This is a genomic window from Streptomyces sp. NPDC047061 (assembly GCF_040643955.1).
In the GTDB taxonomy this organism is placed as follows: Bacteria; Actinomycetota; Actinomycetes; order Streptomycetales; family Streptomycetaceae; genus Streptomyces.
In genome coordinates this window covers 200,008-257,678 of the sequence record NZ_JBEYVI010000006.1, presented here as the reverse complement: position 1 = coordinate 257,678, position 57,671 = coordinate 200,008, and the positions used below count along the sequence as shown (strand labels likewise).

The following is a 57,671-nucleotide window of genomic DNA, read 5'->3' as shown; positions in this document are numbered from 1 at the left end:
CAGCCAGGTGTGCCGGTACGTCTCCCGGTGCAGTCCCGCGCTGTGGTGCGCGGAGTGCAGCGAACTGTCGTGCGCCAGCGCGCAGTCGAGCTGCCTTATGGCCTCGTCGGGCAGCTCGAAGGAGTTCAGGGCACGGCCGAGGAGCCGCGCGAGGTGCTCCTCCGGAGACTCGGGCGACTCGGCTGGTTCGTACGCTGCCGTCTCGTACGGAACGCTCAAGGTTTCTCCCGGCGTTGCTGCATGTCACCTTGTGGGTGCATACCGTAGCCCCTCGGTCGGACATCATGTCCGGGAACCGAGAAAACGTACGCCGGGAAAACTCGCGGGCCGCGCGAAAAGTTCCCGCGCGGCCCGACGATCCGTCAAAAGGTGCCGGTCACACGGCGCTTCCGGCGGTCCAGTCGCTCCACGACAGGTTCCACCCGTTGAGCCCGTTGTCCGGCTGCACGGTCTTGTCGGGGGAGTTCTTCACGATCACGACGTCCCCGACGAGCGAGTTGTCGTAGAACCACTTGGCCGTCGTGTCGCCCTGCGCGCCCTGCACGTCCGCGAGCCCCACGCAGCCGTGGCTGGTGCCCTGCTGCCCGAAGGGCGGGTTGGACCTGTTGTACCAGTAGTTGCCGTGGATGAACGTCCCCGACGTCGTCAGCCGCATCGCGTGCGGCACGTCCGGGATGTCGTACTCCCCGCCCAGGCCGACCGTCTGGCTGTTCATCCGGGTCTGGACGAACTTCTCGGAGATCACCATCTGCCCGTTGTACGTCGTGTGCTCCGGGCTGCCCGTCGACACCGGCACCGACTTGAGGACCTTGCCGTCCCGCACCACCGTCATGGTCTGCGTGTTCGCGTCCACCGTGGAGACCTGCGAACGTCCGACGGTGAAGGTCACCGTCTTCTTCTGCACCCCGTAGACGCCGTTCGCGCCCTCGACCCCGTCCAGGTCGATCTTCATCGTGACCTCGGAGCCGGCCTTCCAGTAGTCCTGCGGCCGGAAGTCCAGCCGCTGCGACCCGAACCAGTGCCCCACCACCTGCTGGCCGCTGCTGGACGTGACCGTGATGTGGGACTGCACGGCCTTCGTGTCGGTGATGACCTTGTCGAAGGTGAACGACACCGGCATCCCCACGCCGACCGTCGTCCCGTTGTCCGGCGTGTACGTGCCGATGTAGCTGTTGGCCGAGTTGACGGTGGTGAAGATGGAGTTGGCCGCCGCCGTGAGCCCCTTCGAGTCCTTCGCGGTCGCCGATATCTCGTACTTCGTGCCCCGCTCCAGCTGTTCCTTCGGCTTCCAGACGCCGGCGTCCGCCGAGAGGGTGCCGGCCACGGCCTGCCCCGACCCCGCCACGGTCATCTTGACGCCGGTCAGCTTCCCGCCGCTGACCTGCACGCCGGTCGTGTTGATGGACGCGCCGGTCGAACCGTCCTTCGCCGAAATCACGATCTTCGCGGTCGACGTCCTGGCGGCGCTGTCCTGCCCGCCCTTGGCGCCGTCGGTCTTGTCGTTGGCGTTGGCGTTGCCACCGCAGGCGGTGAGGGTGAGGGCGCCGACCATCAGGGCGGCACAGGCCCCCAGTGCACGCCGCGCTGCAATGTCCGGCGATGTCACGGGCTGCTCCAGGTTCGTGTGAGTTCTTGTGATGTGCGTGATCCGCTCCAGTGCGTGGAGAAAGAGGCCGGAGGCCCCCCTCGGGGTTCCCTCCGGCGCCCGCGAACGCCATCACGTGACAGAACCAGGACAATCGACAGGAACGCGCAAGGTTCCGGTCGGCCGCGAAGAACGCCCGGCCGCCCCGCGCCGCCGCCCTCGCTGACCTCACCGCCGTCAGCGCCGTCAGCGCGACCCGTACAGCTCCTCGTACGAGGGCCACATCCCGCCAGGTCCGTCGACCGGCTCGGCGGCCCGCACGGCCCGCACGATCGCGCGGGTCACCAGATCCGCGCCGGCCGCGAGGATCTCGTTGAACGCGAACGGGCTCGCGTTGAGCGGGCGTGCCCCCGTCGCCAGCGCGAACACGGTGTCCCCGTCGTGCAACAGGTGCACCGGCCGCACGGCCCGCGCGATTCCGTCGTGCGCCGTCCCGGCGAGCTTCTGCGCCTGCGCCTTGGACAGTTCGGCATCGGTCGCGACCACCGCAAGCGTGGTGTTGAGCGGCGGCAGCGCGTTCCTGGCGGCGCTCTCGGCGAGCCGCCGACGCGCGGCCTCGTGCACCCGCTCCTCGGGGTACTCCACGCGCCCCTGGAACAACTCCCCGTACAGCACGCCCGTTTCGGGATCCAGCACCGCGCCGGCGGCGTTGGCCACGACCAGGGCGGCGACCGTGATCCCCGAGTCCAGCACGGTGCTCGCGCTGCCCACCCCGCCCTTCACCGCCCCGGCCACGGCGCCCGTACCGGCACCGACGCATCCCTCCGGCACCGGGGCGCCCGGCGCGCTCGCCGCGGCCGCCTCCACCGCCGCCCGCCCCGTCGCCGCGTCCGGCCGGGCCCGGAAGTCCCCGCCCCGCCCCAGGTCGAAGACACAGGCGGCGGGCACCACCGGCACCACATGTGCCGGATCCGCCCCCACCCGCACCCCGCGCCCCTGCTCCTCCAGCCAGGCCATCACCCCGGACGCCGCGTCGAGCCCGTACGCGCTGCCACCGGTCAGCACGACCGCCTCCACCCGCTGCACCACGTTGCGCGGATCGAGCGCGTCGGTCTCCTTCGTCCCCGGACCGCCACCGCGTACATCCACGGCGGCGACCGCGCCGCCCTCGGGGGCGAGAACGACCGTGGTCCCGGTGAGCCGGCCCTCGCCGCTGTGAGTGGCATGCCCCACCCGCAGCCCGGCCACGTCCGTCAATGCGTCAACTGTCATGGCGGCCAGTCTGGCCCAGCCCGGCGCCGCTCCGGATCCGTCAGGAGGCGGCCGCGGTGGCTTCCGCGGGGCGCTCGCGACCGGCCGCGCGCGACGTCAGGGCCGTCCCGGCCGCCACCGCCAGTGCCGACACGATGCCCGCCGCCGGCACCGCCCAGTCGCCCAGGAACGTGCAGCAGACCACCAGCAGCGCCGTCACCGGCAGCACCAGCTGCTGGGCGAGGCCCACCTTGAAGTGCCGCGAGTGCAGCGCCCACACGGTCAGCAGGTACAGCGCGGTCGGCACGGTCACGGCCGCCGACGCGGCCGTCGTGGAGATGTGCGCCTTGCCGACCGCCTCCTCGACGGCCACCTCGATGCCCGCGCCGATCGAGGCTGCCGACGCGAAGATCAGGTAGTGGCCGTAACCCCACAGGAACGACTCCCTGTTGGACCGCAGATGGCCGTGGATCGGCACCACGAAGTAGATCCACCAGGCCGAGAAGACGATCAGCAGGCCGCCCGCCGCGATCGGCAGCAGCTCGCTCAGCGCGTCGTGCTCGGCCACGGCCGACTTCACGGCGGCCGTCGCCGCCGCGATCGTCTCGCCGAGCACGATGATCGTGAACAGCCCGTACCGCTCGGCGATGTGGTGCGGGTGCCAGGAGGTCGTGTAGGCCTTCTCGGCGTACAGCGGCACGCACATCTCGGCGATCGCCATCACCAGGAACACCCAGGCACGCGCGTGCACCGGCAGTACCACCAGCCCGAGCCAGCCGACCATGCACAGCAGCACCCCGCCCGCGTACCGGAGCGCCATGGTCCGCTCCGCGCCGTGGGCCCAGCGCGCGGCTCTCAGCCACTGCGCGGCCATCGCCAGCCGCATGATCACGTAGCCCAGCCAGACCACCAGGTAGTCGTGTTCGGTGAAGGCCCGCGAGATGCCGGCCGCCAGCACCAGGACGCCGGCGATCTGGACCAGGGTGACGACCCGGTAGAGCACGTCGTCGTTGTCGTACGCCGAGGAGAACCAGGTGAAGTTCATCCACGCCCACCAGATGGCGAAGAACTGCATCGCGTAGTTCAGGACGCCCTCGCCCGCGTGCCCCGCCGCGACGGCGTGCACCAGCTCCACGCCCGCCTGCGCGATGGCCACCACGAAACACAGGTCGAAGAAGAGCTCGAGCGGTGTGGCCACCCGGTGGGCCTCGTCGCGTCCGCGCGCGGTGAGCCGGCGCAGGGGCCGCAGGGGCTTGGGTGGGTGCTGGGAGGCGGGAGCCGGGGGAGAACTCGACGTCATGCGTCCAGCAGAGCAGAAAAGGCCACGTCCAGCACAGTAGAAGAGGCCACCGAAAGCTCGCGAACGTACCTGCAGGGGGGTGGGCGGCAGGGCCGTACCCTTGAGGCATGAGTACCGCCCCCGAGCCCGCGCCCGCGTCGACGCCGCGCGATCCGAAGCCCGCGCTGATCTTCGACGACCCGCTGGACCGGCAGTCCTCGGACGACACGGACCGCGGCTGGGGCGACCGCCCGGCGGCCGACTCTGCGGGCGACCTCAGGCGTTTCCTCGACGAGAAGCCGCCCCACCACCTCTGAGCCGCCCGCGCGACCGCCCGGAGCGCCGCTAGCGCTGGTTGTGGCCGTTTCCGCGCTGCGCGACCAGGGCGTCGCGGATCTCCTTCAGCACCTCCAGCTCGGTCACCTCGATGACCTCGTGCGTGCCCTCCTTCGCCTTCCTGCGGGCCTCCACGCGGGACAGGTACTTCGCCATCGGCAGGACCATCAGGAAGTACACGACCGCCGCGGTGATCACGAAGGAGAGCGCGGCGCCCAGGACCGAGCCCCACATGATCTGGACGCCACTCGTGACCGTGCCGTCCGCGGCCGTCTTGCAGGGTTCCTTCAGACAGGTGCTGTAGCTGTCCAGGTTCTTCGTGCCGATCGCGCCGACCAGCGGGTTGATGAGCCCCTTCACCACCGAGTTGACGATGTTCGTGAAGGCGGCGCCGATGACCACCGCGACTGCCAGATCGACGACGTTTCCGCGCATCAGGAAGGCCTTGAAGCCCTGCCAGATGCCCGGTTCCTTCTTCGCGCTCACCTCGGGGACTCTCCTCACATGCACAGGGTGTGGAACAAAGTGATCCGCAACCTACGTCACCGTGCGGCCATCGTGCCCAATCCGGTAGCTCGAAAGGGCGACTTGACACAAAGCGTCCCGGAAATCGCCCCAGGTTGTTCAGCACACGGTCACCGCCAGCCGTGCCGTGGCGCTCGCACCGACCAGTCGGGCCGCGGTGTCGCGCGGCACCGCGAGCACGATCAGCGCCCCGCTCTCCGCGGCCGCGTCGGCCGGCTCGGGCAGCCTCGTCACGCGGACCCCGCGCGCGACCACCCGGGCCTCCCCGCCCGCCGCGGTGTCCCCGGCCGCGATCACGTCCACCCGGTCACCGGGGCGCAGCAGCCGGACGGTGGCCGCGTCGGCGATCCGCACCGGCGCGGTCACCATGTCCACGGGTGGGGCGTGCCGTCGTACCGGCTGGGTGACGACCGGGTGCCCCCGGGGCCGCTCGGCGCGCAGGGGGTCCGTGGCGGCTCGCGGACCCGCCGCGACGAGCGCCGCCGCCGTGACCGCCAGGCCGGCCGCGAGGGCCCGCCCGCGGTGGCGCAGCAGCCGGTCCAGCTGATGGCGCCCGCCGCGCACCCGCACCGGTTCGAAGTGCGGGACCTCGCAGGTGGCGGGGGCGTCCGTGCCCAGCGGGCGCGGGAAGCGAAGGGGTGGAGGGACGGCAGGGTAGGGGGACGTGGGAACGGACACGGGGATCACCACCTGCGACGAGGAATCGGCTTGCGAGACCACGATGAGGTCTCGCGCCGAAGCCCGTCGGAGCCGGTGGGCTACCCACAGGTTGTGGACAACCCGGCCACCCGAACGAGGAGTTCCGCCTCTACGGCCTTCCGCCCCTGCGTTCCGCACTCCGCCCTACGGCAGCTCGAACCCCGGGTCCATGCCGCCGAGCGCGTTCGTGCACAGGCAGTCCCGTGCCGTGTTCTCCGGCAGGGCCGCCACCGCGTCGAACAGCACACCCCGCAGCCGGTCCACATTGGCCGCGAACACCTGCAGAACCTCGTCGTGCGAGACGCCCTCACCGGTCTCGGCGCCCGCGTCCAGGTCCGTGACCAGCGTCAACGACGAGTAGCAGAGCTCCAGTTCACGGGCGAGCGCCGCCTCGGGGTGGCCGGTCATGCCCACCACCGACCAGCCCTGCGCCTGGTGCCACAGCGATTCGGCGCGGGTCGAGAAGCGCGGCCCCTCGATCACCACCAGCGTGCCCCCGTCCACCGGCTCCCAGTCCCGGCCCCGGGCCGCCTTCAGCGCCGCCGCCCGCCCGGCGGGGCAGTAGGGGTCGGCCAGGGAGACGTGCACGACGTTCGGCACGGAGCCGTCGGGCAGTGGCAGCCCGTCGAAGTAGGACTGCGCCCGGGACTTCGTACGGTCCACCAGCTGGTCCGGTACGAGCAGCGTGCCCGGACCGTACTCGGGGCGCAGACCGCCCACCGCGCACGGGCCGAGCACCTGGCGCACGCCGACGGAGCGCAGCGCCCAGAGGTTGGCCCGGTAGTTGATGCGGTGCGGCGGCAGATGGTGGCCGCGTCCGTGCCGGGGCAGGAAGGCGACCCGGCGGCCGGCGATCTCGCCGAGGAAGAGGGAGTCGCTGGGCGGCCCGTAGGGCGTCTCGACCTGGATCTCGGTCACGTCGTCGAGGAACGAGTAGAAGCCGGAACCGCCGATTACGCCGATCTCTGCGTTCACCATGCTCACCATGCGCAGCACACTAGCTGGCTGTCCGAGCGGGGCAGGAGCCGCGGTGCCCGGGGACGCCTCGGACCCCGCTGTCGTCCGACGGCGGGGTCCGAGGGGTGAGGTCTCAGGCGGCGGAGCTGCTGGCCGAGCCCGACGAGGAGGACGTCGAGGACGACGAGGAGGAAGACGTCGAGGACGACGACTTCGAGTCGGATGCCTTCGAGTCGGACGACTTCGAGTCCGACGACGAGGAGCTCGACGACTTCGACGCGGGGCTGCTGCTCGACGAGGAGCCGCGGCTGTCATTGCGGTAGAAGCCCGAGCCCTTGAAGACAATGCCGACCGCGGAGAACACCTTCTTCAGGCGGCCACCGCAGTTGGGGCACTCGGTCAGGGCGTCGTCGGTGAACTTCTGCACCGCCTCGAGGCCCTCGCCGCACTCGGTGCACTGGTACTGGTAGGTCGGCACTGTCTTCCTCCTGGCACTCTCACTCGATGAGTGCTAACGACGGTCCATAGTGACGTATTCCTGAGGATCAGTCCACCGTCACCGGCACGCGGTGACCGACGCCACGTGCGACGGTACGGTTCCGGGGCCGGGTGACCAGCCGCGAACGCAGTGCCAGAAGGGTCACCAGAGCCAGGACCGTGCCGGCCATCGGCACCAGGAACCCGGCGCCGCCCCACAGGCGGTCCTCCAGCTGTCCGGCGACCGTGACCGCGGCCGCCTGGCCGAGCGCCACCGCGCCGGTCAGCCAGGTGAACGCCTCGGTGCGGGCGCCGGCCGGGACCAGGCTCTCGACCAGCGTGTAGCCGGTGATCAGGGCGGGCGCGATGCACATGCCGACCAGCAGGCCGAGCCCGGCCAGAACGAGCACCGAGTGGGACGTCCACAGCGCCGAGGCGGTCAGTGCGAGCGCCGCGTAGCCGACGAGCAGGCGCCGGTGCGGGGCGGCCTTCCAGGCGAGCGCGCCGCAGACGATGCCGGAGAGCATGTTCCCCGCGGCGAAGGTGCCGTACAGGACGCCGTTCAGGCCGGGCTCGCCGATCGACTCGGTGAAGGCCGCGAGGGAGACCTGCATGCCGCCGAAGACGGAGCCGATGCCCAGGAAGGCGACGGCCAGCACGCGTACGCCCGGGACGCGGAGCGCGGAGGCGTGCCGCACGCGCGCGTGGCCGGTGCCCGTCACCTGGGGCTGGGTGCTCTTCCGCGCGGCGAACAGCAGACCGCCGGCCAGGGTGAGCGCGGCCTCCGTGACCAGGCCGGCGGCCGGGGCCACGGTGGTGCACAGGGCGGTCGCCAGCAGCGGGCCGAAGACGAAGGTGAGCTCGTCGGTGACGGACTCGAAGGCGGCCGCGGTGGACATCAGGGGGGAGTCCTGGAGCCTGGCGCCCCAGCGGGCGCGCACCATGGGGCCGATCTGCGGCACCGAGGCGCCGGTCGGCACGGCTGCCGCGAAGAGCGCCCAGAGGGGCGCGTGCGCCAGCGCGAGCGCCGTCAGGGCGAGGCCCGACAGGGTGTGCACGAGGACGCCGGGGACCAGCACCGCCCGCTGCCCGTGGCGGTCGGCCAGGCGGCCGCTGTAGGGGGCGAACAGCGCCATGGAGACGCCGGTGACGGCCGCCGCGGCGCCCGCGGCGCCGTAGGAGCCGGTGGTGTGCTGCACGAGCAGCACGATGGAGATGGTGAGCATGGCGAACGGCTGGCGCGCCGCGAAACCGGGGAGCAGGAACGTCCAGGCGCCGCGGGTGCGCAGCAGCTGTCCGTATCCCGGGCGGGGCGCCGCCGCCGGGTGCTGCGACGGCTCGGTGGTGACCGTGGATGCCACGGCCCGTGCCTTTCTGCCGCCTGGTAGCGCGCCCGTGCGGGGGCGCCGAGAGCTGTCCTCTTGCGCGGAACTGCGGTAGATACCGGCATCCACTGCGAGGAGCGTTCCGGCCGCCATACGGTCGCGCCAGCTCTGCGTCAGGCAGAGTTGGTTCGATCAGGTGCTTTCATCGTACAGGGGTGAAAGCCCGGTACGCCTGTGAAAACCAGCACCGTCGGGCCCGTTCACCTGGGATTGGCGGAGGTGTGAACTATCCGAAACACACCCTTAACGCACGCCCGGCGCACCGCCAACGCACGCCCGGCGCACCGCTAACGCGCGCTCGGCGTACTGCCCGACCCCGCGCCCGCCGTCCCGTTCGTGCCCAGCCAGCCCGCCAGCTTGCCCCCGTGGCCGACCGCGCGCAGCCGCCGTTCCGCGGCGTCCCGCACCGGGTCGGTGGCGACCACGAGGAGCTCGTCCCCGCGCCGCAGCACCGTCGCGGGCAACGGAACAAACGATTTTCCTTCGCGGACGACAAGGGTGACGGCGGCCCCGGCGGGCAGCCGCAGCTCGTTGATCTCCACGCCGTGCATCCGGGAGCCCTCGGGGATCGACACGGACAGCAGGTGCCCGCGCAGCCGCTCCAGGGGCGCGGACTCGATGCCGAGGTCGGCGGCCTCCGGGCCCTCGCCGAGCCGCAGCTTGCGGGCCAGCCAGGGCAGCGTCGGCCCCTGGACAAGGGTGTACACGACGACCAGCACGAAGACGATGTTGAAGATCCGGTGGCTGGTGTCGACGCCGTTCACCATGGGGATCGTCGCCAGGATGATGGGCACGGCGCCGCGCAGCCCGGCCCAGGACATCAGGGTCTGCTCCGGCCAGGGCACCCGGAACGGCGCGAGGCTGACGATCACGCTCACCGGCCGCGCCACCATGGTGAGCACCAGCCCGATGACCAGGGCGGGCCAGATGTCGTCGCCGAGCTCGTGCGGGGTGACCAGCAGGCCGAGCAGGACGAACATGCCGATCTGGGCGATCCAGCCGAGCCCCTCGGCGAAACCGCGGGTGGCGGGCCAGTGCGGCAGCTTGGCGTTGCCGAGCACCATGGAGGCCAGGTAGACCGCGAGGAAGCCGCTGCCGTGCGCCAGCGCGCCGGCCGCGTACGCCGTGACCGCGATGGCCATCACGGCGATCGGGTAGAGGCCGGAGGCGGGCAGGGCGACGTGCCTGAGGCCCCAGGCGCCGAGCCAGCCGACCGCGAGGCCTATGCCCGCGCCGATGGCCAGCTCCATGGCTATCTCGCCCACCAGGACGTACCAGTGCTCCACCGGGCCCGCGGTGGACAGGGCGACGACCAGGATGACCACCGGGGCGTCGTTGAAGCCGGACTCCGCCTCCAGGGTCCCCGTCACCCGCGCGGGCAGCGGAATGCGCCGGAGCACCGAGAAGACCGCCGCCGCGTCCGTCGAGGACACCACCGCGCCGATGATGAGCGCCTGCCGCCACTCCAGCCCGACCAGGTAGTGCGCGCCCGCGGCGGTGACGCCGACGCTCACCCCGACCCCCACCAGGGCCAGCATGGAGGCGGAGGCCAGGACGGGTTCGACCTCCTTCCACTTCGTGCCGAGACCGCCCTCGGCCAGGATCACGACCAGTGCCGCGTACCCGATGACCTGGGTCAGTTCGGCGTTGTCGAAGTGGATGTCGCCGATGCCGTCCTGGCCCATGAGGACGCCGATCCCCAGGTACACGAGCAGGCTGGGGAGCCCGCTGCGCGAGGAGATCCGGACGGCCGCGACGGCGACCAGCAGGACCAGGGAGCAGACGAGCAGGAGCTGGTTGAGGTGGTGGACGGTCAGCGGCGGTTCCCTTCCTTGGCTCGCGCGCGGGCGGCGCGGAAGCTCACGTACACAGGACCGAGAGTGCGGTACTCCGCACCCAAGTACTTCGTTACCTTACCTAACTCTTGACGCTTTCTTGACGCTTCCCGAGGCAAGATCGAACGCCCGTGCCCGCCGGATCCCCACTCCGCGTCAAGTGGCGTGAGGCCCTGCGCCTATGGTTGCTCCAGCGCTCAGTCAAATGCACATGCCCGTCTGCCGCTCGCGTTAGGACAGCAAGGACAGCGATGCCCCCCAACACCACCGCCACAACGGGTGACAAGCCTGCCAAGTCCGGCAGGAAGAAGGGGCGCAGAGCCCGACTCATCGTGCTCGTGCTCGTCCTGGCCGTCGTCGGTGGCGTCTTCTACGGGGCGTACTGGTCGGTCAGCACGGTCCGCGCGTCCTTCCCGCAGACCAAGGGTTCGATCACGCTCGAAGGCCTCTCCGGGCCCGTGACCGTGAAGCGCGACAGCTACGGGATCCCGCAGATCTACGCCTCGACCGACGAGGACCTGTTCATGGCGCAGGGCTACGTCCAGGCGCAGGACCGGTTCTACGAGATGGACGTGCGCCGCCACATGACCTCCGGGCGCCTGTCGGAGATGTTCGGCAAGAGCCAGGTGAAGAACGACGAGTTCCTGCGCACCATGGGCTGGGACCGGGTCGCGAAGGAGGAGTACGACACCAAGCTGTCGGACTCCACGAAGAAGTACCTCCAGGCCTACTCCAAGGGGGTCAACGCCTACCTCCAGGGCAAGGACGGCAAGGACATCTCCCTGGAGTACGCGGCCCTCGGCTTCGTCAACGACTACAAGCCCGAGCAGTGGACGCCCGTCGACTCGGTCTCCTGGCTGAAGGCGATGGCCTGGGACCTGCGCGGCAACATGGACGACGAGATCGACCGCGCCCTGATGACCAGCCGCCTCGGCGCGCAGCAGATCAAGGACCTCTATCCGGACTACCCGTACAGCCGCAACCAGACGATCGTCCAGGACGGCCAGTACGACGAGCTCACCAAGACGTTCGAACAGAGCGGCTCCACGAGCGGCACCGGATCCTCCACGGACACGAGCGGCTCCTCGACCTCGTCGTCCACCGGATCGGCGCTCACGAGCCAGCTGGCGAGCCTCTACAACGTCCTGGACGACGTCCCCACGGCCGTCGGCGTGAACGGCCAGGGCATCGGCTCCAACTCCTGGGTCGTCGGCGGCGAGCACACCATCACCGGCAAGCCGCTGCTAGCCAACGACCCGCACCTGTCGGCGTCACTGCCGTCGGTCTGGTACCAGATGGGCCTGCACTGCACCACGGTCTCCAGCAAGTGCCAGTACGACGTCACCGGCTACACCTTCGCCGGCATGCCCGGCGTGATAATCGGCCACAACGCGGACATCGCCTGGGGCATGACCAACTCCGGGGTCGACGTCACCGACCTCTACCTGGAGAAGCTCTCCGGCGACGGCTACCTGTACAACGGGAAGACCAAGCCCTTCACGACCCGCACGGAGACCATCAAGGTCGCCGGCGGCGCGTCCAAGAAGATCGTCGTGCGCCAGACCGCCGACGGCATGCCCCTGCTGTCCGACCGTGACGACGAACTCGTCCAGGTCGGCAAGAAGGCCAGTGTCGACACCGCGGCACCCGACCGCGGCGACGGCTACGGCATCGCCCTGCGGTGGACCGCCCTGGACCCGGGCACGACCATGGACGCCGTCTTCGCCCTCGACAAGGCGTCCGACTGGAGCTCCTTCCGGGACGCGGCCGCCCAGTTCGACGTGCCGTCGCAGAACCTGATCTACGCCGACACCAAGAACAACATCGGCTACACGCTGCCCGGCAAGATCCCCACGCGCTCCTCGGGCGACGACGGGTCCATCCCGGCACCGGGCTGGGACTCCACGTACAAGTGGACCGGCTTCATCAAGCAGAACGAACTGCCCTACGAGTACGACCCGAAGCGCGGCTACATCGTCACCGCCAACCAGGCCGTGATCGACAAGGACAAGTACCCCTACACGCTCACCACGGACTGGGGCTACGGCACCCGCAGCCAGCGCATCACCGACCTGATCGAGTCGAAGATCAAGGACGGCGGCAAGATCTCCACCGACGACATGCGCCAGATGCAGACGGACAACAGCAGCGAGATCGCCAAGCTGCTGGTGCCCAAGCTGCTGAAGATCAACCTCGACGACAAGGACGTCCGCGAGGCGCAGAAGCTCCTGGAGGGCTGGGACTACACCCAGGACTCCGACTCCGCGGCCGCGGCCTACTTCAACGCGGTCTGGCGCAACATCCTCAAGCTCGCCTTCGGCAACAAGCTGCCCAAGGAACTGCGGGTCAAGGGCCAGTGCCTGTGGGTCGACAAGGTCGACAGCACCGGCCCGGTCGACGACGACACCAAGGTGCGCGAGTGCGGCGAACGCGACGCCGACCAGGCCCAGCCGGACGGCGGCGACCGCTGGTTCGAGGTGGTCCGCAACCTCATGGACAAGCCGAACAGCGACTGGTGGAAGACGCCGGCCGGAGTGGGCGACCGCAACAAGGCCGACAACATGGACGAGCTGTTCAAGCGCGCCCTGATCGACGCCCGCTGGGAGCTGACCGCCAAGCTCGGCAAGGACATCGACACCTGGAGCTGGGGCCGGCTGCACCGGCTGTTCCTGAAGAACCAGACCCTCGGCACCAGCGGCCCGGCCGTCGTCCAGTACATCCTCAACCGCGGCCCCTGGAAGCTCAGCGGCGGCGAGGCCACGGTCAACGCGACCGGCTGGAACGCCGCGGGCGGCTACGGCGTCGTCTGGGTCCCCTCCATGCGGATGGTCGTCAACCTCGACGACCTCGACAAATCCAAGTGGATCAACCTCACCGGAGCCTCCGGTCACGCCTTCAGCTCCCACTACACCGACCAGACGAGCAAGTGGGCCGACGGCGAACTGCTCCCGTGGTCGTTCTCGGACAAGGCGGTCGACAAGAGCACCAGCGACACGCTCGTCCTCAAGCCCTGACACCGTCCCGCACCAGCCGCTGAGACGGCCCGCCACGCACGCGTGGCGGGCCGTTTCGCACGAGAGCGGCTCAGGGGCTCGTGAACCGGCGTACGCCCGACGGTGTCACCACCGCCTGCACCGGCCGGTCGTGCTCCTCCGCAGGCACCCGCTCGACGACCTCCGTGTCGTACAGCAGCACCACGAGCGCCGGGTGCGCGCCCGCGCGCTCCAGGCGCGCCAGCACCCGGTCGTACGAGCCTCCGCCGCGCCCCAGGCGCATCCCGCGCGCGTCCACCGCGAGCCCCGGCAGCAGCACGACGTCCGCGCCGAGCACCGCGTCCGGCCCGAGTCGTTCACCGGAGGGTTCGAACAGCGCCATCTTCCCGCCGTGTTGGACGCGGGCGAGGGAACCCTCCCCGCCGTACGCGCCCCAGTCCAGGTCGTGGTCCGGCAGGAGCGCGGGAAGCAGGACGCGTACGCCCCGCGCGAGCAGCGCGTCCAGCAGCGTGAGCGTGCCGGGCTCGCTCTCGACCGAGACGTACGCCGCCACCGTGCGCGCATGCGCCAACTCGGGCAGTTCCAGCGCGTGCCCGGCCAGTGCGTCGGCCGCCTCCCTGACGACATCCGTCGTCAACCTGTTCCTCACCCCGAGGAATTCTCGGCGCAACGTTCGCTTGTCACCCTCGGCCTCAGGTCCACTGTGCTCCACTGGTCGTTCCCGCACCCTTCCCAATCCGCTCATATGAGTGCCAATTAACCGGAGCCTCAGATTCTCCGCAAAGGCACCGGATAAGGTTGCGGACATGACTCAGTCGCACCCCAGGATCAGCAAGGCTGTCATTCCCGCGGCCGGCCTCGGCACCCGGTTCCTGCCGGCCACCAAGGCCACTCCCAAGGAGATGCTGCCGGTCGTCGACAAGCCGGCGATCCAGTACGTGGTCGAGGAGGCCGTGTCGGCGGGGCTCGACGACGTCCTCATGATCACCGGACGCAACAAGCGCCCCCTGGAAGATCACTTCGACCGCAACTACGAGCTGGAATCGGCGCTCCAGAAGAAGGGCGACGCCGGCCGGCTCGCCAAGGTGCAGGAGTCCAGCGACCTGGCCACGATGCACTACGTGCGCCAGGGCGACCCCAGGGGCCTCGGCCACGCCGTGCTGTGCGCGGCCCCGCACGTGGGCCACGAGCCCTTCGCCGTCCTGCTCGGCGACGACCTGATCGACCCGCGCGACCCCCTGCTCCAGCGCATGATCGAGGTCCAGGAACAGCACGGCGGCAGCGTGATCGCGCTCATGGAGGTCGACCCCGAGCAGATCCACCTCTACGGCTGCGCCGCCGTGGAGACCACCGCCGACGGCGACGTCGTCAAGGTGACCGGCCTGGTCGAGAAGCCGGACCCGGCGGACGCCCCGTCCAGCTACGCGGTGATCGGCCGCTACGTCCTCGACCCGCACGTCTTCGACATACTGCGGCGCACCGAGCCGGGCCGCGGCGGCGAGATCCAGCTCACCGACGCCCTCCAGCAGCTCGCCCAGGACGAAAAGGTCGGCGGCCCCGTGCACGGCGTCGTCTTCAAGGGCCGCCGCTATGACACCGGCGACCGCGGCGACTATCTGCGTGCCATTGTCCGGCTCGCGTGCGAACGTGAAGACCTGGGCCCGGACTTCCGGACCTGGCTTCGCAGTTACGTAGCCGAGGAGATGCAGCAGAGTTGAGCAGCGCCGCGACCCGCCCCGCCGGCCAGGACCGCCTGTGGTCGGTGGACGAGCACCTGGAGGACATCCTCACCACCGTCCGCCCCCTGGAGCCCATCGAGCTGCAACTCCTCGACGCGCAGGGCTGCGTGCTGGTCGACGACGTCATGGTGCCCGTCTCGCTGCCGCCGTTCGACAACAGCTCCATGGACGGGTACGCGGTACGGGTCGCGGATGTGGCGGGCGCGAGCGAGGAGTTCCCGGCCGTCCTCGAGGTCGTCGGGGACGTCGCGGCGGGCGCGGCCGAGCTGACCCCCGTGGGTCCCGGCCAGGCGGCCCGCATCATGACCGGCGCCCCGCTGCCGCCCGGCGCCGAGGCCGTCGTCCCCGTGGAGTGGACCGACGGCGGACTCGGCGAGGGGCCGGTCACCGGGATGCGCTCCCGCAGCCGCGCGCCCGAGGGCGCCGAGGGGCACGTGCGCGTGCACCGGCCCGCCGAGGCACGCGCGCACGTCCGCGCGCGGGGCAGCGACGTGAAGGCCGGAGACCTCGCCCTGGCGGCCGGCACCGTCCTCGGCCCGCCGCAGATCGCGCTGCTCGCCGCGATCGGCCGCGGCACGGCACGCGTACGCCCGCGCCCGCGCGTGGTCGTCGTGTCCACCGGCAGCGAACTCGTCCAGCCCGACGAGGCACTCGGCAGCGGCCAGATCTACGACTCCAACAGCTTCGCCCTCACCGCCGCCGCCCGGGACGCGGGCGCCATCGCCTACCGGGTGGGTGCCGTCGTCGACGACGCCGAGACGCTCCGCGCCACCATCGAGGACCAGCTCGTCCGCGCCGACCTGGTGGTCACCACCGGCGGGGTCAGCGTGGGGGCGTACGACGTCGTCAAGGAGGCGCTGGCGCACGTCGGCGACGAGGACGAGCCGGGCAGCGGCATCGACTTCCGCAAGCTCGCCATGCAGCCGGGCAAGCCCCAGGGCTTCGGCGCGATCGGCCCCGACCACACCCCCCTGCTGGCGCTTCCGGGCAACCCCGTGTCGTCGTACGTCTCCTTCGAGCTGTTCGTCCGCCCCGCCATCCGCACCCTGATGGGCCTCCAGGACGTGCACCGGCCCCGCACCACGGCGACCCTCAGGGCGGACAAGGCGCTCGGCTCGCCCAAGGGGCGCCGGCAGTTCCTGCGCGGGGCGTACGCCGACGGCGAGGTGACCGCCGTGGGCGGCGCCGGTTCGCACCTGGTCGCGGCCCTGGCACACGCCGACGCGCTGATCGTCGTACCCGAGGACGTCGAGTCCGTCGAGCCCGGCACGGACGTCGAGGTCGTCCTGCTCGGCTGACGGGCGTCCTGCTCGGCCGGCGGGCGTCCTGTTCGGCCGGCGGGGGTCCCGCCACGCAGACGTACCCGTCCGCCGGGCGGTCCTGCCCGCTGGTGCGTGCCGTCTTGGCGGTACCGTTGCGCGCACAGCAGGCCCGAGCGCCGCACCGCGACGGGCCAGGACCGGGAGCGCCACACAGCATGACTGAGCCCTTCCGGGGGGACACCCCCGGACCCTCCGTGCCAGACCGACTGACGCACCTCGACGACGCGGGCGCCGCCCGCATGGTCGACGTGTCGGGCAAGGACGTGACCGCGCGCACCGCCCGCGCGAGCGGACGTGTCCTCGTCTCGCCCCGCGTGGTCGAGCTGCTGCGCGGCGAAGGCGTTCCGAAGGGCGACGCGCTCGCCACCGCCCGCATCGCCGGGATCATGGGCGCCAAACGCACCCCGGACCTGATCCCGCTGTGTCACCCCCTGGCCCTGTCCGGTGTGAAACTGGATCTGTCGGTCGCGGACGACGCGGTGGAGATCCTCGCCACGGTGCGGACGACGGACCGCACGGGTGTCGAGATGGAGGCCCTCACAGCGGTCTCCGTCGCGGCGCTCACCGTGATCGACATGGTCAAGGCGGTCGACAAGGGAGCGGTCATCACGGACGTACGCGTGGAGGAGAAGACGGGCGGAAAGTCGGGCGACTGGAGCCGGGCATGAACGCCGGGCCGGTCACGGAGGGCACCGCCGGCGATGCGCCGCGCGCGCCGTACCGCGCGCTGGTCGTGAGCGCGTCCAACCGTGCCGCCGCCGGTGTCTACGAGGACAAGGGCGGCCCGCTGGTCGCGGCGGGCCTGGCGGGCCTCGGGTTCAGCGTGGACGGGCCGCGGGTCGTGCCCGACGGGGAACCCGTGGCGGCCGCGCTGCGCGCGGGGGTCGAGGCCGGGTACGACGTCGTCGTCACCACCGGCGGCACCGGCGTCTCGCCCACCGACCGCACGCCCGAGGCGACCCGCGCGGTGCTCGACTACGAGGTACCGGGCATCGCCGAGGCCGTCCGGGCGTTCGGACGGGAGAAGGTGCCCACCGCCGCGCTCTCCCGGGGCCTGGCCGGAGTGGCGGGCCGGACACTGATCGTCAACCTTCCGGGGTCCACCGGCGGGGTGCGGGACGGCCTCGCCGTCCTGGAACCGCTGCTTGCGCACGCCGTCGACCAGATCCGCGGCGGCGACCACCCCAGACCGAGCAGCGGGGGTGCGAGCTGAACAGCCTGTCCTGGCCTGTCGTGCTGGTGGACGGCGACGTCGTCCTCCGGCCCATAAAGGTGCGCGACCAGCGGGCCTGGCGCGAGGTCAACCGGCGCAACCGCGACTGGCTGCGCCCTTGGGAGGCGACCATCCCGCCGCCCACGCCGAGTGGTCCGATAGCGCACCGGCCGACCTACCGGCAGATGGTCCGGCATCTGCGCTCCGAGGCGAACTCGGGCCGCATGCTGCCGTTCGTCATCGAGTACCAGGGGCGCCTGGTGGGGCAGTTGACCGTCGCCGGGATCACCTGGGGGTCGATGTGCTCGGGCCACGTCGGGTACTGGGTGGACCAGTCGGTGGCCGGCCGCGGGGTGATGCCGACGGCCGTCGCGCTCGTGGTGGACCACTGTTTCCGCACCGTTGGTCTGCACCGCATCGAGGTCTGCATTCGCCCGGAGAACCGGCCCAGCCGCCGGGTCGTGGAGAAACTCGGATTCCGTGAGGAGGGGCTGCGGCCGCGTTATCTCCACATCGACGGCGCCTGGCGCGACCACCTCGTCTTCGCCCTCACCGCGGAAGAGGTGCCCGAGGGGCTGCTCGGCCGCTGGCAGCGGGCACGCTCCCAGAGCGCCCAGAACACACCAGGGAATCCCAGCTAGCCGAACAAATTGAATGCATGTTCGAAAATGATCGGTTGTTGACCATCTCAGGGCATTGAATTCGCGGCTCCGGTGGCCTGCTGATCGCATCGGTCACAAAAAAAGCTCGAAATATCAGCCAGATCGTGCGACACACCGGCGCAATTGGCAGATGGCCCCACGCAAACCCCTCTACCGTGTGAGGCGTGAGCAGCAGCGGCCTCATCTACGCAGTCATTGTCGGGGCCTGGGCCGCCTACTTGGTGCCGATGTGGCTCCGTAGGCAGGACGAGCTGAACGAGGCCCGTCCGACGGAACGCTTCAGCACCGCCATCCGGCTGCTGTCCGGACGGGCGGGGATGGAGCGTCGGTACGCCAGGGACCTGCGGGCGCGCTCCGCCTCGGAGGGGGAGCAGGACGCCGGCGATCCGGACGCCGCCACCGACTCGGTGGACGTCCGGGCTTTCGCCATGCCTCCGACCCGCCGTCAGGTCCGGGCGGACGTCCGGACGGAGAGGGAACCGGAGGCGCCCGGGCGTCAGGAACCGGCGCGCGACCAGACGGCCGCGCCGGCGGCCAAGTCCCCGTCCGCGCCGCCCCGTCAGACAGGCGCCGCGCCGGCCCCGGCATCCGCCCCCGTGTCCACCTCCACTCCCGCGCCCAAGTCGGGCTCCGCGCCCGCCCGCAAACAGGTTCCGGCCGCACGGCGCGCGCCCTCCGCACAGGCGGCCGCGGAACGCGCCCGGCGCTCGAAGGCACTCGCGCGCCGCCGACGCACCACCGTCATGCTCTTCGCCGCCTTCACGCTGGGCGCGATCGTCGCCGCCGTCGGAGGGCTCGCGTTCCTGTGGGCACCCGGCGTGCCCGCCGTCATGCTCAGCGCCTACATCGCCTACCTGCGCGCGCAGGAGCGCCGGCGCTTCGCCTACCAGATGGACCGGCGCCAGGCCGAGGCCGCCGCGCAGCGGTTGCGGGAGCGCCAGCCGCGCCGCCGCCAGCCCCTCGATCCCGGGGCAGGCGCGGACGAACCGGAGGAAGGACCAGAGCCCGCGACCGACCCCGGCCTGTCCGCGCTCGCCGCGGACCGGCGCGCCCTCGTCGAGCAGACCGACCACGCCGAGTGGGTCGACCAGCAGCGCGAGCGGCAGCGGCGGCCCGGGCACGGGGACAGCTGGGACCCGGTGCCGGTGCCCCTGCCGACGTACGTGACCGCGCCGGTCGCGCCGCGCGCCACCTCCGACGTGGACCTGGGAGCGCCGGACGCGTGGAGTTCCGCGCGGTCCAGCGCCGTCGCGCCGGAACAGGAGACCAGGCCGGCGGCGCCGGAGGCCGAGGCCGAGGCCGAGGAGCAGGCGCCCGCCGCCGACGAGGACAGGACGGCCGACGGCCGGACCGACGCCCGCCGGGCGGCCTCCGCCCGCCGGGCCCGCGAGCGCGGCCGCACCCCCCTCTTCGACCAGTACGAGGACGGCGACCGCCCGCGCGCGGCCAACGAATGACCTGAGGGAGAGGGAGCGGGGCGCCTCGGCACCCCGCTCCTGACCAGTCAGGGAACGGATTTCCAAGCACCCCGACGGGGATGCTAGAGTTTCACTCGTTGCAAGGGCCTGTGGCGCAGTCTGGTAGCGCACCTCGTTCGCATCGAGGGGGTCTGGGGTTCAAATCCCCACAGGTCCACTGCACCGCTGTTCCTGAGTTCGCTCAGGAGTAGTTGACGAGATCCCGTCCGATCTTCTTGATCGGGCGGGATCTTTCGTTTCCGGGGTTTCCGGGGTTTGTGGTGTGCGGGGCGTCACGTGTAGACGCGGTCCGCGACAGGGCCGGGTGGAGAAGGGCAGGGCGAGGAGGGTTGCCTGGGCCGCGGTAATCGGCGGCCACTCGCCCATGCCCGGCCGCAGTCTCGTCGTACCTGACAGCACGTCATTCCGCGCGTCGTACGAGGGGAGTCCCGATGTCGTCCTTGAAGACGGCTTCCGTGAAGGCGTTGTCCGCCGAACTGGCCGCGCTGCGGCCCCGCATGGACGCCGTCAGCCTGTCCATCCACACTCACCCCGAGCTGAAGTTCGCCGAGTTCCACGCCCAGCAGGTGCTGACCCGCTGGCTGGCCGAGGCGGGCTTCACGGTGACCGCACCCGCGGGTGGCCTCGACACCGCCTTCGTGGCCGTGCACGAGGGCGGCCGCCCGGGGCCCCGCGTCGCCGTCCTCGCGGAATACGACGCACTGCCCGGCGTCGGGCACGGTTGCGGCCACAACCTCATCGCGGCCGGAGGGGCGGCCGCGGCCATCGCCGTCGTACGGGCGCTGCCCGCGCACCCGGGCACGGTGACCGTGATCGGCACCCCCGGCGAGGAGATGGGCGGCGCGGGCAAGGTGCGGCTGGCCGACGCGAGGGTCTTCGACCGGGTGGACGCGGCGCTGATGTTCCACCCGGGGGACCGCTGGCTGAGCGGCCGGCCCGGACTCGCGGCGGCGCACCTGCGGATCGCGTTCACCGGGCTCGGCGCGCACGCCTCGGTGTCGCCGTGGCAGGGGCGCAGCGCGCTGGCCGCCGCCCAGCTGTTTCTCAACGCCCTCGACTCGATGCGGCAGTTCGTCCCGCCGAGCGCCCGGCTGCACGGCATCGTCGTCGACGGCGGTCAAGCGCCCAACGTGGTCCCCGCGCGGGCCGCGGTCGACCTGTACGTACGGGACCGTACGGCAGCGTCGGCCGCGGCGCTGGTGGAGCGGGTACGGGCCGCCGCGGCGGGGGCCGCGCTCGCCACGCAGACGCAGGCGGAGGTCTCCGAGACCGGGCCGCTTTATGCGGAGCGACGCAACAACGCCGTTCTCGCGGAGCGGTTCGCGGAGACGGTGCGCGCGCTCGGCGCGGACATCGGGCCCTACGACCCCGCCGGCCCCGCCGGGTCCTCCGACATCGGCAACCTCTCGCAGCTGATGCCGGTCATCCACCCCTACGTTCAGATCGCCGACGTCGGTACGCCCGCACACTCCGAGGCCATGCGGGAAGCCGCAGCGACGCCGCTGGCTCACGACCGCACGCAGGTCGCGGCGACCGGGCTCGCCGAGGTGGTCGCCGCACTGCTCACGGTGCCGGAGGTGCTGGCGGCCGCGCGGGCCGAGTTCGAGGGGGCAGCGGGGTGAGAGCGCCGTACACTCCCGCCCATGTCGGTCGTGATCGTCCTGGAAGGTGCCGCCTCCGACCGGTTCACGGTCACCGTGTACCCGCCCGCCGAGCTGGCCGCGAGCCTGCACGTGCTGACCGGACACGGCCACCACACCGAGCACGCGGCCTGGGCCGAGCGGACCACCGCCGCCGGCCCGGCCGCCTTCCGGGCCGGCCTCGCACGGTTCGCCCCGCTGTGGACGGCGCTGCGCTGGCGGGGGTTCTACCCCGGGCTCCGGACACCCCTGGCGGAACTCACGGTGGACCGGTTCGCCGAACTCACCGCGTACACCTGCGCCAGCGGCTACCGCGCCTTCGACTTCGGCCGGGTGCTCCACGACCCGGCGCAGGCGCGTGCGCTGCGCCAGACCGCGTCCGGACTGCCGGATCCGCACACCGCCCTCGCCGAGGACCTGCTAGGCGACCCCGAGTCCCTGCGCGCCGACGTGCTCGACTTCCTCGACCTGTGCCGCCGCGTCTACTTCGACGAGCTGTGGGCGCGCACCGAGCCCGTCCTGTCCCGGGTCGCCCACCGGGTGCGCCGACGACTCGCGGACGAGGGGCCCATGGCGGCGCTGCTCTCGCTCAGCCCGTCCAGCGCCCGTCTGGACAGCCCCGCGCGGGTCGTCTTCGACAAGGTGCACCACGCGGTGGTCAGCCCCGCCCGTACGCCCCTGCTGCTGATCCCCACCCGGTACGGCGCCCCGCACCTGCTGATGAAGGACGAGCCGGGACTGCCCCCCGTCGTGCACTTCCCCGTCGACGTCCCGGAGATCGGCGTCACCCTGGTGCGCAGCCGCATGCTGGCGCTCACCGATCCGCGTCGGGTACGCCTGTGCCGCCTCATCGCACGCCAGGCGATGACCACCGCCGACCTGGCGGACCGGCTGTCGATGACCCGCCCGCAGGTCGCGCGGCATCTGCGCACCCTGCGCGACCTGGGCCTGGTCCAGGTGGAGCGCCATGGCCGCCATGTCCACTACGGACTCGACCTCACCGCCGTCGAACGCATCGGACGGGACGTGTCGACGGCCCTGCAGTACTGAGCAGAACAAGGAGGCGGTCCGGGTGACAGGCCGATATCCGGGCGTCCGCCACCGCGAGCCGCGCGTGCTCGGCAAGGTGTGTCCGGCCCACGAGGTACGTGGCCGATCCTTACGCCGATAGAGTCAATCGGTGGACATCCTTGCGTCAGACGGGCTGTTGGGGGTCGCGCCCGCCGTCCCGGCAGGCGACTCGGGGGAGCACTATGCGGTCGGGTTCCTTCTGCTGTCCTTCGCGGCGGTCAGTGGGTACGGCCTGCTCTGGCTGATGGTCAGGCGTCGCGATGAGGCGCAGATGCGGGACTGGCTCCTGCCGTTATCGGACACCCTCCGGCACAGTTCGCAGCCGGTCGAAGCGCACCTGCTGCAGGGCGTACGCGGCCCGGTCGTCATCGCCGGTCGTACCACGGCCGGTACGGCCGGGACGTTGACCGCTCCGTTGTCGGGCTCCGCATGCGTCTGGTACCGGGTTCGCGTCACCCGCGACGATGAGGTGGGATCGAATGCCGGTACCCAGCACATCGTTCTCTACGAGGACCGCTGCGACCCCGACCTGGTCGCGGTCGCGGTCGCGGACGCCACCTCGGTCGGGCTGGACCCGGGGCTGTGCACCCGCAGCCTGGTACCGGGCGGGGAAAACGACCTGGTCGAACGCATTGTTGAAGAGCGCACGCGGCCGCCGTCGGACTGGCAGTTCCTCACCCCCGGCCCGCACCTGGCGAGCCTGCGCGACACCGGCCGGGTCGACCGCACCGCACTCAAGCACATGTCGAACACCACAAGCTTCACGGTCACGGAGGATGTCGTCCGGCCCGGCATCGACGTCCTGGTCGCCGGTTGCGCCGCCACCGTCGGCAAGACGCTCACGCTGACCGCCCGCGAAGGGCACCCCGACGGTGTAACCGCGATGACCTCTGCGGAGATCGCCGGCCACATGGCCGCACGCCGCCGCCGGCAGAAGAGGCTGGCATTCGCACTCACCGCCGCAACGTTGTTGCTCAGCACGTTAGGGGTGCTCCAGCTGTCCCGGTGACGTTCCGAGAGGGCGGTAGGTGACACCCCTCGTCCGGTTCGCCACCCGGCAGGTCTGCCGCGGCGGTTGCGGCGATTGCCGCCTACCGGGCCGCCGGTGCGTCCGCCCCCAGGGCCTTCGCGAAGCACCGGCTCGACTCGTAGTGCCGGTAGTAGCCGAACTTGGTGCACGGTTCGTAGCCGCTGGAGGTGTACAGGGCGATGGCCTCCGGCTGCTTGGTGCCGGTCTCCAGGACCATCCGGAGGCGGCCGGCCGCGCGGGCGTCGTCCTCCAGGGCCGTGAGCATGCGGCGGGCCAGACCGAGGCCGCGCATCCCCTCGACGACGAACATGCGCTTGAGCTCGGCGTCGCCGTCCTCGTTGCCCTCGCCGTTCGCGTCCTGGCTGCGCCAGCCGCCGGTGGCCACGGGGCGGTCGGACTCGTCGTACGCGATCAGGTAGACGCCGTTCGGCGGCTCGAAGTCGGCCGTGTCGAGGACGGTGGCGTCGCCGCCGTCGCCGTAGCGCAGCTGGTACTCGGCCTGGACCTCGTCGTTCAGCTTGACGGCGTCGGGGTGGTCGAAGGCGACTCGGCGTATATTCATGTAAGGCATCGTATATTCGTGCAGGCGGTGAACGCGGTGGACATCCGGACTCCGTCCAGTGTGCCGGTATCGTTCCCGCGTGCTGACTGTGACCTCGGTGAATGTGAACGGGCTGCGGGCCGCCTCCAAGAAGGGCTTCGTGGAGTGGCTCGCGGAGACCTCCGCGGACGTGCTCTGCCTGCAGGAGGTGCGCGCGGAGCCGCAGCAGCTCCCGGAAGAGGTACGCGCGCCCGGCGGCTGGCACGTGGTGCACGCTCCGGCGGCGGCCAAGGGGCGCGCGGGCGTCTCCCTGTACACCCGGCGTGAGCCAGACCGGGTGCGCATCGGCTTCGGTTCGGACGAGTTCGACGCGAGCGGGCGCTATGTCGAGGTCGACCTGCCCGGTGTGACCGTCGCCTCCCTCTATCTCCCCTCCGGTGAGGTGGGCACCGAGCGGCAGGACGAGAAGTACCGGTTCATGGGCGAGTTCCTGGCCCATCTCAGGGAGCTGCGCGAGCGGTCCGCCGCCGACGGGCGCGAGGTCGTCGTCTGCGGCGACTGGAACATCGCCCACCAGCAGGCCGACCTGAAGAACTGGCGCGGCAACACCAAGAACTCCGGCTTCCTCCCCGAGGAGCGGGAGTGGCTCGGCAACGTCCTGGACCCGGCCGACGGCGGCTACGTGGACGTGGTGCGCGCGCTGCACCCGGGCGTGGAAGGGCCGTATACGTGGTGGTCGTATCGGGGCCGGGCGTTCGAGAACGACTCAGGCTGGAGGATCGACCTCGCCGTCGCAACTCGCGGGCTCGCCCGGCGTGCGGTCAAGGCGTATGTGGAGCGGGCCGCCCGTCATGAGGAACGCTGGTCAGACCATGCTCCAGTGACGGTCGTTTTCGATCTATGAGGAGGTGGGGGAGGGGCGCATCGGTTCTCTGCGCTCCTCCCGTTTCGGGGCTGTCGCTGACGGGGCAGGCCCCCGATGCTGAATGTCAGCCGCGAAGTGTCCGGCCCGGCCAGCCGGTCCGGTCCGCCACCGGACCGTCCCTTGGCGACCGTGACGCGAACTCCGTCCCTGAGGAGTTGTTCCCGAGTCACCTCGCCGTCCGTGGCGAATGCCTCCCGATACCGACTGACGGTGTAGTCGTCCAGCCAGCTGGCACGGATGGCGGCGGGAGCGGGGCACGTTGTGCCGCGGGCGGAGGCGCGGCAGGCGTAGTCGCCGTACGAATACGCCTTCCGTGTGGCGAAGTACATACGGCCGTTGCACCCGGTGCAGTGTGCGATCCCGATCAGCAGAGATGTTGCCCGACGTTTGGGGTGAATCCCGTTCGAGCGGGCGTCGAGAGTGTGTTGAAGAGCTTGGAACTCCTCCTCCGTGAGCAATGAAGGGCCGATCAGCACGGGCGAGCCGTCAGTGCCGCGGACGGTCTTCCCTTTGTGTACCCGGTGCCCCATCAGTGCCGGTGTACGGAGGATTTTGGACAGACTGCCGGCTGTCCAGCGAAATCGCTCGAAGTCGCGTCCGTGGCGCCGCCCGCCCATGGGACGGCCCTGAAGCTGGGCGTGGCGATCCCGAGGCACCGGAATGCCTGCCTCTTCGAGTTTGCCGGCGATTGCGACCAGGGACAGCCCTGCGTGTACGTCGTGCACAACAATGCGAACGACGTCAGCGGTCTCCGGGTCAGGGGCGAGACACCAGCCGACGCCTGAGGGATGTGGAGCCTTCCGGTAGCCGAAGGGAACCAGCCCGCCACCATATCGCCCCGCTGCCCGCAGTGCTTCATGGGCGCCGGTGAGCCGGGCGGAAATGGCGCAAGCCTCCTGTTCGGCGGCGTAGGCCAGATCCATGCAACGACGGATAACGTTGCCACCCGCCTGTGGGCTGACCACGAGTGGCTGGTGCTCTTCCGGCATCCCGAAGACCAGCGCGGTCGTGTGCTTCTGTCCCCACTCGATCAACTGGGACATATGAGCAACGGACCGTACGGCGCGGTCGACATGTGACCACACGATGGCGTCGTACTCGTTGGGGCGCTGTAGCCAGGCGGACAGGGACGGCCTCTCGAAGGGAGAGCTCTTGTGTGCGGACACCCCGAGATCTGCGGCTTCGGCGATCAACTCCAAGCCCAACTGTTCGGCGCGCACTTGAATCGCGGCACGTTGCCTACCAGGTGACGTGGTCACTTTGGTGAGAGTGCTGAGACGCACTGCACCAAGGGCTCGCGGCGGTCCGGTGCGGGCCGAAGCCAGCTGGAAAGGTTCAGGGCTATGCTCGGGCATGTCGGCGCTCCTGGAGAGTGTCGGCCATACCCCGGGACTGGTGGCACAGTCGCCGGGGCTTTTCGATCCCACTCTCGGATGTCGAACCGAATTCCGTCCGCACTTGACGGGAATATGCCCCGATGGAGTGAACGATCAGGGAGTTCCTAGCCCTGCTTGCGCAGCCGTCGGTCCAGGGCCAGGGACACCTCCGCCTCCACCACGCTCCGGGCCAGGGGGCGCAGGCGTTCCATGTCCTCCTCGGGGCCGTGGCGCAGGACGAGTTCGGCGAAGAGTTCGGCGAGGGCGTCGGCGTGTTCGCGGACGGTGCGGCCGGCCGCCAGGACCTCGGCGAGCGGGAAGCCCTCGCGGACCAGGGCCGAGGAGGCGTCCAGCAGGCGGCGGCTGATGTGGACGATGTCGTCGCCGTCGGTGCCGAGGTAGCCGAGGTCCATGGCGGCGGCGAGGTTCTCCGGGGTGACCTCGCCCTCGAAGCGGGCGGCGAGTTCCTCGGGGGTGAGGCGGACCGGCTCCTCCTCGGTGGGGGCGCCGACGCCGATCAGGTCGGCGACGTTGCGGCCCTGGTCGAGGGCTTCCGCGAGCTCCGCGATGCCGTTCAGGGTGTGGCCGCGTTCCAGCAGCGCCGAGATCGTGCGCAGCCGGGCCAGGTGGTGGTCGTCGTACCAGGCGATGCGGCCCTCGCGGCGGGGTGGCGGGATCAGCTTGCGTTCGCGGTAGAAGCGCAGGGTGCGCACGGTGATGCCGGCCAGTCCGGCCAGTTCCTCCATGCGGTACTCGCGCCCGCCGCCCAGGTCGGGCCGCTGGTCGGGGGCCGTGGAGGTCTTTCGCGCGCCGTGGTCTGCCACGTGCGCAGCCTATGTTGTACCGCCGGTAACTTTCCTTCTTCCGGCCCCTACCCATCGGTACGGAGCTGCTCTACAGTCCAACCGTGCCAGTGTTCACTGGCGTAATCGCGGTCGATGTGTGGAGGCTCCGGGATGGCCCAGCACGAGCATGTACGGGTGGCGGTGATCGGGTCCGGGTTCGGCGGACTGGGTGCGGCCGTGCGGTTGCGCAGGGAGGGGATCACCGACTTCGTCGTCCTGGAACGGGCCGGCAGCGTCGGCGGTACCTGGCGGGACAACAGCTATCCGGGGTGCGCCTGCGACGTGCCCTCCCACCTGTACTCCTTCTCCTTCGCGCCCAACCCCGACTGGCCGCGCACCTTCTCCGGGCAGGAGCACATCCGCGCCTATCTGGAGCACGTCGCCGATGTGTTCGGGCTCCGGCCCCACCTCCGCTTCGACGCCGAGGTGAAGCGGATGACCTGGGACGCGGAGGCGCTGCGCTGGGACATCGAGACCGCCGTCGGCGCCTTCTCCGCCGACGTCGTCGTCTCCGCCACCGGGCCGCTGTCCGACCCGAAGATCCCGGAGATCCCGGGGCTGGACTCGTTCCCCGGCAAGGTCTTCCACTCGGCCCGCTGGGACCACGACTACGACCTGCGCGGCAAGCGGGTCGCCATGGTCGGCACCGGCGCCTCCGCGATCCAGATCGTGCCCGCCGTCCAGCCCGAGGTCGCGCAGCTCACCCTGTTCCAGCGCACCCCGCCGTGGGTGATGCCCCGCGTCGACCGGGCCATCAGCGCCGCCGAACGCCGGCTGCACCGGGCGCTGCCCTTCACCACCCAGGCCAGGCGCGGGCTCCTGTGGGGCATCCGCGAGCTCCAGGTCCAGGCGTTCACCAAGCGGCCCGACGAACTCGGCCTGGTGGAGAGCCTCGCCAAGCGCAACATGGCCCGTGCCGTCAAGGACCCGGCACTGCGCGCCAAGCTCACCCCGGACTACCGCATCGGCTGCAAGCGGATCCTGCTCTCCAGCGCCTACTATCCGGCGATCGCGCAGCCCAACGTGGACGTGGTGGCGAGCGGGCTCGCCGAGGTGCGCGGGTCGACGGTCGTCGCCGCCGACGGCAGCAGCGCCGAGGTCGACGCGATCATCTTCGGCACCGGCTTCCACGTCACCGACATGCCCATCGCGGAGCGGGTCGTCGGCGCCGACGGACGGACCCTCGCGGAGGCCTGGAAGGGCGGCATGGAGGCGCTGCGCGGTGCCTCGGCCGCCGGGTTCCCCAACTGGATGACGATCATCGGGCCCAACACCGGCCTCGGGAACTCCTCCATGATCCTCATGATCGAGTCCCAGCTGAACTACATGGCCGACTACCTGCGCCAGCTCCGCGTCCTCGGTGGGCGGGCGGCCCTGGACGCGCGCCCCGGTGCCGTGGCCGCCTGGAACGACAAGGTCCAGGAGCGCATGAAGCGCACCGTCTGGAACACCGGCGGCTGCACCAGCTGGTACCTGGACGCGAACGGCCGCAACACCACCATCTGGCCCGGTACGACCACGGAGTTCCGGCGGGCGACCCAGCGGGTGGATCTCGCGGAGTACGACGTGATCCGCGCGCCCCTGCCGATCGGCACCGGTGGCGAGAAGGCCGCGGACGCGGAGGTGGGCGCGTGAGCCGGCTCACCCACGTGACCTCCGGGCCGTACGCCCCGCCCGCACCCGCCCGCGAACTCACCGTCGTCTCCGCCGACGGCGCCCGCCTGCACGTCGAGGTGCACGGCCCCGAGGACGCGCCCCCCGTCGTCCTCGCCCACGGCTGGACCTGCTCGACCGCCTTCTGGGCCGCGCAGATCCGGGAACTGGCCGTCGACCACCGGGTCGTCGCGTACGACCAACGGGGGCACGGGCGCAGTCCCGCGAGCCCCGCGTGCAGCACCCGGGCGCTGGCGGACGACCTCGAAGCGGTGCTCGCGCAGACCCTTGAACGCGGGGAGCGTGCCGTGATCGTCGGCCATTCCATGGGCGGCATGACCGTCATGGCCGCCGCCGCGCGCCCCCGCTTCCGCGAGCACGCCGCCGCCGTCCTGCTGTGCAGCACCGGCAGTTCGCGGCTGGTCGCGGAGTCGCGCGTGCTGCCGTTGCGCGCCGGCGGTCTGCGGACCTGGCTGACGGCGCGGGTCCTGGCCTCGCGCGCCCCGCTCGGACCGGTCACGCCCGTCGCGCGGCGCATCCTCAAGTACGTGACCATGGGCCCGGGTTCGGCCCCGCACATGGTGGAGGCGTGCGCACGGATCGTGCACGCCTGCCCGCGCACCGTGCGCCACGCCTGGGCGCTCGTCCTCGCCCAGCTCGACCTCGACCACGGCGTACGGGAGTTGCGCGCCCCCACCGCGATCGTCACCGGCACGGCCGACCGGCTCACGCCCCCGGTGCACGCCCGCGCGCTGGTCGCCGCGCTGCCGCACCCCGTCGGCCTCACCGAACTGCCGGGCATGGGCCACATGACCCCGGTCGAGGCACCGGAGCTGGTCAACGGAAAGATCCGGGAACTGGTCACCGAGTACGTGACCGGCGCCCCTGAAGAAGCCGGTGCCGACGGGCCCGAGCGGATCAAGGAGGGCTCATGAGCAGGGTCGGTCTCGAAGGACAGGTCGCCGTCGTCACCGGAGCGGCGCGCGGTGTCGGCGAGTTGCTCGCCCGCAAGCTCTCCGCGCGCGGGGCGAAGGTCGCGCTGGTCGGCCTTGAGGAGGAGGCCCTCAAGGAGGTCTCCGGGCGGCTGCACACCGACAGCGCGCACTGGTACGCCGACGTCACCGACCACGAGGCGATGAGCCGGGTCGCGCGGGAGGTCAAGGAGCGGTTCGGGAAGGTCGACATCGTGGTGGCCAACGCCGGGGTGGCGAACGGCGGTCCGTTCGCCGACTCCGACCCCGAGGCCTGGCGGCGGGTGATCGAGGTCAACCTGATCGGCTCGGCGGTGACAGGGCGGGCGTTCCTGCCGGTGCTCACCGAGAGCCGCGGCTATCTGCTGCAGATCGCGTCGCTGGCCGCGATCACGCCGGCGCCGATGATGACGGCGTACTGCGCGTCCAAGGCGGGCGTGGAGGCCTACGCGCACAGTCTGCGTGCCGAGGTCGGCCACCAGGGCGTGCGGGTCGGGGTCGGGTACCTGTCCTGGACGGACACCGACATGGTGCGGGGCGCCGACCAGGACGACGTGATGCGGGAGTTGCGGCAGCGGCTGCCGTGGCCGGCGAACAAGACGTACCCGCTGGGGCCGGCCGTGGACCGGATCGTGGCCGGGATCGAGCGGCGCTCGGCGCACGTGTACGGGCAGTGGTGGCTGCGGGGGATGCAGGGCGTGCGCGGGTACCTGCCGGCGCTGATCGGCACGGTCGGGCAGCGGGAGATGAAGCGGTTCGCACCCCGCTTGCAGGGCATCCGTACGGGGCTCGTCGGTGCAGGTGGGGCAGCCGACGAGGAGGCACGCGCTACGCACCGTCATTGATCGAAATGCGAGCGTAGTCGGCCCGTGTGAGTCTGGTCGAGGCCCCACTCGAGACCGACTGAGGGCCGATCCCCTCACCCTCCACGGGAGTGAACCCACATGGGTATGAAGGACAAGGCCGGCAAGATGCAGGGACAGGCCAAGCAGAAGATGCAGGAGGGCCAGCAGCAGGCGCAGCAGTCGCAGCAGCGCGGCCAGCAGGGCCAGGAGCGCGGCCAGCAGGCCCAGCAGCGTGGCCAGCAGGCGCAGGAGCGCGGCCGGCAGGCGCAGGAGCGCGGCCGGCAGACTCCTGAGCGCGGTCGCCAGAACCTGGACGACACCGAGCAGGAGATGCAGGACCGGTTCGACCAGGACTACGACGCGTAGTCGTTGCACTTGGCTTGGCCGACAGGCGTGGGGCGCCCTTCTTCTTGGAGGGTGCCCTGCGTTTTGTTTTGGGGTGGTGGCGGTGGGGGGCGGGTGCGGCGCCGTCGTGGTTGCTCGCGCAGTTCCCCGCGCCCCTTACGGGGCGCTCGTCGGCCTTGGGGGAAGCTTCGGGCGGGATCTGTTCGGGGCCTCGGTGTAGTCCGGGGGGACCGCTGCCGGGTGGTCGGTCAGGAGGTCCAGGGCCAGCTGGATGGCGTCGTCCATCTCGACGTGGCGGCCCTCCGCCCAGTCCAGGGGGGTGCGCAGGACCTCCACGTCGGGGGCGACGCCGTGGTTCTCCACGGACCAGCCGTAGTCCTCGAACCAGGCCGCGTTCATCGGCACCGTGATCACCGTGCCGTCGCCGAGGCGGTGCCGGCCGGTCATGCCGACCACTCCGCCCCAGGTGCGCTGGCCGACGACCGGGCCGAGCCGCAGCAGCCTGATCGCCGCGGTGATCATGTCGCCGTCGGAGGAGGTGGCCTCGTCGGCGAGTGCGACGATCGGGCCGCGCGGGGCGTTGGAGGCGTACGACACCGGCTGGGCGTTCCTCGTCAGGTCCCAGCCGAGGATGGTCCGGGTGAGCTTCTCCACGACGAGTTCGCTGATGTGGCCGCCCGCGTTGCCCCGCACGTCGACGATGAGCGCCGGCCGGGAGACCTCCATCCGCAGGTCGCGGTTGAACTGGGCCCAGCCCGAGCCGCCCATGTCCGGGATGTGCAGGTAGCCGCACTTGCCGCCGCTCATCTCCCGTACCACCTCACGGCGTTTGGCCACCCAGTCCTGGTAGCGCAGCGGCCGCTCGTCGATCAGCGGGAGGACGGCGACCCGGCGCGGCGGCCCCGACTCGCCCTCGCCCGGGGTGAACGTCAGCTCCACCGTCGTCGCCCCCGCCCCCGCGAGCAGCGGGAACGGTCCGGTCACCGGGTCCACCGGACGGCCGTCCACGTGGGTGAGCACCGCGCCCTCCCGGATGCCGGTGCCCGCGAGCGGGGACCGCGCCTTGGAGTCGGACGAGTCGCCGGGCAGGATCCGCTTGACCGTCCAGCCGGCCTCCCGGCGCACGAGGTTGGCGCCGAGCAGGCCCTGGAAGCGCTGGTAGTGCGGCGGGCCCTCGTTGCGGCGGGCCGGGGTGACATAGGCGTGCGAGGTGCCGAGCTCGCCGAGGACCTCGCGGAGCAGGTCGGCGAAGTCGTCGGGGGAGGCGACCCGTTCGACCAGCGGACGGTACTGGTCGAGCACGCCGTCCCAGTCGATGCCGCACATCCCGGGGTCCCAGAAGTAGTCCCGGATGAGGCGGCCTGCCTCGGCGTACGACTGGCGCCACTCGGCGGGCGGGTCGACCTCGTGCAGGATGCGGCGCAGGTCGATCCAGACGGTGGTGTCGCCGTCGCCGGACTCGGTCGACGGAACGGCCCGCAGCTCGCCCTCGTCTATGACGACCAGCCGGCTGCCGTCGCCGCTGACCGTGAACCAGTCCAGGTGGTCCACGAGTTCGGACTTCTTCGCCTTGCTGATGTTGAAGTACTCGAGGGTCGGCCGGCCGCTGGTGTCGGCCGGGTTGACGAAGGTCTCGCCCAGCGCGCCCGAGATCGGCCAGCGCAGCCAGACCAGGCCGCCGCCCGCGACCGGGTACAGCGCCGAGTACTTGGAGGCGGTGACCGGGAACGGGGTCACCCGGCTCTCCAGGCCCTCGACCTCGACCGTCACCGCGCTGCCGTCGCCGGGCTCCTCCTCGTCCTCGACGGGGTCCAGGCCGCCGGCTGCCGGGCGTCCGTCCGGGTTGAGGGCGAAGGGGGAGGGGGTCGCGGAGGAGAGCGGGACCAGGTAGGGGCGGCAGCCGAGCGGGAACGACAGGTCGCCGGTGTGGACGTCGTACACCGGGTCGAAGCCGCGCCAGGAGAGGAAGGCGAGGTAGCGGCCGTCGCGGGTGAAGACCGGGTTCTCGTCCTCGAAGCGGCCGTTGGTGACGTCGATGACGAGCCGGTCGCTGATGCGGGCCATCTTGATCTGCCGCAGGGACCGGCCGATGCCCGGATGCGACCAGGTCAACCATGACCCGTCCGGCGAGAAGGCCAGATCACGGACCGGTCCATTGACCGACTGGATCAACTCGGTGACCACGTCGTCGGAGCCCGAGCCGTCAACGGAGTCAATGTCGGAGGGCTCGGAGGCATCAATCTCGTCAACCTGATCAATGTCGTCAACGTCATCAACGGATTCAACGGGTTCGGTAGAAGTCTCGACGACCTCGACCTCCTCGGTCACGTCGATGAGCAGCAGTCGGCCGTCGTGCGCCGCCACGGCCAGCCGTTCGCCCAGGGGGTCGGAGACCAGTTCGAGCACCCGGCCCAGCTTCCCGGAGGCCAGCCGGCGCGGTGGGCGGGCGCCGGTCGCCCGGGGCAGGTGGGCGATCTCGACGGCGTCCTCGCCCCCGGCGTCCGTGACGTACGCGATCTGCCCGGTCGAGCCGAGCATCTCCGGGAGCCGTACCCGTACCCCCGGCGTGTCGGCGATGGTGCGGGCCGGGCCGTCGCGGTGGGTGAGCCAGTGCAGGCTGCCGCGGACGACGACGGCGCTGGCCCGTCCCGTCTCGTCGACGGAGACGCCGTCGACGTGCTGGGCGGCCGGCACCTGGTAGGGGCGGCGCCCGGCCCGGGGCCCGGAGAGGCGTACGTCGAGCCTCCGGGGTGTCGCGTCCGGGCCGAGGTCGTCGACCAGCCACAGGTCGCCCGCGCACTGGTAGACGACCCTGGTGCCGTCGCTGGCGGCGTGCCGGGCGTAGAAGGCGTCGTGGTCGGTGTGCCGGCGCAGGTCGGAGCCGTCGTGGGCGCAGGAGTAGAGGTTGCCGACGCCCTCGTGGTCGGAGAGGAAGGCGATCCGGCCGCCGACGAACATCGGGGAGCACAGGTGGCCGCCGATGCCTTCGAGCAGCCGCTGCCCGTGCAGCCACAGCCTGCCCATGGCGCCGCCCCGGTAGCGCTTCCAGCCGGCCGGTTCGTGCGGCGGGGTGCCGGTGAGCAGCAGGGTCCTGCGTTCGTCCGCGATGTCGGCGACCTGGATGTCGGCGACCGGGCCCCAGGGCAGCTTGCGGCCCGGGTCGCCGTCGGGGGAGACCTTGTAGGCCCAGGTGAAATAGGAGAAGGGCTGCCCGTGCGAGGCGACCGCCAGGATGTCGGCCCTGCCGTCCGCGTCGGGCGGGGTCCAGCCGCAGACCTGGGTGTCGGCGCTGCCCCAGTAGGTCAGCTGCCGGCCGGGCCCGCCGTCGACGTCGACCAGGTGGATCTCGGGGACCAGGCTGCGCCAGCTGGTGTACGCGATCCGGCGGCCGTCCGGCGAGAAGCGGGGGTGGCCGACCTTGGTGCGGTCGACGGTGAGCCGCCAGGCGCGGCCCGGGGTGTCGAGCGAGGTCAGCCAGAGGTCGTCCTCGGCCACGAAGCACAACAGGTCTCCGCTGAGATGCGGCAGGCGCAGATAGCTCACCTCCCCATGCTTTTCCGGTGGCGGGGGGCCAGCAACTCGTGGGAACTCACGGATTTCCCGCTCACGTGAGACAACGCACGTACGAAACGGTTTCGTTTCTGTAGATCGCAGGGTATCTTCGAGACGTAAGCACGAAGGTGCCCATGGAGCAGTGAAGGGTGAGTGGCATGACTGAGGTCGCAACGGCGCGTCGCAGTCGCATCACGCCCGAGCGTGAGGCCGAGTTGTACGAGGCCGTGCTCGACCTGCTCCGCGAGGTCGGTTACGACGCCCTCACCATGGACTCCGTCGCCGCCCGCACCAAGTCCAGCAAGGCCACCCTCTACCGCCAGTGGGGCGGCAAGGCCGAGCTGGTGGCCAGGGCGGTGCGGTACCAGAAGCCGGGCGCCGCGATCGACGAGATCGACACCGGGTCGCTCCGCGGCGACCTGCACGCTCTCACGATGCGCTCGGACGACTGCGAGATGGAGCAGAACTCCGCGCTGATGCGGGGTCTCGCCATGGCGATCCACGGCAACCCGGATCTCCTGCAGGCGTTCAAGGAGCACCTGATCGAGCCCGAGATGGCCGGGTTCCGCCAGGTGCTGCAACGGGCGGTCGACCGGGGCGAGATCCGTGCCGACAACCCGGCGATCGACTTCGTGATGCACATGATGATCGGTGGATTCGCCGCTCGCTCCCTGATCGACGAGCAGCCGCCCACCCAGACCTTCCTGCTGTCGTACATCGACGCCGTCGTGCTCCCCGCCCTCGGCGCACCCGTCACCTGCTGACGACTCCCCGCAGCAAGCCCACCTGACGTCTCCGCTCACGTCGTCGGGCCGATCACCCCTGCCCCCACCGGGTTGATCACCCCTGCCCTGAATACCCCACGACCTGACCGGGAGTACGCCCTCGTGGCCACGTTCCTCTACAAACTGGGCCGGCTCGCCTTTCGGCGACGGCACTACGTCGCCCTCATATGGGTGGCGCTGCTGACCCTCGCCGGAGTCGCGGCCGCCTCGGCCCCCGCCGCCGGCTCCAGCTCGTTCTCGATCCCCGGCACCGAGGCCCAGAAGGCCTTCGACCTGCTGGACCAGCGCTTCCCCGGCTCCAGCTCCGACGGCGCCACCGCGCGCGTGGTCTTCAAGGCGCCGGCCGGCGAGAAGATGACGGACAAGCTCAACAAGGCGACCGTCAAGAAGACCGTGAAGGAACTGGCCGGCGGCTCGGAGGTCACCTCCGTCTCCGACCCCTACAAGCAGCACGCCGTCAGCAAGGACGGCACGGTCGCCTACGCCTCGGTGCGCTACGACGTCTCCGGTACGGAGCTCAAGGACTCCTCCCGCGACGCGCTGGAGACGGCCGCGCACGACGCCCAGAAGGCCGGGCTGACCGTCGAGGTCGGCGGTGACGCGCTCCAGGCCGGGGCCGAGGCGGGAGGCGCCGGTGAGGCCATCGGTCTCGCCATCGCCGCCGTCGTCCTCGTCGTCACCCTCGGCTCACTGGTCGCGGCCGGACTGCCACTGCTCACGGCGATCATCGGCGTAGGCATCGGCGTCTCCACCATCACCGCCCTCGCCAAGACACTCGACCTCGGCGACACCACGTCCACACTGGCGCTGATGATCGGTCTCGCGGTCGGCATCGACTACGCGCTGTTCATCGTCTCCCGCTACCGCGGCGAACTGGCCGAGGGCCGCGACCGCGAGGAGGCGGTCGGCCGCGCGGCCGGTACGGCCGGCTCGGCGGTGGTCTTCGCGGGCCTCACCGTCGTGATCGCGCTCGCGGGCCTCTCGGTCGTCGGCGTGCCGATGCTGACGAAGATGGGCCTCGCGGCGGCGGGCACGGTCGTGGTCTCCGTCCTCATCGCGCTGACCATGATCCCGGCGATGCTCGGCTACGCGGGCCGGCGGGTCAGGGCCGCGGGCGAGAAGCGCCGGACGCACGCCCATGCCACCCGCGAGGACAAGCCCGGCCTGGGCGCCCGCTGGGCGAGCTTCGTGGTCCGCCGCCCGGCGGTCGTGCTGCTGCTCGGCGTGGTCGGACTGGGCGCGATCGCCCTCCCGGCCACCCAGCTCGAACTGGGCCTGCCCGACGACGGCTCGCAGCCCACGTCCACGACCCAGCGCCGCGCGTACGACCTGCTGTCGGAGGGCTTCGGTCCCGGCTTCAACGGGCCCCTGATGATCGTGGTCGACGCCAAGGGCAGTGACACCCCCAAGGCCGCGGCCACCAGGGTGGCCGACGACATCAAGGGCCTCAAGGACGTCGTGACGGTGACCCCGGCGGCGTTCAACAAGGCCGGCGACACCGCGACGATCACGGTGATCCCGGACTCCAAGCCGTCCTCGGTGCAGACCGAGGACCTGGTGCACGCCATCCGCGACCAGGGTGCCGACGTCAAGGCCGACACCGGCGCACGGGTCCTGGTCACCGGCACCACCGCGATGAACATCGACTTCTCGCAGAAGCTCAACGACGCGCTGGTCCCGTACCTGGCGCTGGTGGTCGGCCTCGCCTTCCTCCTCCTCATCGCGGTCTTCCGTTCGATCCTGGTCCCGCTGAAGGCGGCCCTCGGCTTCCTGCTCAGCGTGCTCGCCGCGCTCGGCGCCGTCGTCGCGGTCTTCCAGTGGGGCTGGCTCGGCGGCCTGCTCGGCGTCGAGCAGACCGGCCCGATCATGTCGATGATGCCGATCTTCATGGTGGGCGTGGTCTTCGGCCTCGCCATGGACTACGAGGTGTTCCTCGTGACCCGGATGCGGGAGGCGTACGTCCACGGCGAGACGCCGGGCCAGGCCGTGGTGACCGGCTTCCGGCACAGCGCGCGGGTCGTGGCCGCCGCCGCGATCATCATGATGTCCGTCTTCAGCGGCTTCGTCACGTCCAGCGAGTCCATGATCAAGATGATCGGCTTCGGCCTCGCCATCGCCGTCTTCTTCGACGCGTTCGTCGTCCGCATGGCGATCGTCCCGGCAGTGCTCGCCCTGCTCGGCAAGCGCGCCTGGTGGCTGCCGAAGTGGCTGGACCGGGCGCTGCCCAACGTCGACGTCGAGGGCGAGGGCCTGCGTGCCCTGTCCGACGAGAACGCCGACAAGAACGCCGACAAGAACGCCGGCGAGGACTCCGGCAGGGACGACGAGGACCGGGAGCTGGTACGCGCCTGACGCAGGGCGCACGACAGACCGCCGGTGAGGGTCCGTGGGGACGGGGCGCCCTCACCGGCTTCCTCGTGCCGTGACCGCCCCGGCACCCCGCCCCGCGTTAACCACTCGCCGTCACTTCCCCCGCTTGGCTAGCGTGCCCCCATGACGACGACAGCCGCCACTGACGCCGACGCCGGGGACTCCGGTGCCCACCCTCGTTTCGCCGCCGCCCTGGAGGAACTCGGCCTCGGGGAGCTGACCTCGCGAATCCGGCGGTTCCCGGACGCGACCCGTACCGCGGCCGAGGCCGCCGCGGCGGTCGGGTGCGAGCTCGGCGAGATCTGCAAGTCGCTGATCTTCGCGGCCGACGGGGTGCCGGTGCTGGTGCTGATGGACGGGGCCTCCCGGGTCGACGTGGAACTGGTCCGCAAGGAACTCGGCGCCGAGAAGGTGACCCGGGCCAGGGCGGACGTCGTACGCGAGACGACCGGGTACGCCATCGGCGGCGTGCCGCCCTTCGGGCACCGGACACGCACGCGCGTGCTCGCCGACCGGGCGCTGCTGCGGCACGACGTCGTGTGGGCCGCGGCCGGCAACCCCCACGCCGTCTTCCCGATCGCGCCCGCCGCCCTGGTGGAGCACGCCGGGGCCACCGTCGTGGACGTGCGCGAGCCCACCGCGTGACCCCACTGGTCACCGCGGCCGTCCTCTTCGCCGCGGTCACGCACGCCAGTTGGAACGCGATCGCCCACCGGATCACCGACAAACTCGTCGGCTCCTCGCTGATCGCCGGCGGAGGCGTGCTGATCGGGCTGCTGCTGATGCCGTTCTCCGCCGTTCCGGCGGCCGGCGCATGGCCGTACCTGATCGCCTCCGGGGTCGTCCATGTCGCCTACTTCGCGCTGCTGATGCTCTCCTTCCGGCTCGGCGACTTCGGGCAGGCGTATCCGATCGCGCGCGGGACCGCGCCGCTCCTGGTCACGCTGTTCGCCGCCGTGTTCGCGCACGAGGTGCCGGACGCCCCGGCGGCCGCGGGCATCGCCGTGTCCTGCGCCGGGCTCACCGGGGTCGCCCTGTGGGGGTTGCGCGGCCGCCGCCCCGACTGGACGGCGATCGGGGCGGCCCTCGCCACCGGCCTGACGATCGCCGCGTACACCGTCCTGGACGGCCTCGGGGTCCGGGCCTCGGGATCCTCCGTGGGCTACATCGCCTGGCTGATGGCCCTGCAAGGGCTCGCCATCCCGGCGTACGCCCTGTACCGCAGACGCGGCGAACTGCTCACCGCGGCCCGCCCGTTCGCGGCCCTCGGGCTCTTCGGCGCCCTGCTCTCCGTCCTCGCCTACGGACTGGTCCTGTGGGCACAGACCCGCGCCGAGCTGGCACCGGTGGCCGCGCTGCGCGAGTCGTCGATCATCGTCGGCGCGGCCATCGGAGCGGTCTTCTTCAAGGAGCGCTTCGGGGTGCCAAGGATCGTGGCCGCGGGCCTGCTGGTCGTCGGGATCGGGCTGCTGCTGCACGCCGGTTGAGCGGCGGGGGAACCGTCGTCGGCCGAGTGCGGGCGGGATGCGCCCGGAGTTCCTTGCTGGTCGCGGGCACGTGGTTCCGCCGGCGTCCTGTCGGTCGACGTCCGCGGTATGACCACCGACGCCATGTTCTGATCAGGGCGGTCGCCGGTCAGCCTGCGGTACGACACAGAGGGGAGCGCGATGCGATGACAGCCGACGTGCGTCCGTTCCGGGAGTACAAGGTGGGCCTCTCGGGGCTGCAACGGTGTCACTCGCGGTAGCGCGGCGCGGGCGGGCGAGCACGCCGTTGACGAAGCGGACGAGCTCCGGCGACTTCTTCGAGACGGCGATGCCGTGCGGCTCGTAGGTGAACCGTGGGCCGGTGATGCGGGTGGTGGGGTCCTGGGCGGCTGAGTCCGGCGAGGACGTTGTCGGTGGTCGACACGGCGGCCGCGTTGCCCAGCTGCAGCTGTACGAGGCAGTCGGTCCAGTCGGCGACGGTCACCGAAAGCCGCCCTCCGGCGTCCGCGCCGTCAGGCACTCGTCGGCGGTGACGCGTTCATGCCGCCTTGCGGTTCCCTCCGTTGCGCAGGGCTCCATCTCCGGGACGACGGCCGTCATACGACCCGGGTACGTCCTGACGTTGACCGGATTCGGCCGGAATTCGCCTCCCTCCTGGCCGACTTGCCGTTGCCTTGACGAACCGTTCGACGGGCGTTCAGCCATTCGTCTGTGCCCAAGTTGTGTGTTCTCCATAAAGTCCCTGCGGATTGCGGAAGAAGGGACGCATGGGACTCATGGACACACCGCACGCAGTCCAGGCCCGTGGGATCACCAAGTGCTTCGGTGACGTCGTGGCGCTGGACGCCGTGGACCTGGACGTGACGCAAGGACAGATCCACGGCCTGGTCGGCCCGAACGGCGCCGGCAAGACGACCCTGCTCGGCCTGCTGCTCGGGCTGGCCGTCGCCGACGGCGGCCGGCTGGAGATCCTGGGCACCCCGGTCGAGCGGGCGCTCGCCGCTCCCGACGACGTCGCCGGCTTCGTGGACGCGCCCGGTCTCTACCCCTCGCTCACCGCCCGGCAGAACCTCGCCGCGCTGGCAGCGCTCCGCGGCCTCGACACAGGGGCTACGGGGAGCACGGGAACCGCAGGGGCCGCGGGGGGCACGGGGGCCACAGGGGGCACGGCGGTCGACGACGTGCTCGCCGAGGTCGGGCTCACCGACGTCGCCGACGACAAGACCCGCGGCTTCTCCCTCGGCATGCGCCAGCGGCTCGGGCTCGCCGCCGCCCTGCTCACCCGGCCCCGGCTGCTCGTCCTCGACGAGCCCTCCAACGGCCTCGACCCGGCCGGCAAGAGGCACGTGCACGGCGTCCTCACCCGGCTCGCCGCCGACGGCACCGCCGTGGTCCTCTCCAGCCACCGGATGGACGACCTGGAGGCGCTCTGCTCCGAGGTCACCATCCTCGCCACCGGACGCGTCGTCTTCTCCGGCCCGCTGACCAAGCTGGCCGCCGAGAACCGCGAACTCGACTACCGGCTGCGCACCTCCGACCCCGAGACCGCGCGCCGGCTCGCCGCCGCCACGGCCGGCATCCGGCTCGTCGACGACACCGGCCTCGGCGGTCTCGGCCTGCGGAAGGACCCGGACGTGCTCGTCGTACGCGCCCTGGTGCCCGCACTCGACCAACTCGTCGCGGAGGTCGTGCGGTCGGGCGTCGCGGTGCGCGAACTCGCCCCCGTCGTCTCCCCCCTCGAAGCCGCGTTCCTCGCCCTCACCGAGCACCAGGAGGCCGGACGATGACCGCGACCACCGCCACCGCCCCCACGGGCACCGCACCCGCCGCCGCCCGTCGTGTCCCGGTCTCGCGCGGTTACCGCTTCGAGCTGGTGAAGCTGGTCTCGCAGTGGCGGATCCGGCTGCTGGTGCTCGCCTGCTGGATCGCACCGGGGCTGTTCGTCGCGGGGGTCAGCCGGCAGAGCACGCTGCCCGCCGACACGCTCTTCGGACGCTGGATGCACGCGACCGGCTGGGCCGGACCGCTGGTGATGCTCGGTTTCGCGGGCACCTGGGCGCTGCCGCTGCTGACCTCGGTGGTCGCCGGTGACGTGTTCGCCGCCGAGGACCGGCTCGGCACCTGGCGCCACCTGCTGGTGGCGGTCCGCTCGCCCGCGCGGATCTTCGTGGCGAAGTCACTGGCCAGCCTCACCGTGATCCTGCTGCTGGTGGCCGGACTGGCCGCCTCCAGCACCCTCGGCGGGCTGGCGCCGGTCGGCAACCAGCCGCTCGTCGGCCTCGACGGCCACCTGCTGGCGCCCGGCGACGCGGCCGGCCGGGTCCTGCTCGCCTGGGTCGCGGCCCTCGCCCCGACCCTCTCCCTCGCCGCGATCGGACTGCTCGGATCGGTCGCCCTCGGCCGCTCCCCGATGGGCCTGCTGCTGCCCCCGATCGTCGCGCTCGCCATGTCGGTCGCCCAGATGCTGCCGCTGCCCGTCGCCGTCCGCCTCGCCCTGCCCGGCTACGCCTTCATCTCCTGGAACGGCCTGTTCACCAGCCCCGCCCAGCTCGCCCCGCTCCTCGTCGCCGTCGCGGTGAGCCTGGCGTGGGCGGTGCTCGCGACGGTCCTCGCCTATGTGCTGTTCGTACGGCGGGACTTCACCAACCCGGCCTACGACGGCTCCGGGCGCCGCGCGCTCACCCTCGGCGTGCTGCCGCTGGCCGCGCTGACCGCCGTCACCGTCGGCGCGGTCGCCGTGGCCACCCCGTCGACGGGCTCCGGGATCGAGCAGGACAAGGTGCAGAAGTCCCTCGCCACGGTCTTCGGCCACCTCTACCGGCTGCAGACCGAGCAACTGCACCGGCCCGCCGTCACCGAGGCGCAGCTGAAGGCCACGGCGGCGTGCACCAAGAGCGACGGCCAGACCGCGCAGGAGGGCGCGGGCAACGACTGGCGCTGCGTCGTGAGCTGGCACCTCCCGGGCGTCGCGGCGGTCACGGGGACGGCGATCTACCAGCTCGACATCACCTCGGACGGGCGGTTCGTGGCCGACGGCGACGGTCCCAAGGAAGTCAACGGCTACTTCCTGGTGCGGACCCCGACCGGCGACGCCCCGAATCCGCTGTGGCAGTTCGACGGCAACGTCGATCTGCTCGAAACCCAGTGAAGGGAACAGTTCCGTGCAGGTAACACGCCAGCGTCGGATCAGCGAGAAGAAACAGTTCAACCTCTTCGGCAGACGCGTCGGCCGCCGGGCCCTGCTGGTGACGTCCGGTATCGCGGTCGCCCTCGGCGTCACGGGCACCGCCGTCGCCTCGACATACCAGTTCGGCACCCAGCAGGTCGGCCAGACCACCGCCAACGGCCAGGTCGTTTCCGCCGATCAATACATCAACCCTTACGGCACCCGCAGCGTCATCAACGACGGCAAGATCATGTCGTCGGTCGTCAGCCCGGACGGCACCCACCTCGCCGCCTCGATCGCCGACGGCGACGCGTCCCTGGTCGTCGTGGACCTGGCGACCGGTCAGGTCACGCAGAAGATCGGCACCAACGCGGCCGACAACCTGCGCATCAGCAGCGGCGCGGTCGGCCAGGAGGGCCCCACCTACTCGCCCGACGGCAAGCAGCTGTGGCTCGGTCAGGCGAACGGCTACACGAAGTTCACCGTCAACGCGGACGGCACCCTCGCGAGCCCCACGGCCGTACCGATCGCGGCCGACGGCTCCAAGCAGGCGCTGGTGGGCGCGGCCGTGTTCTCGGCCGACGGCTCCACCGTGTACTCCGCGGTCAACGGTGAGAACAAGGTCGTCGCCATCGACGCGGCGACCGGCACGATCAAGCAGACCTGGGCGGTCGGCAACGCCCCGCGCGGCCTCGCCCTGGTCGACGGCAAGCTCTACGTCAGCAACGAGGGCGGGCGCCCGGCCAAGGCCGGCGACACCACCATCAACTCCTACGGCACCGACGTGGTCGCCGACCCGAAGACCGGCGCCAGCACCACCGGCACGGTCAGCGTCATCGACACCGCGGACCCGTCCGCCGCCGTCGGCACCGTCGACGTCGGCCTGCACCCGACCGCCGTGTACGCGAGCAAGGGCGCGGTGTTCGTCACCAACACCGCCGACAACAGCGTCTCGGTCATCGACAGCCGCAAGGACAAGGTCGTCCAGACGATCTCCACCCAGCCGTGGCCCGAGGCGTCCGTCGGCTACGAGCCGAACGCGGTGACGCTCACCGACGACGGCCGGCTCCTGGTGACCCTCGGCCGCGCCAACGCCGTCGCCGTCTACCGCTACACCTCCGCGCAGCAGCCCGCCCGCTACGTCGGCCTGGTCCCCACCGACTACTTCCCGTCGGGGATCACCGCCCTCGGCAAGAAGATCGTCGTCGCCAACACCCGTGGCATCGACGCGCTGCGCCCCGACGCCGCCGGTCACAACACGCACGACACCACGTCGAGCATCACCCAGTTCACGATGCCGAGCGACCAGGTCGTCAGGTCCGAGACGAACAAGGTGTTCAAGCAGAACGGCTGGACGTCCAACTCGGTCAGGACGGCCAAGAGCAACAGCCACAAGAAGGCCGTCCCGGTCCCGAAGCGGATCGGCGACCCGTCGACGATCAAGCACGTCTTCCTGCTCGTCAAGGAGAACCGCACCTACGACCAGGTCTTCGGCGACCTGCCGCAGGGCAACGGGAACTCCGCGCTCACCCAGTTCGGCGAGAACGTCACGCCGAACCAGCACGCGCTGGCCCAGCAGTTCGGCCTGTACGACAACTTCTACGACATCGGCACCAACTCCGCCGAGGGCCACAACTGGCTGATGCAGTCCGACAACCCGGAGTACACCGAGTCGTCGGCCGGCGAGTACACGCGCAGCTACGACACCGAGAACGACGTCCTCGGCCACCAGAAGACCGGCTTCCTGTGGACCGGCGCGCAGGCGGCCGGTCAGACCGTCAAGGACTTCGGCGAGTTCCAGTCGTACGAGAGCAAGCCGGCCGGCGCGACCTGGCAGAACCTGTACTGCGACAGCAAGAACATGGCTGCCACCGGGGCGCAGACCGCCTACCCCATCAAGACGGGCTCGGCGATCCCCTCGCTCAACGACGTGTCGGTGCAGGGCTTCCCGCTGTTCGACCTCGACGTCCCGGACATCTACAAAGAGCAGATCTGGAAGCAGGACTTCGAGAAGAACGGCCCGGCGAACCTGAACATGTTCTGGTTCTCCAACGACCACACCGGCGGCCCCGCGAACGCGGCCGCCGAGGTCGCCGACAACGACCTGGCGGTCGGCCGCATGGTCGACGAGATCACGCACAGCAAGTACTGGAAGGACTCGGCGATCTTCGTCGTCGAGGACGACTCCCAGGCCGGCCTCGACCACGTCGACGGCCACCGTGCCCCGGTCCAGGTCATCAGCCCGTACGCCCAGCACGGCACGGTCGACGACCACTACTACTCGCAGATCACCATGGTCCGCACCATCGAGCAGATCCTCGGGGTGCACCCGATGAACCAGCTCGACAGCGCGGCCACCCCGATGTACGGGGCGTTCACGGGCAAGGCGGACGACACCCCGTTCACCGCGGTCCCGAACCGGACCTCGCTGACCCTCGGCGTGAACCCGCAGCCGACCTGCGGCTCGGACACCCCGGCGGCCCAGGACGCCCGGGCGGCGGCCGCGCCGACGTCGGTCTCCGTCCCGGCGGCCGAGAAGACCGTCGCGGCGCAGTGGCGGACGTGGGCCTCGCATCAGCGGCTGACCGGCAAGAACGCCGTGCCGGACTACGCCAACCCCACCCAGATGAACCGTTACACCTGGTACCAGACCCACAACTGGACCAAGCCCTACCCCGGCGACAGGAAGATCTACTCGCCGAACGACGTACCGGGCGCCTACCTCCCGTCCGCGGAGAACGACGGCTGACCCGGCCCGCTCACGCGCAGGGGACCCCGGTCGGCGGACCGGGGTCCCCTGCGCTTTCCGGCACGCCGCCCGGACATCCGGCTGTCGCGCGCCGGGCGGCCCGCGGTACGCCAAGCTGGCTGCGGAACGTACGAGGACAGGGAGACGTCATGACCGACAAGCCGACCGTGGGCATGCTGGGCACCGGCATCATGGGCGCCGCGATGGCCCGCAACCTCCTCAGGGCCGGGCACACCGTCCGCGCCTGGAACCGCACCCGCGCCAAGGCCGAACCCCTCGCGGCCGACGGCGCCCAGGTCACCGACACACCGGCCGAGGCCGTCGAGGGCGCCGACGTCGTCCTGACCATGCTCTACGACGGTGCCACCGCGCTGGAGACGATGCGCGAGGCCGCGGGCGCGCTGCGCGCCGGGGCGGTCTGGGTGCAGTCGACCACCGCGGGCCTCGACCAGATCCCCGAACTCGCCGCGTTCGCCCGCGAGCACGGCCTGGTCTTCTACGACGCCCCGGTCCTCGGCACCCGCCAGCCCGCCGAGGCCGGCCAGCTCACCGTCCTGGCCGCGGGGCCCGAGCAGGGCCGGGAGACGGTCACGCCCGTCTTCGACGCGGTCGGCGCCCGCACGGTGTGGACCGGGGACGACGGTGCCTCGGCCGCCGCGACCCGGCTCAAGCTGGTCGCCAACAGCTGGGTCCTCGCGGCCACCGCGGCGACCGGCGAGGTGGTCGCGCTGGCGCAGGGTCTCGGCGTGGACCCGCAGCGCTTCTTCGACCTGATCGCGGGCGGCCCCCTCGACATGGGCTACCTGCGGGCCAAGGCCGGGCTGATCCTCGACGGCGGGCTGACCCCGCCGTCGTTCGCGGTGGACACCGCCGGGAAGGACGCCCGGCTGATCGTCGCCGCCGGCGCGAGCCACGGCGTGCGCCTGGACGTCGCCGAGGCGGCCGCCGAACGGTTCGCCCGCGCCGCCGCCCAGGGCCACGCCGACGAGGACATGGCCGCCGCGTACTTCGCCAGCTTCGAGGACCGGTAGCCGGTCCGCCGACGTGACGGTCCGGGTCCCCGAGGAGCACCCTGGAAGCAGCGATTCCGGAGGTGGACCCCATGATGAACATGATGAAGACCGCTGTGGGATGGCATGTCGAGATGGAGTTCCTGGAGGACGACACGCACACGCGTGCGGTGGCCCTGGTCCGGCTGCCCGACGGCACCGAGGTACGGGCGCACGGGCACGCGAGCCGGCACGAGTCCGACAGCAACCAGCCGAGAGTCGGCGAGGAGATCGCCGGCGCCCGCGCCCTGAACGAACTGGCCATGCAGTTGCTGAGCAAGGCGCACGGCGAGATCGACGCGCTGTCGGGGCGGCACTCGCACCCGATCAACGTGTGAGGAACGCGGGGGCGCGGGCGTACGCGGGGCGTGCGGGGCGGTTACGACAGCGCCGTGCGCACCGCGCGCACCAGCGCCTGCGCCCGCGGGTCCGCCGTCACGCTCTTGCGGAAGCCGTTGGTGACATAGCCGAAGGCGATGCCCGACCCGGGGTCCGCGAAGGCGAGCGCGCCGCCGCGGCCCGGGTGCCCGAAGGAGGCGGGGGAGAGCAGCGGGGACGCGCTGCCGTGCAGCATGTAGCCGAGCCCGAAGCGGGTGGAGACGACCAGCACCCGGTCGGGACCGGCCGACTGCTCGGTGCGGGCCAGCTCCACGGTCTCCGGGGTGAACAGCCGCGTGCCGCCGTCGACCTCGCCGATCAGGGCGGCGTAGAAGCGGGCCAGGCCGTCGGCGGTGGCGATGCCGTTGGAGGCGGGGAGGGCGGCCGCGCGGTAGCCGGGGTCGTTCTCGTCCGGCAGCGGGCTGATCGCGCCGAACGCCCGGCGGGTCAGCGACCCGTGGTCGGCGTACGCCTCGGAGACGGCCCGCTTGGGCCGGGTCCGGAGCGCGCCGGCGGTCGCGGGTGCCTCGACGGGCCCCACGCGCCCCACGCGTGCCTGCTCCGCCGCCGGGAGCCCGAGCCACAGCTCGGCGCCGGCCGGTCCGGCGATCTCGTCCGCGATCCACTCGCCGACGGTCCGCCCGGTCACCCGCCGCACCAGCTCACCGGTCAGCCAGCTGTACGTCTGGGCGTGGTAGCCGTGGTCGGTGCCCGGCTCCCACACCGGTGCCTGCGCCGCCACCGCGGCGGCGCCGAGGTCGGGGTCGGCGGCCTCCGCGGGGGTGAGCGGCCGGTCCAGCACGGGCACGCCCGCGCGGTGCGCGAGCAGGTGCCGCACCAGCGTCCGCTCCTTGCCGGCCGCCTTGTACTCCGGCCAGTACTCACCCACCGGCGCGTCCAGGTCCAGCTCGCCGCGCTGGCGCAGCAGCAGCAGTACGGCGGCGGCGACGCCCTTGGTCGCCGAGCGCACGATCTGGGCGGTGCCGTGCTCCCACGGCGCCTCGCCCGCGTCCCCGTCGACGTCCCGGGCACCGCCCCACAGGTCGACGACCCGGTGCCCGTCCCGGTACACGGCCACCGCCGCACCCCGGTCCCCGAGCAGCTCGAAGTTGCCCGCGAACGCGTCCCTGACCGGCTCGAAGCCCTCCGCCACAGTGCCGTGCACGTCCACGTTCACGTCCGGATCCCTCCACTCGCCGGTGACAGTGAGTGGAACATGGCCGCGGGACCTTGGATTCCTCGGTACGGCGTGGCCTTCGGCACGTTCCCGGGAGGGGAAGGGAGGTCAGCCGAGCACGATCGTGACCTCGATGTTCCCGCGCGTCGCGTTCGAGTACGGGCACACCTCGTGGGCGGCGTCCACCAGCTTCGCCGCGACGTCCCCGTCCAGCACCGGGAGCGAGACGCTGAGGGCGACGGCGAGGCCGTAGCCGCGCTGCTTGTTGGGGCCGATGCCGACCTTCGCGGCGACCGTGGAGCCGGTCAGGTCGTAGCCCGCGCGGTTGCCGACGAGGATCAGCGCGTTGTGGAAGCAGGCGCTGTAGCCCGCCGCGAACAGCTGCTCCGGGTTGGTGCCGTCGCCGTCCCCGCCCAGCGCCGGAGGCATCGCCACCTTGAGCTCGATCTGGCCGTCCAGACTGCTGACATACCCGTTCCGGCCGCCGTGCGCGGTCGCCTCGGCGACATACATGATCTTCGTCGGACGGGTGTCGACGGTGGCGCCTTCGATCACGGCGGGACCTCCCCCAGGGCGGAAACGGTGGTGGGCAACACAGGAGTGTGCAAGCACATCGTGCACAAGGTACCGACCGGTAGGAAGCCCTGGGAGGGGCAGGGGGTGGAAACCGTGGGTAACAGGAGCTGGCTACCCCGGCCGGGAGGCCGCCCTGCCCGCCCGCTCCGCGAGCTCCCGCAACTCCTCGCGCAGCCGCACCACGTCGGCCCCGTCGAGCCCGGTCGTCGTGAGCAGGGCGCCGGGGATGCGCGCCGCGCGCTCCCGCAGTTCCTCCGCGCGCTCGGTGCACGCGACGAGCACCGAGCGCTCGTCCCGCTCCGAGCGCTCCCTGCGCACCAGACCTGCCCCCTCCAGCCGCTTCAGCAGCGGGGACATCGTGCCGTAGTCGAGCCGGAGCGCCTCCGCCAGCTCCTTCACCGTGGTCTCGCCCCGCTCCCACAGCACGAGCAGCACGAGGTACTGCGGGTAGGTGAGCCCGAGGTCGTCGAGGAGCGGGCGGTAGGCGGCGGTCACGGCGCGCTGCGCGGCGTACAGCGCGAAGCACAGCTGGTCGTCCAGCCGCGGCGGCCCGGCGGCCGGCCCGGCGTCCTCTTGATGCGTCACGCGCCCATTGTCACGGATGCGCGGACGGGCGGGACGGTCGTCACGGAAACGCGTCATGCGCTCCCGTGCCCCGCCGCCACCCGGCCGCGACCCCGTCGTCACCCCGCCGTCGCCACGCGCGGGTCGAAACCGAAGGGCAGTTCCAGCCGGTGGGCGCGCATCAGGGCGTCGTCGCGGAGGAGTTCGGCGGTGGGCCCGTCGGCGGCGATCGTGCCGTCGCTCAGGATCAGGGCGCGCGGGCACAGCTCCAGGGCGTAGGGCAGGTCGTGGGTGACCATCAGGACGGTCACGTCCAGGGAGCGCAGGATGTCGGCGAGTTCGCGCCGGGAGGCCGGGTCCAGGTTGGAGGAGGGCTCGTCCAGGACCAGGATCTCCGGCTCCATGGCGAGGACGGTCGCCACCGCCACCCGGCGGCGCTGCCCGAAGGACAGGTGATGGGGCGGGCGTTCGGCGAACCCGGCCATGCCGACCCGGTCCAGGGAGGCACGCACGCGTGCCTCCAGTTCCGCGCCCTTCAGGCCGGCCGCCGCCGGTCCGAACGCCACGTCCTCGCGGACCGTCGGCATGAACAGCTGGTCGTCCGGGTCCTGGAAGACGATGCCGACCCGGCGCCGGATCTCGGCCATGTGCCGCTTGCCGACCGGCAGTCCGGCCACCGTCACGGTGCCCGTGCCGCCGCTCAGGATCCCGTTGAGGTGCAGCACGAGGGTGGTCTTCCCGGCGCCGTTCGGCCCGAGCAGCGCGACCCGCTCGCCGCGCGCCACGGAGAAGTCCACGCCGAACAGGGCCTGGTGCCCGTCCGGGTGGGCGAAGGCGAGGCCGGAGACCTCCAGGGAGGCGGGCGCGGGGGCGGGAACAGCGGTCACAGGGTCCATCCCAGCAGGCAGACGACAAGGGCCGACAGCGGCAGCGCGAAGGCGTACGACCACTGCGCCCGGGACGCGGTCACCTCGTCGATGACCGGCATCGAACCGGTGTAGCCACGGCTCACCATGGCCAGGTGGACGCGCTCGCCGCGTTCGTAGGAGCGGATGAACAGGGCGCCCGCGGACTTCGCGAGCACGCCCCAGTGGCGCACGCCCCGCGCCTCGAAGCCGCGGGACTCCCGGGCGATCCGCATCCGGCGCATCTCGTCGGTGATCACGTCGCCGTAGCGGATCATGAAGGAGGCGATCTGGACGAGCAGCGGGGGCAGCCTCAGCCGCTCCAGGCCGAGGAGCAGCGCGCGCAGCTCCGTGGTGGCCGCGAGGAGGACGGAGGTGGCGACGCCCAGCGTGCCTTTGACCAGAACGTTCCAGGCGCCCCAGAGGCCGTTCACGCTGAGCGAGAGGCCCAGCACGTCGACCCGCTCGCCCTCCGCGACGAACGGCATCAGCACCGCGAAGGCGACGAACGGCACCTCGATCAGCAGCCGCCTCAGGAGGAAACCGGCGGGCACGCGCGCGAGGTGCGCGACGCATGCGAGCAGCACGGCGTACAGCGCGAACGCCCACATCGCGGTGCGCGGGGTCGAGACCACGACGACCACGAAGGCGAAGGCGGCGGCGAGCTTGGTGTGCGGCGGGAGCGCGTGCACGGGGGAGTCCGCGTGCCGGTAGAGCCGGTGGGCGTGCCCCGCACCCATGTCAGAGCGCCTCGGGCGCGCTCGTACGGCGCCTGCGCACCGCCCAGAACACCGCGCTGCCCGCGACGACCGTCGTGCCGACGCCGATGACGCCCGCCAGGCCGCCGGAGAGCCGAGCGTCGGAGACGTCCTCGACGCCGTAGTCGGCGAGCGGGGAGCCGGCCGCGGCGTGCTCCTTCGTCCGCGTGTCGATGCCGTGGTCGTGGGCGACCTTCTCCAGGCCGTCGGGGCTGGCGGAGGCGTAGTAGCTGACGAACCCGGCGAGCACCAGGGAGGTCACCAGGCCGCTGATCCACAGCGTGCGCCGGGAGGTGCGCGCCGCCACGGGTGCGGCCGGCTCCGGCGCGTCGACCAGGGCGCCGTTCACGCGCAGCTTCAGCCCCTGGCGCAGGCCGCGCGCCCCGTACACCAGGTCGGGGCGTACGGCGACGACCGCGCCGACCGTGAGGGCGGTGATCGCGGCCTCGCCGACGCCGATGAGGACGTGTACGCCGATCATCGCGCCGGCCACCTTGCCCAGGGCGACGTCGGTGGTGCCGCCGACCGCGTAGAGCAGGGTGAAGGCGACCGCGGCGGCGGGCACCGAGAGCAGGGCGGCGACGAAGGCGGCGGCGGTCACCGAGCGCCGGCCGCGGGGGAGGACCTTCAGCAGGCCGCGGAAGACGGCGTACGCGACCACGGTCGTCACGATCGCCATGTCGGTGATGTTGACGCCGAGCGCGGTCAGCCCGCCGTCGGCGAACAGGATGCCCTGCATCAGCAGCACCACGGACACGCACAGGACGCCCGTGTACGGGCCGACGAGTATCGCGGCGAGCGCCCCGCCCAGCAGATGTCCGCTTGTTCCGGCCGCGACGGGGAAGTTGAGCATCTGTACGGCGAAGATGAACGCCGCCACCAGCCCGGCCAGCGGCGCCGTGCGTTCGTCGAGTTCACGGCGGGCGCCGCGCAGGCTGACCGCGAGGGCGCCGGCCGCGACGACGGCGGTGACCGCGGAAGTGGGGGCGTCGATGAATCCGTCAGGTACATGCACGGTTCGATTTTAGGGTCCTATTGCGAAGGTTTTGCAAGAGCAAGAAGGTCGTCACATCCGGAATCCCATGTGGGCGCGCAAGGGCTCCCGTGAGCGCATTCCGGAAAATGTGCGACATTGGATAAGAAAGCGGATGCACAGCTTTCGCACAGAGCACGGAGCGTAAAGGGCAGTCCGATGTCTGTAGTCGAGCAGTATGCGCGAGCCCACATCGTCACGGACGAGGACGCGCGGGACGAGCCGCCCGCGGTCCCCGTCGTCCTGCGCTACGACCCCGATACCGATCCGAGGGCGGTACAGGTCGGCCTGCCCGGCACGGACGAGTGGACGTTCTCGCGCTCGCTGCTGGAACAGGGCCTCAGGTCGCCCGCGGAGAGCGGTGACGTACGGGTGTGGCCGCTGGGCAGGGTCCAGGCCGTGGTGGAGTTCCACTCCGACCACGGCACATCGGTGGTGCAGTTCGAGTCGAAGGCACTGCTGCGGTTCCTCAGGCGCACCTACATGGCGACCCCCGTGGCCGGCTGAGGTTCTCCGCTACAGCGAAGACCCCAGCTTCAGCAGTGCCGCCACGATCGGGCCGGCCGTGTCGCCGCCGTGTCCGCCCGCCTGGACCACGCCCGCGGCGGAGAAGTCGCCGCAGTACGCGGTGAACCAGCCGTTCGGCTTCTTCTGGCCGTCGACCTCGGCCGATCCCGTCTTGGCGCCGCAGCTCGAACTCAGGCCCGACATCGCCTTCGCCGCCGTGCCGTACGCCGCCGTGTACTGCATGACCTCCTTCAGCTCCGACTGCGTCGTCGACGACATCGTGCGCGAGGCCTTCGCGATCGTCCGGTTGTCGATGCTCGGGGCGACCAGGTACGGCTGGTGGAAGGTGCCGGTGTCCACCGTGGCCGACACCGACGCCATGTTGAGCGGGTTCATGCGCACCCCGCCCTGCCCGATCAGCGAGGCGCCCATCTGCGCGCCGCTCTGCACCGGGACGGAGCCGTCGAAGGTCGGGACGCCGATGGCCCAGTTGTTCATGCCGAGGCCGTAGACCTGCTGGGCCTCGGTGGTCAGGTCGCTGTTGGACAGCTTCGGCGCGAAGTTGATGAAGGCGTTGTTGCAGGAGGCGCCGAAGCTCAGCTTGAACGAGCCCTGCTTGATCTCGGAGTCGTCGTCGTTGTGGAACGTCCACCCGGCGAGCTTGTACGTCTTCGGGCAGGGGTGCGACGCGTCCGGGGTGATGAGCCCCTTCTCGAACAGCATCGTCGACGTGACGATCTTCATCGTGGAGCCGGGCGCCAGGGAGCCCTGGAAGGCCACGTTGAAGCCGTGGCTGGAGTTGGCGACCGCGAGGACCTCGCCGGTCGACGGGCGCATCATCACGACCGAGGCGTTCTTCTGCGTGGTGACCTGCTTCTCGGCGGCCGCCTGCAGGGTCGGGCTGAGCGTCGTCTTCACGGTGCCCGGCGTGCCCTTGCTGAGCTCCAGGAGCGTCTTGTCGGAGAGCTTCTCCTTCTCGGACGCCTTGCCGCGCACCACGCGCAGCTCGACGCCCGCCTTGCCGCCGGCCTTCTTGCCGAACTTCTCCCGCAGCCCGTCGAGGACCGAGCCCAGCGACGGGTACTTGGCGGTGGTGATCTCCCCGCCGTCCCGGTCCAGCGCCTTGATCGGCGGGGTCCCGGACTCGCCGGTGACCAGGGTGTCGCCGTCCGCGAGGTCCGGGTGGACGACCGCGGCGTGCCAGTTCACCACCGGCTTGCCGTCGCTGGTCCGGCGGATCACGGTGAACGCGGAGCTGTACGACAGCGGCTTGCTGACGCCCTTGTAGGACACCGTCGCCTTCACGGAGAACGGGACCTTGTCGCCGGTGCGGGTGCCCTCGGTGAGGGTGACGCCCGTGACGTGGGCGTCCTTGGTGTAACCGGTGAGGAGCTTGACGCAGGCCGCGCTGTCGTCCGTGACGGCGGCGGCCTGGGTGACCTTGCCGTGCTGCCAGGACGACAGGAAGGTGCGCGCCGTCGTCCGCACCTCGGTGGCGGACAGCGGGCCGGTCTTGACCGGCTTGTGGTCGGCGGTCTTCGTCGACGCCGCGTCGGCCGCCCCGCCGCCGTACAGCGCGTAGAGGCCGAAGCCGGCGCCGCCGACGACCACGGCCATCATCCCGCCGATGACGGCAGGTCTCTTCTTCCGTCGCTCGACGACGCGCCTTCTCTTGCCCACAGCTCAGTTCCTCCGCGCACTTCCCCCGGGGTCCCCGTCGCCCCGTAGCCCTCACGCTCCCCAACGACGGCACCAGCCTAGAGTCCCGGCCTGTGGGAGTGACGTCAGCCACCGATCCGTAGCACACTCGCGACAATCGGTCCGGCCGCGTCGATGCCGTGGCCGCCGTCCTGGGTCATGGCCGCGGCCGCGACGTCGTCGCGGTAGCCGGCGAACCAGCTGTTCGACTTGGACTGGCCGTCGACCTCCGCCGACCCCGTCTTGGCGCCGATGCTGCCGCTCAGCCCGCGCATCACCCCGGCCGCGGTGCCGCTGGTCGCGGTGCGGTTCATCATGGCGCGCAGCTGTTCGCCCGTGGCGGGCGACAGGCCCTTCGCGGTGGCCAGTTCACGGCCGTCCAGCTTCTGCGGGACGAGTACCGGCTGGTGGAAGGCCCCCGTCTTCGCGGTCGCCGCCACCGACGCCATGTTCAGCGGGCTCATCTGCACCTGGCCCTGGCCGATCAGGTTGGCCGCGGTGTCCGGGCCGCCGGAGGCGGGGACCCGGCCGTCGAAGCTCGGGATGCCGACCTTCCAGTTGTTCTTCCCGAGCCCGAACCGGTCCTCGGCCTCCTTGGTGAGCGAGTCGACCTGCACCGAGTCGGCGTACTTCACGAACGCCGTGTTGCAGGAGCGCGCGAAGCTGTCCGAGAGGGTGGCCGTCAGGTCCGGCTGCAGTCCCTTGAGATTGCTGAAGGTCTGGCTCTGCCAGGTCGCGGTCGGCGGGCAGGGCGCCGGGCCGTTCGCCGACGTCAGGCCGGTGTCGATGAGAGTCGCCGCGCTGATGATCTTCATGGTGGAGCCGGGCGCCAGCTCGCCGAGGAAGGCCGCGTTGAAGCCGTCCTCGCGGTGGTTGGCCACCGCCAGCACCTCGCCGGTGCTGGGCTTGACGGCCACCACCGAGGACTCGGCGTACTTCGTCACCGCGGTCTCCGCGGCGGCCTGCAGGCGCGCGTCGAGCGTCGTCTGCAGCCTGCCGGCCTTCCCCTCCGCGAGGGTCAGCAGCGTGGTGTCGGCGGACTCCTCGGACGCGTGCTGGATGACCAGTTCCACGCCGGGGGTGCCGCCCGCCTTGTCGCCGTAGCGGCTGCGCAGCTCGTCCAGGATCGGGCCCAGGGACGGGTACTTGTCCTTGCTGAGGACCTTGCCGTTGCGGTCCACGGCCTCGATGGGCGGGCTCGCGGCCTCGCCGGTGGACAGGGTGTCGCCGCGCCGGAGCTCCGGGTGGACGACGGTCGGGTTCCAGTCGACGAGCGCGCGGTGCGTGGTCTCGCCGCGTACGACGGTCAGGCGGCTCTTGTAGGTGAGCGGTTTCGACTTCCCGCCGTAGGACACGGTCGCCTTCACGGTGTACGGCACGGTGGCGCCGGTCGCCTTGCCGGGCGTGATGTGCACGTCCTTGATGTGCGCCACGTCGCTGAAGGACGTGAGCACGGGTTCGGCGTCGGCGGAGTCGTTCGTGTACGACGCCGCGGTCACCGACTGGCCCTTCTCCCAGGCCGTGAAGAACTTCTGCGTGGTGTCCTTGATCTCGTCCTTCGTCGGCGGCCCGGTCCGCACCGCCGGTGTGCTGTCGCCGTGGAGTGACGACAGCACGTTGTAGGCGCCGTACCCGCCCCCGCCCAGCACGGCCGCGCAGACGCCGCCGATCAGGGCGCCCTTGACCCCCTTGCGCATGGTGCGAAAATCCCTCCCGTGAGCTTTTGCCGCATTTTGTGAACGCGTTCAAAAGCTGGTTGTGGCTCGCACTGTAGGTCGTTGTGGGGTCCCTGTGACAGGTGTTGACCCATTGTTGGCCGAACTGTTGGCCGAACGGAGATCAGGGATGTGGCTCAAACCCAGGTATCGAGCCACATACGTGAACGCCAGGAGTCGATCGGAATCGCCGTGCCCGTGTACAGCGGCCAGAAGTAGATGAAGTTCCAGGCGATCAGCAGCACCAGGACACCCGCGCTCGACGCGCCGACCAGCCGGCGGGTGTCGCTGGAGCCCGGCGGGCCGATGATCGCGCCGGCCATCATCGCCACCGCGAGACACAGGAAGGGCACGAAGACGACGGCGTAGAAGAGGAAGATCGTCCGCTCCTGGTACATGAACCAGGGAAGGTAACCGGCCGCGATGCCGCAGGCGATGGCGCCGGCCCGCCAGTCGCGGCGGAACGCCCACCGCCACAGGACGTAGGCGATCGCGAAGCAGGCCGCCCACCACAGCAGCGGCGTCCCGATCGCGAGCACCTCGCGGGCGCACTTCTCGCCGGCGTCCGACGGGCAGCCGTCCACACCCGGGGACGGCGACTCGTAGTAGTACGACACCGGGCGGCCCAGCACCAGCCAGGACCACGGGTTCGACATGTACGTGTGCGGCGACGAGAGGCCGACGTGGAACAGGTACACCTCGTGCTCGTAGTGCCACAGGCTGCGCAGCCAGTCCGGCAGGAACGTCCAGCTGCCGCCCTTGCCGTCGGTGGCCGCCCAGTTGCGGAAGTAGCCGCCGGTGCCGTCGGTGGGGGACAGGATCCAGCCGATCCAGGAGGCCAGGTAGACGACGATCGCCACCGGGACCGTCGCCAGGAACGTGATCCCCGTGTCGTGCGCCAGGGCCGCCTTGTACGGGTGCCGGGCACCGGCCACCTTGCGGGCACCCACGTCCCACAGGACCGCCATCACGCAGAACGCGGCCAGGATGTAGAGGGCGTTCCACTTGGTGCCGAGCGCGAGGCCCAGCATGAGGCCCGCCGCCCAGCGCCAGGGGCGCCACCCGAAGCGGAAGCCGTCGGCCACGTCCGCGTCCGGGCGGACCCGGCCGTCCGCGTCGGCCGGCAGCGCGGCCGCCAGCTTCGCCCGCGACCTGTCCCGGTCGACGACGAGGCAGCCGAACGCGGCCAGCACGAAGAACATCAGCACCCCGTCGAGCAGCGAGGTGCGGCTCATCACGAAGTGCAGCCCGTCCACCGCCATCAGCCCGCCCGCCAGGCAGCCCAGGAAGGTGGACCGGAACATCCGGCGCCCGATCCGGCACAGCAGCAGCACGCTCAGTGTGCCGAGCAGGGCGGTCATGAACCGCCAGCCGAACGGGTTGAAGCCGAAGATCAGCTCCCCGAGCCCGATGACGTACTTGCCGACCGGCGGGTGCACGACGTACGCCGCGTCCACCGGGATGCCGACGTGGCCGGCCTTCTGCAGGATCAGGTCGTTGGCGTTCTTGTCCCAGTTGACCTCGAAACCGCGGTGGACGAGCGCCCACGCGTCCTTCGCGTAGTACGTCTCGTCGAATATCACCGCCTTGGGGCTGCCCAGGTTCCAGAACCGCAGCAGGCCCGCCATCAGCGTCACGAGGAGCGGACCGCCCCAGCCCGACCAGCGGGTGATCCGCTCGGCGAGCACCGGGGGCACCCCCAGGGCGAGCCACAGCCGGGAGCTGGGCTCGGCGTACGGCGGCACCAGACGGTCGACGACGTCGGCCTGCGCGCCGGAGCCCGCCGCGCCTCTGCCACCGGCGGGGTGCACCGTGTGCACCGGGCTCGCCGTGTAGCCGAACCGGCGCAGCCGCTGCTGCCACGTCGGCCGCTCGTCGAGCGCTGCCTGGCCCTGCCGGGTGTCCGTGGAGGAGGACGCGGTACTGGTCACCGCGCCATCGTAGGGAACCGTTCTGTGTGAGTCCCGTGCAATGGGGCTTCGCGGTGGGTTCCTTTGCGTTCACCGCTCCAGGGGTCCGCCGGGGACGGCGCTGTCGGTGGCGGCTGGGAGGATGGAGGGGTGACTGGAACCCTTGTCCTCGCAGGCACCCCCATCGGCGACGTCGCGGACGCGCCGCCCCGGCTCGTCGCGGAGCTGACCGGCGCCGACGTGATCGCGGCCGAGGACACGCGCAGACTGCGGTGGCTCACCCAGGCGCTGGGCGTGACGCCCAAGGGGCGCGT

The 57,671-nt window shown here is 71.3% G+C and carries 51 protein-coding genes and 1 tRNA gene (2 of these 52 only partly in view); 28 read left to right on the top strand and 24 right to left on the bottom strand.

The features are described 5' to 3' along the window. The 4 genes from ABZ887_RS13340 to ABZ887_RS13325 all read right to left on the bottom strand — a co-directional run. Positions 1–219, bottom strand: the 5' end (the start) of a protein-coding gene (locus ABZ887_RS13340; RefSeq protein WP_361287287.1) for a DUF6227 family protein. It extends 528 nt beyond the left edge of the window; the window shows 219 of its 747 coding nt (coding positions 1–219); the start codon lies at positions 217–219; its stop codon lies beyond the left edge, outside the window. A 157-nt stretch (positions 220–376) separates the two neighbouring features. Beyond that, on the bottom strand, positions 377–1,606 hold the full coding sequence (locus ABZ887_RS13335) for an Ig-like domain-containing protein (protein ID WP_361287284.1): 1,230 nt from the start codon (positions 1,604–1,606) through the stop codon (positions 377–379). Positions 1,607–1,831: 225 nt separating this feature from the next. Further along, positions 1,832–2,857 carry a P1 family peptidase gene (locus ABZ887_RS13330; protein ID WP_361287281.1) on the bottom strand — a complete coding sequence of 342 codons (1,026 nt, stop codon included), beginning with the start codon at positions 2,855–2,857 and terminating at the stop codon, positions 1,832–1,834. Between the two features lie 40 nt (positions 2,858–2,897). Beyond that, positions 2,898–4,136: a low temperature requirement protein A gene (locus ABZ887_RS13325; protein WP_361287278.1), complete on the bottom strand. Its 1,239-nt coding sequence runs from the start codon at positions 4,134–4,136 to the stop codon at positions 2,898–2,900. Between the two features lie 107 nt (positions 4,137–4,243). Between ABZ887_RS13325 and ABZ887_RS13320 the strand changes: the two genes are divergently transcribed. Further along, positions 4,244–4,432, top strand: a complete 189-nt coding sequence (locus ABZ887_RS13320) for a hypothetical protein (RefSeq protein WP_361287275.1) — start codon at positions 4,244–4,246, stop codon at positions 4,430–4,432. A 28-nt stretch (positions 4,433–4,460) separates the two neighbouring features. On the opposite strand, the gene mscL is transcribed toward ABZ887_RS13320, so the two are convergent. The 6 genes from mscL to ABZ887_RS13290 all read right to left on the bottom strand — a co-directional run bounded on the left by mscL (position 4,461) and on the right by ABZ887_RS13290 (position 10,311). Next, positions 4,461–4,937, bottom strand: coding sequence for a large conductance mechanosensitive channel protein MscL (gene mscL / locus ABZ887_RS13315; protein ID WP_361287272.1), 477 nt, complete (start codon positions 4,935–4,937; stop codon positions 4,461–4,463). Positions 4,938–5,075: 138 nt separating this feature from the next. Then, positions 5,076–5,654: a hypothetical protein gene (locus ABZ887_RS13310; RefSeq protein ID WP_361287269.1), complete on the bottom strand. Its 579-nt coding sequence runs from the start codon at positions 5,652–5,654 to the stop codon at positions 5,076–5,078. Positions 5,655–5,819: 165 nt separating this feature from the next. After that, positions 5,820–6,653, bottom strand: coding sequence for an S-methyl-5'-thioadenosine phosphorylase (locus ABZ887_RS13305; protein WP_361287377.1), 834 nt, complete (start codon positions 6,651–6,653; stop codon positions 5,820–5,822). A 112-nt stretch (positions 6,654–6,765) separates the two neighbouring features. After that, a complete protein-coding gene (locus ABZ887_RS13300) occupies positions 6,766–7,110 on the bottom strand; it encodes an FmdB family zinc ribbon protein (protein WP_361287266.1) in 345 nt (114 codons plus the stop codon). Between the two features lie 67 nt (positions 7,111–7,177). After that, positions 7,178–8,470, bottom strand: a complete 1,293-nt coding sequence (locus tag ABZ887_RS13295) for an MFS transporter (RefSeq protein ID WP_361287263.1) — start codon at positions 8,468–8,470, stop codon at positions 7,178–7,180. Positions 8,471–8,781: 311 nt separating this feature from the next. After that, complete coding sequence (locus ABZ887_RS13290; RefSeq protein WP_361287374.1) at positions 8,782–10,311, bottom strand: potassium/proton antiporter; 1,530 nt, start codon at positions 10,309–10,311, stop codon at positions 8,782–8,784. Positions 10,312–10,580: 269 nt separating this feature from the next. Here ABZ887_RS13290 and ABZ887_RS13285 point away from each other — a divergent pair, with 269 nt between their 5' ends. Continuing rightward, a complete protein-coding gene (locus tag ABZ887_RS13285; protein ID WP_361287260.1) occupies positions 10,581–13,343 on the top strand; it encodes a penicillin acylase family protein in 2,763 nt (920 codons plus the stop codon). A gap of 70 nt (positions 13,344–13,413) precedes the next feature. On the opposite strand, the gene ABZ887_RS13280 is transcribed toward ABZ887_RS13285, so the two are convergent. Further along, entirely contained in the window at positions 13,414–14,067 is a 654-nt protein-coding gene (locus ABZ887_RS13280; protein WP_361287257.1) for a 5-formyltetrahydrofolate cyclo-ligase, read from the bottom strand. A gap of 61 nt (positions 14,068–14,128) precedes the next feature. On the opposite strand from ABZ887_RS13280, the gene galU reads away from it, so the two are divergent. From galU to ABZ887_RS13230, 10 genes are all read left to right on the top strand, one after another. Next, entirely contained in the window at positions 14,129–15,040 is a 912-nt protein-coding gene (galU, locus tag ABZ887_RS13275) for a UTP--glucose-1-phosphate uridylyltransferase GalU (protein WP_361287254.1), read from the top strand. Beyond that, positions 15,037–16,359 carry a gephyrin-like molybdotransferase Glp gene (gene glp, locus ABZ887_RS13270; protein WP_361287251.1) on the top strand — a complete coding sequence of 441 codons (1,323 nt, stop codon included), beginning with the start codon at positions 15,037–15,039 and terminating at the stop codon, positions 16,357–16,359. Before galU ends, glp begins: the two co-directional genes overlap by 4 nt. A gap of 179 nt (positions 16,360–16,538) precedes the next feature. Continuing rightward, complete coding sequence (moaC, locus tag ABZ887_RS13265) at positions 16,539–17,051, top strand: cyclic pyranopterin monophosphate synthase MoaC (RefSeq protein ID WP_361287248.1); 513 nt, start codon at positions 16,539–16,541, stop codon at positions 17,049–17,051. Further along, a complete protein-coding gene (locus tag ABZ887_RS13260; RefSeq protein WP_361287245.1) occupies positions 17,048–17,596 on the top strand; it encodes a molybdenum cofactor synthesis domain-containing protein in 549 nt (182 codons plus the stop codon). Before moaC ends, ABZ887_RS13260 begins: the two co-directional genes overlap by 4 nt. Positions 17,597–17,616: 20 nt before the next feature. Then, the gene (locus ABZ887_RS13255) at positions 17,617–18,237 is read left to right on the top strand and encodes a GNAT family protein (protein WP_361287242.1); all 621 of its coding nucleotides are present in this window, start codon (positions 17,617–17,619) and stop codon (positions 18,235–18,237) included. Positions 18,238–18,422: 185 nt separating this feature from the next. Then, entirely contained in the window at positions 18,423–19,715 is a 1,293-nt protein-coding gene (gene glpR / locus ABZ887_RS13250) for a gephyrin-like molybdotransferase receptor GlpR (RefSeq protein ID WP_361287239.1), read from the top strand. Positions 19,716–19,819: 104 nt separating this feature from the next. After that, positions 19,820–19,893, top strand: a tRNA-Ala gene (locus ABZ887_RS13245). Between the two features lie 274 nt (positions 19,894–20,167). Next, complete coding sequence (locus ABZ887_RS13240; protein WP_361287236.1) at positions 20,168–21,358, top strand: amidohydrolase; 1,191 nt, start codon at positions 20,168–20,170, stop codon at positions 21,356–21,358. Positions 21,359–21,379: 21 nt separating this feature from the next. Beyond that, entirely contained in the window at positions 21,380–22,426 is a 1,047-nt protein-coding gene (locus ABZ887_RS13235; protein ID WP_361287233.1) for a DUF5937 family protein, read from the top strand. A 130-nt stretch (positions 22,427–22,556) separates the two neighbouring features. Further along, on the top strand, positions 22,557–23,456 hold the full coding sequence (locus ABZ887_RS13230) for a hypothetical protein (RefSeq protein ID WP_361287230.1): 900 nt from the start codon (positions 22,557–22,559) through the stop codon (positions 23,454–23,456). An 82-nt stretch (positions 23,457–23,538) separates the two neighbouring features. Here the strand turns inward: ABZ887_RS13230 and ABZ887_RS13225 are convergent, their stop codons facing one another. Then, the gene (locus tag ABZ887_RS13225; protein ID WP_361287227.1) at positions 23,539–24,039 is read right to left on the bottom strand and encodes a GNAT family N-acetyltransferase; all 501 of its coding nucleotides are present in this window, start codon (positions 24,037–24,039) and stop codon (positions 23,539–23,541) included. Positions 24,040–24,097: 58 nt separating this feature from the next. Between ABZ887_RS13225 and ABZ887_RS13220 the strand changes: the two genes are divergently transcribed. After that, positions 24,098–24,922: an exodeoxyribonuclease III gene (locus ABZ887_RS13220; RefSeq protein WP_361287224.1), complete on the top strand. Its 825-nt coding sequence runs from the start codon at positions 24,098–24,100 to the stop codon at positions 24,920–24,922. Here the strand turns inward: ABZ887_RS13220 and ABZ887_RS13215 are convergent. After that, positions 24,868–26,298: a recombinase family protein gene (locus tag ABZ887_RS13215; RefSeq protein ID WP_361287221.1), complete on the bottom strand. Its 1,431-nt coding sequence runs from the start codon at positions 26,296–26,298 to the stop codon at positions 24,868–24,870. The genes ABZ887_RS13220 and ABZ887_RS13215 overlap by 55 nt on opposite strands. 146 nt (positions 26,299–26,444) lie before the next feature. Then, entirely contained in the window at positions 26,445–27,065 is a 621-nt protein-coding gene (locus ABZ887_RS13210; protein WP_361287371.1) for a MerR family transcriptional regulator, read from the bottom strand. 210 nt (positions 27,066–27,275) lie between these two features. On the opposite strand from ABZ887_RS13210, the gene ABZ887_RS13205 reads away from it, so the two are divergent. From ABZ887_RS13205 to ABZ887_RS13190, 4 genes are all read left to right on the top strand, one after another. Then, complete coding sequence (locus ABZ887_RS13205; protein WP_361287218.1) at positions 27,276–28,799, top strand: NAD(P)/FAD-dependent oxidoreductase; 1,524 nt, start codon at positions 27,276–27,278, stop codon at positions 28,797–28,799. Then, positions 28,796–29,752 carry an alpha/beta hydrolase gene (locus tag ABZ887_RS13200; protein ID WP_361287215.1) on the top strand — a complete coding sequence of 319 codons (957 nt, stop codon included), beginning with the start codon at positions 28,796–28,798 and terminating at the stop codon, positions 29,750–29,752. Before ABZ887_RS13205 ends, ABZ887_RS13200 begins: the two co-directional genes overlap by 4 nt. Continuing rightward, a complete protein-coding gene (locus ABZ887_RS13195; protein ID WP_361287212.1) occupies positions 29,749–30,633 on the top strand; it encodes an SDR family oxidoreductase in 885 nt (294 codons plus the stop codon). Before ABZ887_RS13200 ends, ABZ887_RS13195 begins: the two co-directional genes overlap by 4 nt. 99 nt (positions 30,634–30,732) lie before the next feature. Further along, on the top strand, positions 30,733–30,999 hold the full coding sequence (locus ABZ887_RS13190) for a hypothetical protein (protein WP_361287209.1): 267 nt from the start codon (positions 30,733–30,735) through the stop codon (positions 30,997–30,999). Between the two features lie 135 nt (positions 31,000–31,134). Here the strand turns inward: ABZ887_RS13190 and ABZ887_RS13185 are convergent, their stop codons facing one another. Then, on the bottom strand, positions 31,135–34,521 hold the full coding sequence (locus ABZ887_RS13185) for a S41 family peptidase (RefSeq protein WP_361287206.1): 3,387 nt from the start codon (positions 34,519–34,521) through the stop codon (positions 31,135–31,137). 167 nt (positions 34,522–34,688) lie between these two features. On the opposite strand from ABZ887_RS13185, the gene ABZ887_RS13180 reads away from it, so the two are divergent. The 9 genes from ABZ887_RS13180 to ABZ887_RS13140 all read left to right on the top strand — a co-directional run bounded on the left by ABZ887_RS13180 (position 34,689) and on the right by ABZ887_RS13140 (position 46,474). Next, positions 34,689–35,294 (top strand): TetR/AcrR family transcriptional regulator, encoded by a 606-nt coding sequence (locus tag ABZ887_RS13180; RefSeq protein WP_361287203.1) that lies wholly within the window; start codon positions 34,689–34,691, stop codon positions 35,292–35,294. A 123-nt stretch (positions 35,295–35,417) separates the two neighbouring features. Then, the gene (locus ABZ887_RS13175; protein WP_361287200.1) at positions 35,418–37,667 is read left to right on the top strand and encodes an MMPL family transporter; all 2,250 of its coding nucleotides are present in this window, start codon (positions 35,418–35,420) and stop codon (positions 37,665–37,667) included. Positions 37,668–37,808: 141 nt separating this feature from the next. Beyond that, entirely contained in the window at positions 37,809–38,330 is a 522-nt protein-coding gene (locus tag ABZ887_RS13170; RefSeq protein WP_361287197.1) for a YbaK/EbsC family protein, read from the top strand. After that, on the top strand, positions 38,327–39,172 hold the full coding sequence (locus tag ABZ887_RS13165; RefSeq protein WP_361287194.1) for a DMT family transporter: 846 nt from the start codon (positions 38,327–38,329) through the stop codon (positions 39,170–39,172). The genes ABZ887_RS13170 and ABZ887_RS13165 overlap by 4 nt, the downstream gene beginning before the upstream one ends. A gap of 776 nt (positions 39,173–39,948) precedes the next feature. Beyond that, the gene (locus ABZ887_RS13160) at positions 39,949–40,959 is read left to right on the top strand and encodes an ABC transporter ATP-binding protein (RefSeq protein ID WP_361287368.1); all 1,011 of its coding nucleotides are present in this window, start codon (positions 39,949–39,951) and stop codon (positions 40,957–40,959) included. Continuing rightward, on the top strand, positions 40,956–42,320 hold the full coding sequence (locus tag ABZ887_RS13155) for an ABC transporter permease (RefSeq protein ID WP_361287191.1): 1,365 nt from the start codon (positions 40,956–40,958) through the stop codon (positions 42,318–42,320). The genes ABZ887_RS13160 and ABZ887_RS13155 overlap by 4 nt, the downstream gene beginning before the upstream one ends. Before the next feature lie 13 nt (positions 42,321–42,333). Then, positions 42,334–45,087, top strand: coding sequence for an alkaline phosphatase family protein (locus tag ABZ887_RS13150; RefSeq protein ID WP_361287188.1), 2,754 nt, complete (start codon positions 42,334–42,336; stop codon positions 45,085–45,087). 149 nt (positions 45,088–45,236) lie between these two features. Continuing rightward, positions 45,237–46,118, top strand: a complete 882-nt coding sequence (locus tag ABZ887_RS13145; protein WP_361287185.1) for an NAD(P)-dependent oxidoreductase — start codon at positions 45,237–45,239, stop codon at positions 46,116–46,118. Positions 46,119–46,198: 80 nt separating this feature from the next. Next, the gene (locus tag ABZ887_RS13140) at positions 46,199–46,474 is read left to right on the top strand and encodes a DUF1876 domain-containing protein (RefSeq protein WP_089102439.1); all 276 of its coding nucleotides are present in this window, start codon (positions 46,199–46,201) and stop codon (positions 46,472–46,474) included. Between the two features lie 41 nt (positions 46,475–46,515). Here ABZ887_RS13140 and ABZ887_RS13135 read toward each other — a convergent pair whose 3' ends face one another. The 6 genes from ABZ887_RS13135 to ABZ887_RS13110 form a co-directional block, all read right to left on the bottom strand. Next, the gene (locus ABZ887_RS13135; protein ID WP_361287363.1) at positions 46,516–47,685 is read right to left on the bottom strand and encodes a serine hydrolase domain-containing protein; all 1,170 of its coding nucleotides are present in this window, start codon (positions 47,683–47,685) and stop codon (positions 46,516–46,518) included. Positions 47,686–47,799: 114 nt separating this feature from the next. Then, positions 47,800–48,204: an organic hydroperoxide resistance protein gene (locus ABZ887_RS13130; protein WP_361287360.1), complete on the bottom strand. Its 405-nt coding sequence runs from the start codon at positions 48,202–48,204 to the stop codon at positions 47,800–47,802. Positions 48,205–48,378: 174 nt separating this feature from the next. Further along, positions 48,379–48,852 (bottom strand): MarR family transcriptional regulator, encoded by a 474-nt coding sequence (locus tag ABZ887_RS13125; RefSeq protein WP_361287182.1) that lies wholly within the window; start codon positions 48,850–48,852, stop codon positions 48,379–48,381. Positions 48,853–48,950: 98 nt separating this feature from the next. Continuing rightward, the gene (locus ABZ887_RS13120) at positions 48,951–49,727 is read right to left on the bottom strand and encodes an ABC transporter ATP-binding protein (protein ID WP_361287179.1); all 777 of its coding nucleotides are present in this window, start codon (positions 49,725–49,727) and stop codon (positions 48,951–48,953) included. Continuing rightward, entirely contained in the window at positions 49,715–50,476 is a 762-nt protein-coding gene (cbiQ, locus tag ABZ887_RS13115; protein ID WP_361287176.1) for a cobalt ECF transporter T component CbiQ, read from the bottom strand. Before cbiQ ends, ABZ887_RS13120 begins: the two co-directional genes overlap by 13 nt. A gap of 1 nt (position 50,477) precedes the next feature. After that, the gene (locus ABZ887_RS13110; RefSeq protein WP_361287173.1) at positions 50,478–51,509 is read right to left on the bottom strand and encodes an energy-coupling factor ABC transporter permease; all 1,032 of its coding nucleotides are present in this window, start codon (positions 51,507–51,509) and stop codon (positions 50,478–50,480) included. Between the two features lie 177 nt (positions 51,510–51,686). Between ABZ887_RS13110 and ABZ887_RS13105 the strand changes: the two genes are divergently transcribed. Next, positions 51,687–52,034, top strand: a complete 348-nt coding sequence (locus tag ABZ887_RS13105) for an SsgA family sporulation/cell division regulator (RefSeq protein ID WP_361287170.1) — start codon at positions 51,687–51,689, stop codon at positions 52,032–52,034. Positions 52,035–52,043: 9 nt separating this feature from the next. On the opposite strand, the gene ABZ887_RS13100 is transcribed toward ABZ887_RS13105, so the two are convergent. From ABZ887_RS13100 to ABZ887_RS13090, 3 genes are all read right to left on the bottom strand, one after another. Then, positions 52,044–53,714 carry a penicillin-binding transpeptidase domain-containing protein gene (locus ABZ887_RS13100; protein WP_361287167.1) on the bottom strand — a complete coding sequence of 557 codons (1,671 nt, stop codon included), beginning with the start codon at positions 53,712–53,714 and terminating at the stop codon, positions 52,044–52,046. A 104-nt stretch (positions 53,715–53,818) separates the two neighbouring features. Then, entirely contained in the window at positions 53,819–55,429 is a 1,611-nt protein-coding gene (locus ABZ887_RS13095) for a penicillin-binding transpeptidase domain-containing protein (RefSeq protein ID WP_361287164.1), read from the bottom strand. A 155-nt stretch (positions 55,430–55,584) separates the two neighbouring features. Beyond that, positions 55,585–57,378 carry a phospholipid carrier-dependent glycosyltransferase gene (locus ABZ887_RS13090; RefSeq protein WP_361287161.1) on the bottom strand — a complete coding sequence of 598 codons (1,794 nt, stop codon included), beginning with the start codon at positions 57,376–57,378 and terminating at the stop codon, positions 55,585–55,587. A 129-nt stretch (positions 57,379–57,507) separates the two neighbouring features. Between ABZ887_RS13090 and rsmI the strand changes: the two genes are divergently transcribed. Then, positions 57,508–57,671, top strand: partial view of a 16S rRNA (cytidine(1402)-2'-O)-methyltransferase gene (rsmI, locus tag ABZ887_RS13085; RefSeq protein ID WP_361287158.1) — the beginning only. Its footprint extends 685 nt past the window's final position; 164 of the gene's 849 nt are visible here — the first part of the coding sequence; it begins with the start codon at positions 57,508–57,510; its stop codon lies off the right edge, out of view.

What these genes read in the sequence shown, in the direction of transcription:
- ABZ887_RS13195 (WP_361287212.1), top strand. Translation starts at nt 29,749, where the DNA reads ATGAGCAGGGTCGGTCTCGAAGGACAGGTCGCCGTCGTCACCGGAGCG.
- ABZ887_RS13160 (WP_361287368.1), top strand. Translation starts at nt 39,949, where the DNA reads ATGGACACACCGCACGCAGTCCAGGCCCGTGGGATCACCAAGTGCTTC.
- moaC (WP_361287248.1), top strand. Translation starts at nt 16,539, where the DNA reads ATGACTGAGCCCTTCCGGGGGGACACCCCCGGACCCTCCGTGCCAGAC.
- ABZ887_RS13205 (WP_361287218.1), top strand. Translation starts at nt 27,276, where the DNA reads ATGGCCCAGCACGAGCATGTACGGGTGGCGGTGATCGGGTCCGGGTTC.
- ABZ887_RS13145 (WP_361287185.1), top strand. Translation starts at nt 45,237, where the DNA reads ATGACCGACAAGCCGACCGTGGGCATGCTGGGCACCGGCATCATGGGC.
- ABZ887_RS13180 (WP_361287203.1), top strand. Translation starts at nt 34,689, where the DNA reads ATGACTGAGGTCGCAACGGCGCGTCGCAGTCGCATCACGCCCGAGCGT.
- ABZ887_RS13210 (WP_361287371.1), bottom strand. Translation starts at nt 27,065, where the DNA reads ATGGAGGAACTGGCCGGACTGGCCGGCATCACCGTGCGCACCCTGCGC.
- ABZ887_RS13190 (WP_361287209.1), top strand. Translation starts at nt 30,733, where the DNA reads ATGGGTATGAAGGACAAGGCCGGCAAGATGCAGGGACAGGCCAAGCAG.
- ABZ887_RS13285 (WP_361287260.1), top strand. Translation starts at nt 10,581, where the DNA reads ATGCCCCCCAACACCACCGCCACAACGGGTGACAAGCCTGCCAAGTCC.
- ABZ887_RS13280 (WP_361287257.1), bottom strand. Translation starts at nt 14,067, where the DNA reads ATGAGCGGATTGGGAAGGGTGCGGGAACGACCAGTGGAGCACAGTGGA.
- ABZ887_RS13305 (WP_361287377.1), bottom strand. Translation starts at nt 6,653, where the DNA reads ATGGTGAACGCAGAGATCGGCGTAATCGGCGGTTCCGGCTTCTACTCG.
- cbiQ (WP_361287176.1), bottom strand. Translation starts at nt 50,476, where the DNA reads ATGGGTGCGGGGCACGCCCACCGGCTCTACCGGCACGCGGACTCCCCC.
- ABZ887_RS13130 (WP_361287360.1), bottom strand. Translation starts at nt 48,204, where the DNA reads ATGTATGTCGCCGAGGCGACCGCGCACGGCGGCCGGAACGGGTATGTC.
- ABZ887_RS13140 (WP_089102439.1), top strand. Translation starts at nt 46,199, where the DNA reads ATGATGAAGACCGCTGTGGGATGGCATGTCGAGATGGAGTTCCTGGAG.
- ABZ887_RS13260 (WP_361287245.1), top strand. Translation starts at nt 17,048, where the DNA reads ATGAACGCCGGGCCGGTCACGGAGGGCACCGCCGGCGATGCGCCGCGC.
- ABZ887_RS13225 (WP_361287227.1), bottom strand. Translation starts at nt 24,039, where the DNA reads ATGAATATACGCCGAGTCGCCTTCGACCACCCCGACGCCGTCAAGCTG.
- ABZ887_RS13170 (WP_361287197.1), top strand. Translation starts at nt 37,809, where the DNA reads ATGACGACGACAGCCGCCACTGACGCCGACGCCGGGGACTCCGGTGCC.
- ABZ887_RS13330 (WP_361287281.1), bottom strand. Translation starts at nt 2,857, where the DNA reads ATGACAGTTGACGCATTGACGGACGTGGCCGGGCTGCGGGTGGGGCAT.
- ABZ887_RS13120 (WP_361287179.1), bottom strand. Translation starts at nt 49,727, where the DNA reads ATGGACCCTGTGACCGCTGTTCCCGCCCCCGCGCCCGCCTCCCTGGAG.
- galU (WP_361287254.1), top strand. Translation starts at nt 14,129, where the DNA reads ATGACTCAGTCGCACCCCAGGATCAGCAAGGCTGTCATTCCCGCGGCC.
- ABZ887_RS13095 (WP_361287164.1), bottom strand. Translation starts at nt 55,429, where the DNA reads ATGCGCAAGGGGGTCAAGGGCGCCCTGATCGGCGGCGTCTGCGCGGCC.
- ABZ887_RS13240 (WP_361287236.1), top strand. Translation starts at nt 20,168, where the DNA reads ATGTCGTCCTTGAAGACGGCTTCCGTGAAGGCGTTGTCCGCCGAACTG.
- ABZ887_RS13235 (WP_361287233.1), top strand. Translation starts at nt 21,380, where the DNA reads ATGTCGGTCGTGATCGTCCTGGAAGGTGCCGCCTCCGACCGGTTCACG.
- ABZ887_RS13325 (WP_361287278.1), bottom strand. Translation starts at nt 4,136, where the DNA reads ATGACGTCGAGTTCTCCCCCGGCTCCCGCCTCCCAGCACCCACCCAAG.
- ABZ887_RS13320 (WP_361287275.1), top strand. Translation starts at nt 4,244, where the DNA reads ATGAGTACCGCCCCCGAGCCCGCGCCCGCGTCGACGCCGCGCGATCCG.
- ABZ887_RS13215 (WP_361287221.1), bottom strand. Translation starts at nt 26,298, where the DNA reads ATGCCCGAGCATAGCCCTGAACCTTTCCAGCTGGCTTCGGCCCGCACC.
- ABZ887_RS13105 (WP_361287170.1), top strand. Translation starts at nt 51,687, where the DNA reads ATGTCTGTAGTCGAGCAGTATGCGCGAGCCCACATCGTCACGGACGAG.
- ABZ887_RS13155 (WP_361287191.1), top strand. Translation starts at nt 40,956, where the DNA reads ATGACCGCGACCACCGCCACCGCCCCCACGGGCACCGCACCCGCCGCC.